This window comes from Roseococcus sp. SDR, assembly GCF_019083995.1.
Classification (GTDB): Bacteria; Pseudomonadota; Alphaproteobacteria; order Acetobacterales; family Acetobacteraceae; genus Roseococcus.
The window spans coordinates 53,157-93,578 of record NZ_JAHRCU010000020.1; the positions used below are offsets into that span (position 1 = coordinate 53,157).

Below are 40,422 nucleotides of genomic sequence, written 5' to 3' on the forward strand. Positions count from 1 at the left end.
GATGGTCAGCCCATCGGGCCGGGCGCGGGCCAGTTCCGTGAAGCCGATCTCGCCGCCCGCGCCGGGGCGGTTCATCACGACGACGGATTGGCCGAGGTCACGCTCCATGAATCGGGCGATGGTGCGGGCCGCGAGGTCGGTGCCGCCGCCGGCGGCGAAGGCCACGATCATCGTGAGCGGGCGGTCGGGCCGCCACTCTTGCGCGCGCGCGGGTGTCGCGAACAGCGCTGGCGTGGCGAGGAGGGCGCGGCGGGTCGTCATCGGCGGGGTCCGGTCAAGAAAAAGCCGGCCGCTGCGATGGCAGGGCCGGCTGGAAGTGAGTGCCTGTCAGGTTCAGTCGGCGGCCAGCGCCATCCGGCTGCGGTTCAGCACGGAGAGGACGTGGTCCTCGGCCATGCCGCTGATGGTCTCGACCTGCTCCGGCGTGAAGACATGGCCGGCGCCGGGGATGGTGCGGTAGTCGATGGCGACACCCTTCTGGGTGTTCAGCTTGTCGACCAGCTTCTGCACGCTGTTCACCGGAACCAGCTCATCCTCCTCGCCATGCAGGATCATGCCCGAGCAGGGGCAGGGGGCGAGGAAGCCGAAGTCGTAGTGGCTGGCCGGCGCGCTGATGGAGATGAAGCCGCCCATCTCCGGGCGGCGCATCAGCAGCTGCATGCCGACATAGGAGCCGAAGGAATAGCCGGCGGCCCAGAGCATGGAAGCATTGGGGTTCACCGTCTGCAGGAAATCGAGCGCCGCCGCGGCGTCGCTGATCTCACCGATGCCGCCATCATAGCGGCCCTGGCTCTTGCCGACGCCACGGAAGTTGAAGCGCAGGACGGAGAAGCCCATCGCCTGGAACTTGCCGTAGAGGCTGTGGACCACGCGGTTGTTCATCGTCCCGCCATGCAGCGGGTGGGGATGCAACAAAAGCGCGACGGGGGCGTTGGGGCGCTTGGCGTGGTGATAGCGGCCTTCGAGGCGGCCATCGGGCCCGGCGAACATGACTTCAGGCATCGTGTCCTTGTGTCCGTTTCTTCGGTTGGGCGGCGCGATGGGGCCGGGGGAGCCCCTTCGCACGGCCAAATCTGCGGCCAATGCCCCGCATCTGACCTGGCCGCTGCCCGTCTGCCTGGCCCCGACGGGAAAGGCAGACGGGCAGCAGCAGGCCCGCTTGGGCGATCCTGACGCGAAGTCTTGCCGCGGCATGCACGCTTGACGCGCGTCGCCACCGCCTGCACGCTCCCGGCCGCCATTCGTTTGTCCGGCGCACCGATCTCTGCACGGCCCCGCCCGAATTGTTGGATTTCGGTCGGAAAAACAATCGCTTCAAGAGTCGTTCCGGCTCAATCCGGCGCGACGCGCGCATCATACGCATTCGTGATTGCGTTTCATAATGGATTCACACGGCAACTTGCATGGCTGGGTCCGTCTCAGCGCATGGCATGCCAATTCGGATGCGGAATCTTTCCCGCGACAGGCTTTTTTGATGCAGACTGCACCGCGGCATCGGGTGATCCCGTGAAAATCGCGACCGCAAAGCGGCGCTCCGCCTCAGGCGCCCCTCCGCGATTCCGTTCGTGGCCGGCGCCCGAAGCGGTTTGAGGAAGGAGTGCAGGCCATGCGCCTGTCAACGCGCGGCCGATACGCCGTGATGGCGATGGTGGAATTGGCGGCCCGGCAGGACCGTGTCGTGAAGGCGGCCAATGCCAAGTCCACGCCGCCGGTGAGCCTGGCGGAGATCGCCGCGGCGCAGATGCTCTCCCTGGCCTATCTGGAACAGCTTTTCGGCCCGCTTCGCCGCGCGGGGCTCGTCGCTTCGGCGCGGGGGCCCGGTGGCGGGTATCGCCTGGCCCGCCCCGCCGAGCAGATCAGCATTTCCGACATCGTGGATGCGGTGGATGAGCCGATCCGCGCCACGCGCTGCGAGGATGGGGCGCCGGGCTGCATCGCGGGGCAGCGCTGCATCACGCATGACCTTTGGGCCGAGCTGGGCGAGCAGATCCGCCTCTTCCTCGACGGCCTCACGCTCCAGGATGTGGTGCAGGGCCGCGTGCTGGGCCGCGCCGTCGCGCCCCAGCCGGTGGCCGCGGAATTGACGCGCGTCTGATCCGGCGGGAAAGGGCAGGGCGATGACCCTGCCCCTCGACCTCGATGCCAATGCCACCGAGCCCCTGCGCCCGGCCGCGCGCGCCGCGCTGCTGGTGGCGCTGGAGGGCGGCGGCAATCCGTCCTCCGTGCATGGCGGCGGGCGCGCGGCGCGGCGCGTGATCGAGGCGGCGCGCCGAGCGGTGGCTGCGCGGTTCGCCGTGGCGCCGGGCGATGTCGTCTTCACCTCGGGCGGGACCGAGGCGAATGCGCTGGCGATTCACGGCCTCGGCGCCGGGCGGCGCATCCTGGCGGGCGCCACCGAGCACCCGGCGGTGCTGGCGGCCGCGCCGGGCGCCGCGATCCTGCCCGTGCTGGCGGATGGAACGCTGGACCTGGCGGCGCTGGAAGCGGGGCTCGCTTCGGGCGGGCCGGCGCTGGTCTGCGTGATGGCGGCGAACAACGAGACGGGCGTGCTGCACCCGCTGGCGGAGATCGCGGCCCTGTGCCGCGCCCATGGTGCGCTGCTGCATGTGGATGCGGTGCAGGCGGCGGGGCGGATGGCGCTCGACCTGGCATCCTGGGGGGCGGCGAGTGTCGCGCTCTCGGGCCACAAGCTGGGCGGCGTGCCAGGCGCGGGCGCGCTGATCCTGGCGCCGGGGCTGCATCTGCCTGCGCTGATCGCGGGCGGCGGGCAGGAGCGCGGACGGCGCGGCGGGACCGAACCGCTGCCGGCCATCGCCGCCTTGGGCGCCGCGCTGGAGGAAGGCTACGAAGCGCCGCGCATCGTGGCCCTGCGGGATGCCATCGAGGCGGGGCTGCGGGCGCTCGATCCGCGCATCGTGATCGCGGGCGCGGGGGCGGCGCGGCTGCCCAACACCACGCTCGCCGTGCTGCCCGGCGTGGCCGCGGAGACGCAGGTGATCGCGCTCGATCTCGCGGGCGTGCGGGTTTCGGCGGGGGCGGCCTGTTCCTCGGGGAAGGTCACCGCCTCGCCCGTGTTGCGGGCCATGGGCTTCGGGGCGGAGGCGGGGAGCGGCATTCGCATCTCGCTGCCCTGGAACGCGCCGGAGGAGGCGCCGGGGCGCTTCCTCACGGCCTATGCGGCCATGCTGGGCCGCGTGAAGCGCGCCGGTTAGCGCGTGGGAACCGGCGGGTCCTGGCTGTAGTCGTAGAAACCGCGGCCCGTCTTGCGGCCATACCAGCCGGCTTCCACGTATTTCACCAGCAGCGGGCAGGGGCGGTACTTGCTGTCAGACAGCCCGTCATAAAGCACCTGCATGATGGAGAGGCAGGTGTCGAGGCCGATGAAGTCGGCCAGCTCCAGCGGGCCCATCGGGTGGTTCGCGCCGAGCCGCATGGCGGTGTCGATCGAGCGGATGTCGCCCACGCCCTCATAGAGCGCATAGACCGCCTCGTTGATCATCGGCACCAGGATGCGGTTCACGATGAAGGCGGGGAAGTCCTCGCTCGTCGCGGTCTGCTTGCCCAGGCGCTTGGCCAGCGCGTCCACCGCGCGGAAGGTGGGCTCATCCGTCGCGATGCCGCGGATGATCTCGACCAGCTTCATGATCGGCACGGGATTCATGAAGTGCATGCCGATGAACTTCTCGGGCCGGTCCGTGCCGGCGCCGAGACGCGTGATCGAGATGCTGCTGGTGTTGGACGCCACCATGGCCGAGGGCTTCAGATGCGGCACCAGCGCCTTGAACACCTCGCGCTTGATGGCTTCCTTCTCGGTCGCCGCCTCGATCACGAAATCCGTGCCGCTGAAGCTCGCATAGTCGGTGCTGGTGGTGATCAGCGCCAGGGCCGCATCGCGCTGCTCGGGCGTGATCAGCTGGCGAGCGATCTGGCGCTCCATGTTGCGCGCGATGGTGCCGAGCGCCTTGTCGAGCGCAGCGGGGCTGATGTCCACCATCGCCACGGGGATGCCCGCCAGCGAGCAGACATGGGCGATGCCATTGCCCATCTGTCCCGCGCCGATGATGCCGACCGAGGCGATCTCGGGGATGTCGAGCAGGGCGTCCGGCATGTCGGCGCTGCTGGCGATGCGGACCGACATCAGGCGGGCTTGCCGAGTTCGGCTTCGAGTTCGGGCAGCGCCTTGAACAGGTCACCCACGAAGCCGTAATCGGCCACCTGGAAGATCGGCGCCTCCTCGTCCTTGTTGATGGCGACGATGATCTTGCTGTCCTTCATGCCGGCGAGATGCTGGATCGCGCCCGAGATGCCGACGGCGATGTAGAGATCCGGCGCCACGATCTTGCCGGTCTGGCCGACCTGGTGGTCGTTCGGCGCATAGCCCGCATCCACCGCGGCGCGCGAGGCGCCGACGGCCGCACCCAGGAGATCCGCCACCTTCTCGATGAGGTGGAAGTTCTCCGAGCTGCCCATGGCGCGGCCGCCGGAGACGACGACCTTGGCGGCGGTGAGTTCGGGGCGCTCGCTCTTGCTCACCTCGGCGCCGATGAAGCTCGACGTGCCGGGATCGGCGGCGGCGGCGACGGCTTCCACCGCGGCGCTGCCGCCCGTGGCGGGCACCGGGTCGAAGCTCGCGGCGCGGATGGTCATGACCTTCTTCGCATCGCTGCTCTTCACCGTCGCCAGCGCGTTGCCGGCATAGATGGGGCGCACGAAGGTATCGGCATCCACCACGCCCGAGACATCGCTGATCGGCTGCACGTCGAGCAGGGCGGCGACGCGCGGCATCACGTTCTTGCCGGCGGCGGAAGCGGGCGCGACCAGGTGGTCATAGCCAGGCGCCAGATGCACCAGCAGCGCGGCCAGCGGCTCGGCCAGGCGGTTGGCCAGCGACGCGTCCTCGCAGAGGAGGACCTTGGCCACACCCGGCATGGCGGCGGCGGCGGGCGCCGCGCCGGCGGCACCCTCGCCCAGCACCAGCACATGGACTTCGCCCAGCTTGGCGCAGGCGGCGACGGCGCTGCGCGTGGGCTGCGAGACGGCCTTGCCGTCGTGGTCGGCGAGAAGGAGGACAGCCATCTCAGATCACCTTCGCTTCGTTGCGGAGCTTCTGCACCAGCTCCTGGATCGAGCCCACCTTGGCGCCGGCCTGGCGCTTGCCCGGCTCCTCCACGCGCAGCACCGTCAGGCGCGGCGTCGGGTCCACGCCGAGATCGGCGGGCTTCACGGTATCAATGGTCTTCTTGCGCGCCTTCATGATGTTGGGCAGCGAGGCGTAGCGCGGCTCGTTCAGGCGGAGGTCGGCCGTCACGATGGCGGGGAGCGTCAGCTTCACCGTCTCGAGGCCGCCATCCACCTCGCGCGTGACCAGGATCGAGGCGCCCTCGATCTCGACCTTGCTGGCGAAGGTGCCCTGGGGCCAGCCCATCAGCGCCGCCAGCATCTGGCCGGTGGCGTTCATGTCGTCATCGATGGCCTGCTTGCCGAGGATGACGAGGTCCGGCGATTCCTTGGCGATGATCGCCTTCAGGATCTTGGCGACGGCGATGGGCTCGAGCGTGCCATCATGCTCGACCAGGATGCCGCGATCAGCGCCCATGGCCAGCGCGGTGCGGATCTGCTCGGCCGCCGCGGCGGGGCCGGCGGAGACCGCGATGATCTCGGTGGCGATGCCCTTTTCCTTGAGGCGGACCGCTTCCTCGACGGCGATCTCGTCGAAGGGGTTCATGGACATCTTCACGTTGGCCGTCTCAACGCCGGTGTTGTCCGCCTTCACGCGGACCTTGACGTTGTAATCAACCACCCGCTTGACCGGGACGAGGAGCTTCATGGCCGGTTGCGCCTTCTTTCCTGACTGGCTTTGCTGCACTGCCGAATGACGGGCGACCCTAGCCACGCCGTGGGGGGAGGGCAAGGGAGCACCCCTTAATCTGGGGGGCTTTCCAGAAGGGCAAGGATGGCGGCGACCCGCGCCTCCGGCAGGTCCCGGATGGTCCGGGCGAGGCGATTGGCCAGTTCCGTGGCCAAGGGCGAAAGCCCGGCCGTGTCCACCACCACGCGCGGATGGGAGAGGCGCGCGAGACGCACCAGTTCCTCGGCATCGTCCCAGATCAGGCCGAAATGCTCATTCACCTGGTGGATGAGGCCGGCTGAGGGGCGGCCGCGCTTGCCGTGCTCCAGCGCCGAGAGATAGGCGGGCGAGACATGCAGCGCCGTCGCCAGCTCGGTCAGCGAGATGCCGTGCTGGTCGCGGAGTTCGCGGAGGCGTTTGCCGAAGGGGGTCATGCCTTGGTGCCCTCAGGCGCCGGGCGCGGCCTCCGGCCGCTTGGCTTCGCGCCGCGGCTGGTGCTTCGGCGGGCGGGGCGGTCTGGGCGCGCCGGCCGCGTTGCGGCCGGATGCGTGGGGGGCGGTTCTGCGTTTCCCGGGGTCATGCCTTGGTGCCCTCAGGCGCCGGGCGCGGCCTCCGGCCGCTTGGCTTCGCGCCGCGGCTGGTGCTTCGGCGGGCGGGGCGGTCTGGGCGCGCCGGCCGCGTTGCGGCCGGATTCGTGGGGGGCGGTTCTGCGTTTCCCGGGGTCATGCCTTGGTGCCCTCAGGCGCCGGGCGCGGCCTCCGGCCGCTTGGCTTCGCGCCGTGGCTGGTGCTTCGGCGGGCGGGGCGGTCTGGGCGCGCCGGCCGCGTTGCGGCCGGATTCGTGGGGGAGGGCGTTCCGTCTTCCGGGCTCACTTCACCCTCCGCAGCAGCAGGTGCACCGCGCCCGCATTCGCCTTGTGCGGATGCGCGGCGCCGAGGATCAGCGGGCGCAGATGCGGCGCGTTCAGCCAATGCGGGAGCTCGCGGCGCAGCACGCCGCCCTCGGCGCTGCTGCCCTTGCCGGTGACGATGCAGACCACGCGCGTGCCATCCGCGTGGCACATCTGCAGGAAGCTCTCGACCGCCTGGTGGGCGCGGGCGGCCGTCATGCCGTGCAGGTCGAGCTTGCGCTCGGGGCGCATGGTGCCGCGGCGCAGGTCGCGCCAACGCTTGGCGTCCAGGCCCGAAGGCTGCGCGCCGACGCTGATCTCGGGCGGCGGCAGGCGCGGCTTGGGGATGGGCGGCGGCGGCTCGGCGGCGCGGGGCGGCGGCGTGATGGTGATGGCGGGCGGCGCTTCCGGCATCGCGCGCCCCGGCAGCGGGCGGATGGTGCGGGCGACGGCGGCCCAGACGGCCTTGTCCTCGGCCGAGAGGCCGCGCTTGCGCTTCACGCTTTTGCCGCGGGGTCGTCGTCCACCAGGATGATGTGCAGCGCGCGCGGCCCATGCGCGCCGAGTTCCAGCGTCTGCTCGATATCGGCGCTGCGCGAGGGGCCGGTGACCCACATGATGTTGCGCGGCATGAAGCCGCCGGTCTGCTTGTCCGTCCGTTCGGCGCGCAGCAGGTCCCAGGCCTCTTCATAGGCGCCGACGACGCGGCTCGCGCGCAGCACCACCATCTCGGTGTCGGGCAGCAGGTTCAGCGTGGTGGGGCGATGCGGGTCGGAGGGGAGCATGAGCGTCCCGGTCTCGGCCACGCCGGCATAGCCGTGCTGGAGGCTGACGAGATCCGTGGGTTCGCCCTTCCGCGTCTCGACCTCCAGCATCGGGTGGTCGGCCCATTTGATGCGCTTGAGCTCGGGATGCGGCGCCATGGCGAAGCGGGCGGGGAGGTTCTGCGCGGCGAGGTAGTCGGCCACCGCCTGGGGGATGGCGGCGAAGTTCGGCACACGGGCGACGGTGCCGAATTCCTTCTCGACATTGCGGATGAAGAGCGCGATCTGCTCGGGCCGCCCAACGCGCGAACGCGCGGGGATGAGATGGCGCGGATGGGTGGCGAGGCGCCCTTCCAGCATGGCGCGCTGGTCGGCCGGCAGCGGGCCGCGCTTCAGGCCGCGCCGGATGGCGCCGAGGATGGCCTCCTTGCTCATCGGCCGGCTCCCCCGCGCGGGACGCGCGAATCTGAATGATTGCGTTGGCGCTTCGCGTATTCATCCATGAAGGTGCGGCCCTGCGGCACGGGCAGGTCCCGCCCCTCGGTCCAGCCTTGCGCGAGCGGCAATGACTTGAACGCACCCTTTTTGCGGCCGAGCCACCCCAGCGCGCCGATGCCGAGGCGCGAGGCCAGGCGATACATCCCCGGGCGCTTGGCGAACCAGGCCCAGATGCCGAGCCCGGTGCGGACGCCGCCAGGCTGCAAATGCCGTTCGAATTCGCGCTCGCGCCAATGGCGCATGAGCTTGGGCAGCGGGATCTTCACCGGGCAGACGCTCTCGCAGCGGCCGCAGAAGGTGCTGGCATTGGGCAGGTGGCCCGCTTCCTTCACGCCGATCAGGCTGGGCGTGAGCACGGAGCCCATGGGGCCGGGATAGACCCAGCCATAGGCATGGCCGCCCGTGGTGCCATAGACCGGGCAATGGTTCATGCAGGCGGCGCAGCGGATGCAGCGCAGCATCTCCTGGAACTCGGTGCCCATCATGTTGGAGCGGCCATTGTCCAGCAGCACCACATGGTATTCCTCCGGCCCGTCGAGATCGCCCTTGCGGCGACCGCCGGTGGAGAAGGTGGTATAGACCGAGAAATCCTGCCCGGTGGCGGAGCGGGCGAGGACGCGCAGCAGGCTCGTCGCGTCCTCCAGCGTGGGCACCACCTTCTCGATGCTGGCGAGCGCGATATGCACGCGGGGCAGCGTCTGCGTGAGGTCGCCATTGCCCTCATTGGTGACGATGACGCTGCTGCCCGTCTCCGCGATCAGGAAATTCGCGCCGGTGATGCCGACATCGGCGGCGAGGAATTTCTGGCGCAGGCGGGTGCGCGCCTCGGTCAGGATGTCGCGGCGCTCGTGGAAGACGCGGTCGGGGTCGAGGTCGGTATGGGCGCGGCGGAAATCGGCCTCCCAATCCTCGCGGTTCAGGTGGAAGGCCGGCGCGATGATGTGGGACGGGATCTCGCCGCGCAGCTGGATGATGTATTCGCCGAGATCGGTCTCGACCGGCGTGATGCCGTGCGCTTCCAGATGGTGGTTGATCCCCATCTCCTCGGAGATGATGGACTTGCCCTTCGTCACCGTCTTGGCATTGGCCTTGCGGCAGATCTCGAGCACGGCGGCGCGGGCCTCCTCGGCCGTGCTGCACCAATGCACATGGCCGCCGGCGCGCTCCACGTTCTCCGCGAATTTTTCCAGGTAGAAATCGAGGTTGGCGAGGGTGTGGTTCTTGATGTCCCGCGCGGTGTTCCGGAGCTGCTCGAATTCCGGCAGGCCGGCGACGGCGGCGGCGCGGCGTTGCAGGAAGGCGCCCTTGGCGGTGCCGAGCGCCTTTTGCAGCCCGGCATCGGCCATGGCCTTTCGGGCGTTTTCCTTGAATTGCGGGGAGGTGCTGTTCATGCGCGCCATCATGCCTGTCGCCCGAGGGGAATGCTTCGGGCCGGGGAGAGTTTAACAGCAACCGCGCCATAACGGGAGGCTTCCCCCATGCCGCGCGTCGGGCCAAGCTTGCGGCCGAAGCCGGGCGAACCGGCGCCGACACGGGAGACGACCATGCAACGCCGCCAGCTGCTGACCGCCGCCACGCTTCTCGCCACGCCCGGAATCGCGCGCGCGCAGGCCGGATGGCGGCCGGACCGGCCGATCCGCGTCGTCGTGCCCTATGCGCCGGGCGGGACCACGGATGTGGTGGCGCGGATCATGTCGGAGCCCGTTTCGCAGATCATCGGCCAGCCGCTGGTGGTGGAGAACCGGCCCGGGGGTGCCGCGGGGCTGGTGGGCACGGATTTCGTGGCGAAATCCACACCGGACGGGCACACCATCATCGTGCACAGCAATGGCCACGCCATCGCGCCCGCGCTGGTGGCGCGCATGCCCTTTGATCCGGTGGCGGATTTCGCCGGCGTGAGCATGTGCGGGCGGGTGCCGCAGGTGCTCTGCGTCAATCCGCGCCTGCCGGCGCAGAACCTGGCGGAGCTGCTGGCGCTGATCCGCGCTAATCCGGGGCGGTATCACTTCGCCTCGGCCGGCATCGGCACCGCGGTGCATCTGGGCGGCGAGATGTTCCGCGCGGTCAATCAGCTCGACATCGCGCCGGTGCATTATCGCGGCGGCGGGCCGGCCATGCAGGGCGTCATCACGGGCGAGGCGCTGTTCACGGTGGACCCGATCGCCTCCGCGCTGGGGCATATCCGCGGTGGCAATGTGCGGGCGCTGGTGGTCGCGGGGGCCGAGCGCGCGCCGACGCTGCCGGATGTGCCTTCGGCCAGCGAACTCGGCATGCCGGAATTCGCGGTGGATGCCTGGATCATCGCCATGGCGCCGGCACGCACGCCGGCGCCCGTCGTGGCGGCGCTGAACGCGGCCTTTGCCCAGGCCCAGCGCCAGGCGGCGCAGCGCCTGGCCGAGCAGGCGGTGATGCCGATGCCGGACCTGAACACGCCCGAGCAGATCATGGGCTTCGTGCGCAGCGATATGGCGCGCTACGCCGCCGTGATGCGCAATGCCGGCATCCGGCCGGAGTAGAGCATGATCCGCTGAGGCGGCGTCGCCGAAGCGGGCCATCATCCTCCTGAGAGGATTTCGATGACCAGGGCTCCCTGCTTGCGTCCGGAATCCACGAGGGCGTGCGCGGCGATGATCCCGGTGAGCGGCATGCGGTGGCCGATCACCGGGCGGATCGCGCCCTGTTCGACCAGGTCGCGCAGCGTGAGAAGGTCAGCCTGGCGGCCGGGCGCGTAGCCGCAGAGCACGCGCGGGCCAGGGCGGAGGCGGGATGCCAGCATCAACCCCATGTCGCGCGTGCCGAAATTCACGAAGACATGGCGGCCCCGCGGGGTGAGCACGCGGCTTACGGCCTGGGCGCCTGTGCCGCCCACCGCATCCAGCACGATGTCGTACCGTGCGGCGCCGGCCGTGAAATCCTCCGCCGCGCGGTCCAGCACCACATCCGCGCCGAGGCTGCGCAGCAGCAGCCCGTGACGCGCGGAGGCCACGGCGGTGACCGTGAGGCCGAAATGCCGCGCGAGTTGCACGAGATGCACACCCACCGCGCCGCCTGCGCCATGGATCAGGATATGCTCGCCGGTGCGGATTTGCGCCACGTCCCGCAGGAAGACCAGCGCGGTCAGGCCGCCGAAGGGCAGGGCCGCGGCCTCGGCGTGGCTGAGGCCGGCGGGCTGGCGCGCGATGCAGCCGGTCTCGGCCATGACGAGGCATTCCGCATGGGCGCCGCGCGGGGCGAGGCCGAAGACGCGGTCGCCGATCGTGAAGCCGGTGACCTCGGCGCCCAGCGCCTCCACGACGCCCGCGAATTCCATCCCCGGGATGGGGTGCCGCGGGCGTGTGAGGCCGTAGGCCAGGCGCAGCGGCAGCCAGAAGATTCCCGCGCCCTGGCAGCCGCGCAGACGCGCATCGCCGGAGGTGACGGTGGTGGCATGGACGCGGATCCGGATCTCGCCGGGGCCGGGCTCGGGGATCGGCGCCTCGCCGAGGGTGAGGCTTTCGGGGGCGCCATAGCGGCGCCAGAGGACGGCTTGCATGCGGCAAGCTCTAGCCAGCGCCCCTGCATGCGAAAATTGCGGGAATCTGTATTTGGTTTATGCGTATTCGTATGGATTGGCGCAGCGCCCGCTTCGATTGGAACCACGCAAGGGCCTTCCTGGCGACGGCGGAGGATGGCTCGCTCTCCGCCGCGGCGCGCACACTCGGCATCACGCAGCCCACCTTGGGGCGCCAGGTGGCGGCGCTGGAGCGAGAACTCGGTGCCGTTCTCTTCGAGCGGGTGGGGCGCGGGTTGCGCCTGACGCCAGGGGGCGAGGCGCTGCTGACCCATCTGCGTGCCATGGGGGAGGCCGCGGGGCGCTTCTCATTGGCCGCCGCCGGGCAGGCGGAGAGCATCGCCGGGCGCATCCGCATCACCACCACGGATGTCTATGCGGCGCATCTCCTGCCGCCCGTCATCATCCGGCTGCGGGCGCAGCATCCGGGGATCGAGGTGGAGATCGTCGCCCAGAACAAGCCCACCGACCTGCTGCGGCGCGAGGCGGATATCGCCATCCGCAACTATGCCTCCACGCAGCCGGATCTGGTCGTGCGCAAGCTGCGCGATGATGCGGGGCATTTCTACGCGACGCCGGCCTATCTGCGCTCGATCGGCGAGCCGCGCGATGCGGCGGGAATGGCGCGTGGCGTCTTCATCGGCTTTCCCTCGCCCGAGATGATGGCGGCGGCGCTCCAGGCGCGCGGCTATGCGCTGACGCCCGCGCATTTCCCCATCACCTGCGAGAACCACCTGGTGCAGTGGGAATATGTGAAGCAGGGCGCCGGCATCGGGTTGATGACCGAGGCGGTGGGCGATGCGGAGCCGCTGGTGCGCCGCGTGCTGCCGCGGGCACCCGCGATCCGCTTCCCCATGTATCTCGCCGCGCATCGCGAATTGCAGTCGAGCCGGCGCATGCGCGTGGTGTTCGACGCGCTGGTGGCCGCCCTCGCGCGCTCCCCCATGGACGTGGCCTTGCCCTGACGTCACACTTGCGCCCTTTCCAGGGAGCGACGCGCATGGCCCATCTCAACATCGGCAGCCTGATCTTCGACGATCTGGACCAGGTGGACCTCACCGGCCCGCATGAGGTGCTGTCGCGCCTGCCGGATTCCACGTGGAAGATCTATGCGAAGAGCATGGCGCCGGCGCGCGACATGAAGGGCCTTCGCATCCTGCCCGATGCGACGCTGGAGGAGGCCCCGCCGCTCGACGTGCTGCACCTGCCGGGCGGCTTCGGCGTGGATGCGGCGATGGCGGACCCCGTGATCCTCGAATGGGTGCGACGCCAGGCGATGGGCGCCAAGGCGGTCTTCACCGTCTGCACCGGCGCGCTGCTGCTGGGCGCGACCGGCCTCTTGCGCGGCAAGCGGGCGACCACGCATTGGGCGAGCCACCACATGCTGCCCATCTTCGGCGCGACCGCGGTCAATGAGCGCGTGGTGGAGGACGGCAAGTTCGTCACCGCGGCGGGCGTGACCTCGGGCTTCGACGGCGCCTTGCACCTGGCTGCCAAGCTCTGCGGCCCCGAGGTGGCGCAGGGCATCCAGCTCTACATGCAATACGACCCGCGCCCGCCCTTCGATGCCGGGACGCCGGAGACAGCGCCGGCGGCGCTGGTCGCCTCGACGCGCGCGGCCATGGCGGCGGTCCTGGAGCGGCGCGAGAAGGCGGTGCGCGCCGTGGCGGCCAGCTTCACCTGAATCATTCCGGGAAAGGATTGCGGAGCGGCAATCTTTCCCCCATGTGGCATGGCATGACGCCTCGCCTGATCCTCCTCGCCCTGCTCCTCCTGGGTCTTGGCGCCCCGGCCGTCCGGGCCGAACCCGGCCTGCTCGCCGCCCTGCGCGAGGGGGGGCTCGTCATCTTCCTCCGCCACGCCGAGACGGGCAGTTCCGCGCCGGACCAGATGAATGCCGTGCTGGGCGATTGCGCGACCCAGCGCAACCTGGACGCGACGGGCCGCGCCCAGGCGGTGGCGATCGGCGCCGCCTTCAGGGAGCTGGGCATTCCGGTCAGTCGCGTGCTGGCGAGCCCCTATTGCCGGACCCTGGAGACCGCAGCGCTGGCTTTCGGCCGGGCCGAGCCTGAGATGGGCCTTTCCCTGCCGCGCCACGTGGATGCGGCGGCGCATCGCGCGATGGGCGCCGCGCTGCGGCAATTGCTGCCGGAGCCGGGTTTCGCGGGAAACTGGGTCCTGATCGGCCATTCCTACCACATGATGGGCGCGGGCGGCCCGGCGCCGCAGCCCCAGGGGGCCGCCGTGGTGCTGCGGCCGGAGGGTGAGGGCCGCTTCGCCGTGCTCGCCATGCTGCCGCCGGAGGGCTGGGCCTGGCTCGGCCGTCAGCGCGTTGCCGCGGCAGCGGCGCCTCCCACGACGGCGGAGGTCCGCTGATGCCCGCCACGGCTCCCTATGCGGCCTTGCTGCTGCGCGTGACCATGGGCGTGCTGTTCCTGGCGCATGCGTTTGTCTGGAAGATCTGGACGGCGGGGATGGTGCATGTGGTGCCCTGGTTCGTCAGCCAGGGCTATCCGGCCTGGTTCGCTTGGTTCGTGACCGGGCTGGAGGCGCTGGGCGGCATCCTGCTCATCCTGGGTTGGCAGACACGCTGGGTGGCGCTGGTGCTGGCCGGGCTGATGGCAGGGATCGTGCGCCAGCAATTCGGCAATGGCTGGATCTACAGTTCGACCCATGGTGGCTGGGAGTATCCGGCCTTCTGGACCATGGCGCTGATTTCGCTCGCACTGCTCGGGCCGGGGGCGTTTGCGTGGCGCGGGCGTTCCCGCGCTGTCTAGAGCATTTTCAAGCCAGGCAGCTTTGCTTGGCGACTCGGAAAATGCGTGAAAACAATATGCTGGAGCCGTTTCACCGTCTTTGCTGGCGGTGAAATGGCTCTAGTCCAAGGCCAGTGGCAGCAGGCTGAGCACCAGCAGCACCGCCATCACGATGTTGAAGGCGCGCAGCTTGGCACCCTGGCCCAGCCAATGTCCCGCCGCGCGGCCGATCCAGGCCCAGAAGAGCAGGCAGGGCATGGAGACCAGCGCGAACACCGCCGCGATCACCAGCGCCTGCGGCAGGATGGGCTGGCCCGGCACGGTGAAGGCGGGCAGCGCCGCGAGGGCGATCATCCAGGCCTTGGGGTTCACCCATTGGAAGGCGGCGGCACCGAAAAAGCCGAGCGGCGGCCGGGCGGGTGTCTCGGGCGCCGCTCCGACCGGCGCGCTCGCGATCTTCCAGGCCAGCCAGAGCAGCCAGGCGGCGCCGAGGGCCTGCATCGCGCGGTGCAGGCCGGGGATCTGCGCGAAGGGCAGGCCGAGGCCGAGCGCGACCGCCACGATCATGGCCGGAAAGCCGATGGTGATGCCCAGCATGTGTGGCATGACGCGCGCGATGCCGAAGCGCGCGGCGCTGGCCGTCACCATCAGCGTGTTGGGGCCCGGCGTGCCCGAGGTGGCAAGCGCGAAGCCGATCAGGGCGAGGGCGTATTCCATGCCGTGGAGCCTCGCTGGTGGCGGGCCGATATGTCAAATGCACTGACGTAATGGCGCCGCCCACGAAAAAGGGGGCCTCGCGGCCCCCTTTCCCATCTCCTCGCCGGGGCGAAGGAATTACTCGCGGGTGGCGGCGCCCAGCTCGGCCACCAGCTCGTCCTCGAGGGTGATCTCCTCCTCGCGGGCGATCTCCTCGCCGCGGGCCTGCTTCTCCGCCTCTTCCGGCGAGCGGGCGACGTTCACGACGACGGGCAGCATCACCTCGGGGTGCAGCTCGACGCGCACCGTGGTCAGGCCCAGCATCTTGATCGGCGCGTCCACCAGCACCTGCGAGCGGTGCACGGAGAGGCCGGCGGCGGTGCAGCCATCGGCGATGTCGCGCGCGGAGACGGAGCCGTAGAGGTTGCCGCTCTCACCCGCGGAGCGGATGAGGATGATGGACAGGCCCTCCATGCGCTCGGCCACGCGCTCGGCCTCTTCGCGGCGCTTGAGGTTCTGGGCCTCAAGCTGCGCGCGGTCGGCCTCGAAGCGGGCGAGGTTCGCCTTGGTGGCGCGCACGGCCTTGCCGCCGGGCAGCAGGAAGTTGCGCGCGTAGCCGGGCTTCACCTTCACCAGCTCGCCCATCTGGCCGAGCTTGTCCACACGCTGCATCAGGATGAGTTCAATCATGGCACGCCTCAGATCAGGTTTGGGGCGGCATCGCGCGCCGCCGAATTTGGTCATAGAGACCCACGCCGACCATCAGCGGGGCCATAATCTGGAGAAAGAGCAGCATCAGCATGTAGAAGCCGATGAGGAAGGCGAGGCGCCCGGGGCGCCCGCGCAGCAGCCGGTGGATGCTGGCCACACCCAGCAGGAAGACCGGCACCAGCAGGATCAGCATGGCCGAGAGCGCGACCGCGCCGCCGACCACCGTCCAGAGGGCCAGGCCCACCAGCGGCAGAGGCAGGTACCAGCCGGGCAGGCGCAGATCCTCGGCCGGCGGGGTGGCGTGGAGCGCCAGGCCCTGACGGGTGACGAGGTTCTGCGCGGCCGCGCCGTTGCCGACCATGAGCAGCGCCATCCAGAAGCCGGCCGCCGCCGCCTTCACCTGTGCGATCTGCCCCACCATGCCTTCGGGCAGGGCCACGCCCATGCGGCGCACCCCCATCTCCACCGCGGCCCGCATCTCGCCTTCCAGGTCGGAGACGGAAGCCGCGAGAAGCCCCAGCACCACCACCGGCCAGATGCCGAGGATGGCGAGCGGGAGGGAGAGGTCCATCCGCCCCGCCTGGACGGCGGTGCCGGTGATCAGCGCCACCGGCACGCCGAAGACGGCGAGGAAGACGGCGAGCCCGATCATGGAGCTGCCGAACAGCACAGCGATGGCCGCGATGGCGATGGCGAGGATGGCCGTGCGGGCCCCGAAGGCGAGGCCCGCCGCAAACAGCGGCAGCGGCGTCACCCAGAGCAGCAGCCCGCCCAGCGGCATGCCGCGCATCGCCCAGAGGGCGAGCACGGCCGAGCACAGCCCCGCGGCACCCGCCGCGAGGGCGCCGGGCTGGCCAAAAGCCCCGCCAGGATTTGCGCTCTGTGCCACTCGCCCGCTCGGGTGATCAGTCGTTGATCACGTAGGGCAGCAGGGCCAGGAAGCGGGCGCGCTTGATGGCGTTGGCCAGTTCGCGCTGCTTCTTGCCGCTGACGGCGGTGATGCGGCTGGGCACGATCTTGCCGCGCTCGCTCAGGAAGCGCGACAGGAGGCGCACATCCTTGTGGTCGATCTTCGGCGCCTGCGGGCCCGAGAAGGGGCAGGACTTGCGGCGGCGATAGAAGGGACGGCGCGCGCCGACGGCGGCGCGGCGATTGGCGATGTTGGGTTCGGCGGTGTCGCTCATCGTCTCACATCTCGTCGTTCAGGTTGAGGTCCATCTCGTCGCGCGGACGAGCCCGGAATTCCTCACGATCGTCGCGGCCACCGGCGGCGCGGCCCGAGCCGAAGCGGCCAGCGGGCTTGGGCCCACGGAAGCCGCGCTCGCGGTCACGGTCATCGGCGCGCTTGGCGAGGATGGCGGACGGCGTCTCGGGGTCGATCTCCTCGACGCGGATCGTCAGCTCGCGCAGCACGTCCTCGTTCAGGCCGAGCTGGCGGACGACTTCCTGCATGGCGGGGGCGGGGGCGTTGATGCCGAGGAGCATGTAATGCCCCTTGCGGTTCTTCTTCACCTTGTAGGCGAGGCCGCGCAGGCCCCAGTACTCGCGCTTGACGACGGCGCCGCCCTGCTCGCCGAGCGTCGTGCCGATATTGTCGGCGATCGTCTCGACCTGCTGCTGGGTGACGTCATTGCGCGCGATGAACACGCATTCGTAGAGTGGCATGGTCTCTCCCTATGGCTGCTCAGCCCTGGCGGCTACGGGGATCGTGGCGCGCAAGCGGGCATAGCCGCGGGCGTGCCAACGCCGGCGGCAGGGTGGCGCGCATAAACCACGGCCGGGCCGGCGAGTCCATGGGGGAAATTCGCGCCGCAAGCCTGCCATGCGCGCCCGAATGCCCTAGCGGCGGCGCGCCTTGCGGCCGGCGTCCACCAGGGTGCAGCCATGCGGCGGCAGGTCGCCCGGCAGCAATTCGAGCTCGGGCGCCTTCTCGGGCCATTCGGCGCGTGGGATCTCCAGCCGGGCGGCCGGCGGGATGCGCATCCAGGTCCAGCCATCCATGGGCTGACCGGGCCGCCAGCAGAGCTTCAGTGACCTGCGGCCCTTGCGTGGGATGATGATGTGGCTCTCGGGTTGCTGGTCGAGCCCGCGCAGTTCGGTCCGGGGCATGGTTGTCTCCTCTTGCCCTCGACCTGTGGCACAGGGCCGGCCCCCCGCGCGTTGAGGCGTCGCAAACCGGCCATGCTCAGCGTCCGTCCAGCACGCGGCCCATGAAGCGGATGATGCCGCGCTGCCAGCCCCAGGCGATCGCCGCCGGACTGTCCGCGCCGGTCAGGACCACGCCCTCGCGCCCGGCCGGCAGGGCGGCGTCCAGCCGGGTGCGGGCGGTGCCGTCGCCGGCGAGCAGGGATGGGGTGAAGCGCAGCCGCAATTGCAGGCCTTGCAGCGCCTCCGGCCGGAAGAGGCGCAGCAGCTCCGGCTCCGCTTCGTCCAGCGCGAGGGCCCAGCCGCGGGCGGCGGCCAGGCGGCGCAGCAGCGCGAAGCCGGCCGGATCGGCCAGCTGGTCGGCCGCCGGGACGCCGAGCAGCACCCTGCCGCGCCCGGCCGGGCCGAGCAGCGCCTCCAGCCGGAGGAACTCCGTCTCCAGCAGGCTGGCCAGGCTGAGCGGCAGGCAGGCATCGCCCAGCGCCCGCGCCTCCTGCGGGCGGGCCAGTTCTGCCAGCATGCGGCGCTCGGCGGCGACGCGGAAGCGCCGGGCCAGCCATGGGGCGGCGCTGACATCCCGCCCCGGCAGCAGGGCGGCGGCGAGGTCCGGCAGGCAGGGCCGCAGTTCGGTCCAGAGGGGCTGCGGCCTGGCATCGCCGGGGGCGAGGCGCCAGATGGTCTGGCGGCGGAGGAAGGCGGCCAGATTGGCGGTGGCCAGCGCGCGGGTGGCCGCGTCCATCTCCGCCGCGCCGGGCGGGGGCAGGCCGCTGGGGGCGGGGGCGGGCGGCTCCTCGCCGGGGTCATCCAGGCCCAGCGCCGCCTCGACCACGGTCAGCAGCCGGGCGGCCTCGGCGGGCAGGCGCATCACCGGCAGCAGCGTTTCCGCCGGGATCTCCGGCAGCAGCCGCGCGAGGCCGCGCCGCGCCTCCTCCAGGTGGTCACCGGGCGGGGGCGACAGAGCGACGAGATCGCCACCCGGCAATTCATAGAGGCGCGCGCGCGTCGGCCGCAGCAGGGGCTCCAGCGCCTCCCGCACCAGGCGGTCATGCCGCGGTTCGCGCAGGCGGTTGGGGATGAGGGAGAGGCGGACATGCAGCACCCGCCGCTCCACGCCGGAATTGACGCAATCCCGGGCCAGGGCGGCCAAGGCCATGGCGTCGCGCGGGGTGGTTGCGGGATCCGGTCCGGCGAGGGGGGATGGCGGGAGCGTGAGGGCGTTCATGCGACGCCCTCGTGCAGGATGCCCGGCGCCCGGCACCAGGCTGGCACCGGCCGCCCGAGTGCGATGAGCCGCGCGGGCGGGTGCCGTGGCGGGGCGGCGGCGGCCGGGATCACCCAGGTGATCTCGGGCAGTTCGAGCTCGGCCGGGGCGGCGGCGTCATTGGCCAGCAGGCCGATCGCCCACCCCGCCGCGCGCAGCGCCGCCGTGCTCTGGGCGAAGGCGGCGGGCGTGGCGAGGGCGGCCAGCGGCAGCAGGGCCAGCGGTCCGTCCGGATCGCCCGGCGGCCCGGCGCGCAAGGCGCCGCCCGGCAGCCCGCCCTGCGGCAGGTCGAGGATCAGGCGCAGGCCGGGGCGCAGCGGCGGGAGCTGGCCGCGCATGCCGGGGTCGGTCAGGGCGGCCAGCAGGCGGCGGCACAGCGCCTCGCGCGCCAGCGCCTCGAGCTCCGGGTCATCCAGGCCGAGGGGAGCGGGGCCGAGCCGCTGGGCCACCGGATGGCTGCCGGTGCCGCTGGCGAACAGGGTGAGGCGCGCCGCCCCCTCCAGCGGCATCCGCGCCACATGCGCCTCCAGGGCGGCGAGGGTCCAGGCGGGTGTGGGCGTGGCGAGGGCGGCGGCCTCGGCCCGGGCGAGGAGCGGCTGCTCCGCTTCCGGCAAGGGAAAACTGTCCGGCGGCAGGCCGGTGAGGTCCGCGATGGCACGGGCGGCGCGCTGGGCCGGGCCGGGCGCGGCCGTCAGCAGCAGGTCTCCTCCCGGCAATCCCAACACCTGCCCACCGCCAAGCACCGCTGCCTCCTCGAGCAGGGCCCGGGCCAGGCGGCGCGCCGCGCGCGGACCCTGCGCGGGCTGCAGGATCGCCAGGCCACCGGCCGGCAGGGCGGCCAGGGAGGTTGCCAGGGTGTTGCGCCAGGCGGGGATCTGGGGGGCTGGGATGGTCATGCGGGTGGCACCTCCTGCGCCAAAACAGGGAGATACCGCTGAAGCCTTAATCAATGTTTAGGCAGGGCATGTGAAAGATTCCGTCACAATCAGTTGCGGCCGCGGCCCCGGCTGGGCTACCCAAAGACGAGATGCCAGCCAGGTTGCCCCCCGCCACGACCGGACGAGACGCCGTGACGCCCGCACAGCTGGCGGATGCGGTGCGCGCCATGGCGCGCGGCGCCGTTCTCGTCGTCGGCGATGCGATGGTGGATCGCTACGTCCATGGCAGCGTCAGCCGCATCAGCCCCGAGGCGCCGGTCCCGGTCCTGACCGTCGAGCGCGAGGTCGTGCTGCCGGGCGGCGCGGGCAATGTGGTCCGCAACCTCACCGCGCTGGGCGCGGCCGTCGCCTTCGTCTCGGTGGTGGGCGACGACAATGCGGGCAGCGACCTGACCGGCCTGATCGGTGGGCAGCCCCGCGTCGAGCCCTGGCTGCTGGTGCAGGGCGGGCGCACCACCACCACCAAGACGCGCTTCGTCTCAGGCGGGCAGCATCTGCTGCGGACCGACCGCGAACAGGCCGCGCCCATCCATCCGCGCCTGGCCGACCGCCTGGTGAAGATCGCCTCCGACGCCGTCGCCGCGACGACGACGCTGGTGCTCTCCGACTACCGGAAGGGTGTGCTGGCGGGAGACATCCCGGCGCGGCTGATCGCCTCGGCGCGCGCTGCCAATCGCCGTGTCGTGGTGGACCCCAAGGGCGGCGACCATGGCCGCTTCGCCGGCGCCGACCTCATCATCCCCGAGCCCGAGGAGCTGGCCGGCGCCACCGGCATGCCGGTGCGGGACGAGGCCTCGGTGGCGTTGGCGGCGAGCCAATTGCTGCGCGCCCATGATTTCCGTGCCGTGCTGGTGCCGCGCGCGCCGGACGGCCTGACGCTCGTCGAGCGCGAGGCCGATGGCAGCGAGACGGTGCGCCATTTCCGCGCCGAGGCGTCGGAAGTGCATGACCCGGCGGGTGGCGGTGACGCCGTGGTGGCCGTGGTGGCGGCGGGCCTCGCCACCGGGCTTTCGCTCGCTTCCGTGGCGCGGCTGGCCGCATTGGCGCTGGGCATCGTCAGCCGCAAATCGGGCATCGCGCCCGTGCGCGCCGAGGAGTTGCTGGAAGGCCTGGCGCCGGGCCGCACCGCGATGCGCAAGCTGGTTTCCCTGCCGCTCGCCGCCGAGGTGATCGAGCGCTGGCGGCATCGCGGCTGGCGCATCGGGCTGCTGCAGGTCAATGGCCAGCCGATTCCGGAATCCATCACGGAACAGGCGCGCCGCTGGTGCGACCGGCTGCTGGTGGGCGTGCAGGATGAGGGCGAGATGGCGGGCCTGATGGCCGCCCGGCCCGAGGTGGACCTGGTGGCCATCGGCGCGGATCACGGGGGCGAGGATCTGCTGCGGCTGCTGCGGCCCGATCTGCTCGTGGCGCCCGCGCCCAATGAGGCCCTGGCCGAATTGCTGCGCGAATGGGGCGGCGAGCTGCGAGCCGTCTGATCCAGGGGCGCCCGGCTCAGGGTGAATTGCCTCAGGGGCGTCTGACCGGCGTCATCGCCGTCACCAGCATCACCTGCTGCGAGCGCCGGCAATCGGGATTGCCCTGGCAGGCGGGGTGCTGCACGCGGCCCTGCCGCCAGCTCAAGGCCACCCGCTGGCCGATGAGAGGGCCGGCTTTCTCGCAGATCTCGAACTCCGCCATCACGTTTCGGCTGCGGCCATGATCGTCGCGCAGGCGCAGATAGCAGGCGATGTCGCCGGCCTCGGCTCCCTGCAGAAGCCCCTGCGCGGGGGGCGCCGGATCCTGCGCGAGGGCGCCGGCGGCCGGAACAAGCAGGGCGAGCCCTGCGGCAAGGATCATACGCATGGCAGGCCTCCTTCCGTGGTCGTGGCCGGCAGCGCAGCCTGAATCGCGCGCCCGCGCAACCGGTGGCGCGCCCGGGCGCTCACCCGCAGGGCGCGGGCCTCAATCCAGCACCAGGTTGAGCGAGCGCACGACCGAGCCATAGGCCTCCCGCTCCGCGCGCTGCAGGGCCAGCAGGTCGGACGGGCTGGTCGGCGCCGGTTTTGCGCCCTGGGTGCGCATCACCTCGATGAAGGAGGGGGCGCGCATCGCCTCATGCGTCGCCGCGGTGAGGCGCGCGAGGATGGGTTCCGGCGTCCGGGCGGGGGCGTAGAGCGCCTGCCAGAGGCCCATGGGCATGTCGAAGCCCTGCTCCTTCAGCGTCGGCACCTGGGGCAGGAGTTCCAGCCGCTCGGGCGCCACGGTGGCGATGACGCGGATGCGGGCGTCGCGCGCGAAGGATTCGGCATTGCCCGCGCCCAGCATCATGACATCCACCTGGCCGTTCATCATGGAGAGCACGGCCGCCGGCGGCCCGCCGAAGGGGACGTGCAGCATGTCGATCCCCTCGCGCTGGGCGAGGCGGAGGAAGGCGAGATGCGGCGTGCTGCCCACCCCCCAGCTCGCATAGGTGAGCTGGCCCGGCGCGGCTTTCGCCGCGGCGATCAGGCTCGCCATGTCGGTGATCTGTGGGCGGGCGGGGCCGGCGATCATGGCGAAGGGCACGTTGGTGACGAGGCTGATCGGCGCGAAGTCGCGCTCCGGATCATAGGCGAGGCGGCGATAGGTGAGCGGGTTGATGGATTGCGTGTCCACGATGCCGAGATAGAGCGTGTGGCCATCGGGTGCCGCGCGCGCCACGGCCGCCGCCCCCACGCCACCGCCCGCGCCGGGCCGGTTTTCCACCACGACGGGCTGGCCGAGCACGGTGGCGAGCGGCGCGGCCAGCGCGCGGGCCACGATGTCGTTCGTGCCGCCGGGCGGGAAGCCCGAGACGATGCGCAGCGAACGGTCGGGGAAGGCCAGCGCGGGGCTGGCGGCCAGCAGGGCGGGGGCCGCGAGCAGGGCGCGGCGGGTCAGCTTGGTCATGCGGTGCATCCCTTCGAGGGTGCGACCGGCGCCTCCGGCCGCGAGCGTCGCGCGGGGCGGCGGCATGGGTCAAGCCGGCCCGGGATTTCCGGGCGCGCGCATCCGCGTTAGGCTCTGGCCATGCTCATGATTCCCGCCAGCCGCGCCAATGTGTACACCGGCAGCCCGCTCGATCGCTGCTCCGGGCAGCGCGACGATGAGGGCTTCATCGCCGCGGCGCTGGCCGATGAGGCGGCGCTCTTCGTGCCGGTCTGGCGCAGCCGCAGCCTCATGCTGGGGGTGGAACAGGGCAGGCCGGAAGCCGTGCTGCTGAGCCGTGGCGGCGCCGAGGCGGTGCGCATGGCGGGCGGCCCCTGGGCCTTCCTCGGGCTGTGGGACCAGCGGCCGGTCTTCGCCGTGGATTGCTCGCACGCGGATGACCCGCTCCCGCTGCTGCCGGAGGGGATGGGCAGCTTCTCCGACCTGCGCGGCGTGGCGGGCCTGCTGCCCGAGGGCGAGGCGAGCGTGCTGGCCCATGCGCGGGGGCTGATGCATTGGCGCGTGAAGCACCGCTATTGCGGCGTCTGTGGTTCGACGACCGAGCCGCGCAGCGCGGGCAATGCCCTGCAATGCACGGGCTGCGGCGCGCAGCATTTCCCGCGCACGGACCCCGCCGTGATCATGCTGGTGGTGCGCGGCGATGCCTGTCTGCTCGGCCATTCGCATCGCTTCCCGAACGTGACCATGTATTCGACGCTGGCCGGCTTCGTGGAGCCGGGCGAGAGCTTCGAGGAGGCGGTGCGGCGCGAGGTGATGGAGGAGGCCGGCATCCAGGTCGGCCATGTGAGCTATCATTCCTCGCAGCCCTGGCCCTTTCCGGCCTCGATCATGATCGGCTTCCATGCCGAGGGGCTGAGCGAGGAGATCACGATTGATCCCGAGGAGCTGAAGGATGCGCGCTGGTTCACGCGGGATGAGCTGCGCCGCCACCAGGAGCTTGGGTTCTCCTTGCCGCGCGCGGATTCCATCGCGCGGCGCCTGATCGAGGATTGGCTTTCGGCATGATGAACGCGCTTCGCATCCTCCCCCTCGCCGCGCTGCCTTTGCTGGTGGCCTGCACCAGCCTCGAGCCCGTGGCGGCGCCGCCGATCATGACGGATCCGGTCTGCCGGGATGAGGCGCGGCGCACGGCGGAGCGCGATGTGGCGCGGCAGTCCAACATGACGAACCAGACGCAGGTGCGCTTCCTGCAGAACCAGGAGAACCAGGAAGAGCGCCGCCTCTACAATGACTGCCTCCGCCGCCGCGGCCTGCCCACGCCGGGCGGCGTGGAAGCGGTGCAGCGGAGCTGAGCTTCGGCCCGAAGGGCCGACAGGGCGCGGGCCGATCGAATTGCCCCCTCAAGCCCGGGGCTGCGTTCAACGAATCCGGCCGCACGTGCGGCCGGCGGGATGCCTCAGCATCCCGAAGCCAAGCGCGCGGATGCGCGCGCCCGGCGTCTGAGGGCATCAATAGTATCTCAGCTCCCGCGCCTTGCCGCCGAAGATGCGCCAGATGAAGAAGGTGTAGAGCCCGATCATCGGCAGCACGGCGAGCGCGCCGACCAGGATGATCTTCAGCGATTCCGGCGCGCTGGCCGCGGCGAAGATGGTGAGCTTCTCGGGCACCACATAGGGCCAGAAGCTGTAGGCGAGGCCCTGGAAGCAGAGCACGAAGATCGCGGCCGTCGCCGCGAAGGGCACCCAGTCCAGGCTGTTGTCCACGCGCGGGAAGCGGCGCAGGAAGATGTGCAGCAGCAGGAAGAGGCCGCCGGTGGCGAGCGGGATGGGGGCCAGGCCCAGCAGCTCGGGCAGGCTGAACCAGCGTTCGAAGATGCGCGGGCTGACGATGGGCGTGGTGGCGCTCACCACCAGCACGCCGGCCCAGCTGATATAGAGGGCGCGGCGCGCCCATTGCGCGGCCAGCAGCTGCAGCGCGCCCTCGCCGCGCCAGACCAGCCAGCAGGCGCCGATCAGCGCATAGGCCGAAACGGTGAAGACGCCCGTCAGCATGGCGAAGCCGAAGGCGAGCCAGCCCTCGGCGAAGCCCAGGATGTAGCTGCCCAGCATCCAGCCCTGGCTGAAGGCGGCGATGATGGAGCCGCCCTGGAAGACCATGTCCCAGCGCGGCTTCTGCGGCGCGGGCGCCTTGGCGCGGAACTCGAAGGCCACGCCGCGCAGGATCAGCCCCATCAGCATCAGCGCGACCGGGATGTAGAGCGCGGTGAGGATGAGCCCATGCGCGGCCGGGAAGGCAACGAGGAGGAGGCCGACGCCCAGCACCAGCCAGGTCTCGTTCGCGTCCCAGAAGGGGCCGATGCTGGCCACCATCCGGTCCCGCGTCGGTTCATCCTCGGTCGCGCGCAGCAGGATGCCGACGCCGAGGTCGAAGCCGTCCAGCACGGCATAGAGCAGCATGGCGACCGCCATCAGCACCGCGAAGGTGATGGGCAGCCAGGCGCCGGGCGGGAGGGTGTCCATCGCGCTCACTCCGCCGGCACGGGTTTGAGGGTGTCCGGCCCGCCGAGCTTCTCCGGCTCATGCGCGGCGGGGCGGCGGGCCAGGTGCATCAGCGTGAGGATATAGGCCAGCAGCAGCGCCGCGTAGAGCGCCAGATACATGATGAGCGAGCCCAGGATGGTGGTGGCCGCGACCGGCCCCGCCGCCTCGCCCGTGCGCAGGATGCCGGTGACCAGCCAGGGCTGGCGGCCGATCTCCGTCACGTACCAGCCGGCCAGCGTCGCGACCCAGCCGGAGAAGGTCATCCCCACCAGCACGCGGGCGAGCCAGGGGGTGATGCCGCGCTTGCGGATGGTCCAGACGCCCCACCAGGAGACGAGCAGCATGAGGACACCGACACCCACCATGATGCGGAAGGCGTAGAAGACGGGTGCGACGGGCGGGTGGTTGTCGCCGAATTCGCTGATGCCCTTCACCTCGCCATCCAGCGAATGCGTCAGGATCAGGCTGCCGAGCAGGGGGATCTTGATTTCGTACTTGTTCGTCTGCGTCGCGGCGTCCGGCACGGCGAAGAGCACGAGGCCGGGGCCGCGCTCGGTGTGCCAGATGCCCTCCATGGCGGCGATCTTCTGCGGCTGGTGCTTCAGCGTGTTCAGGCCATGCGCATCGCCCGCGAACATCTGGATGGGGATGAGGATGGCGCCCAGCACCACGCCCGTCTTGAGCGCGCGCACCACGCCGGGGGAATGGTCCCCGCGCAGCCAGCGCCAGGCGGAAAGGCCCGCCATCAGGAAGGAGACGGTGAGGCCCGAGGCGAGCATCATGTGGGCGAGGCGATAGGGCATGGAGGGGTTGAAGATGATCGCCATCCAGTCCGTCGCGTGGACCACGCCGTCGCGGATCTCGTAGCCGACCGGCGTGTGCATCCAGGAATTCAGCACGATGATCCAGAAGGCGGAGGCGCTGGTGCCGCCGGCGACGAGCAGCGTGGCCAGCGTGTGGATGCGGTTGGGGACGCGGCCATAGCCGAAGAGCATGACGGCGAGGAAGCTGGCCTCCAGGAAGAAGGCGGTCAGCACCTCATAGGCCAGCAAGGGGCCTGCGATATTGCCCACGCGCTCCATGAAGCCCGGCCAGTTGGTGCCGAACTGGAAGGACATGGTGACGCCCGAGACGACGCCGAGCGCGAAGCTCAGGGCAAAGACCTTCACCCAGAACTTGTAGGCGTCCATCCAGGCGGCATCGCCCGTCTTGTCGAAGCGCAGCTTGAGGAAGAGCAGCACCCAGCCCAGCGCGATGGTGATGGTGGGAAAGAGGATGTGGAAGGAGATATTGGCCGCGAACTGGATCCGGGCGAGGAGGATGGGGTCCATCGTGTTCAGGCCTTCTTCGAGGGGCGGTTGCGGCGGGTGACAATGTCCTGGAAGCGTTCGGTCGCCTCCAGCACGCGGGCGACGCGGCCGCCCAATTTGAGAAGTGCGATCAATCTTTCATCCGGCAAGGATTTCACATCATCCATCCAGCCGGTGAGAAGCGAAATCACCTCGAGCAGGTTTTCCATGCGGCCCTGGGCGTGCTCATCGGCGCGCGTCGCGGGCTTCTGCATCAGCACGTCGCGCAGCAGGGAGAGCGTCGGGTCGATTTCCCGCTTGCGGCGCTCCTCGGCCAGGATGCGGACGATCTGCCAGACATCGTCGGGCGTGGTGAAATGCTCGCGCCGGTCACCGGGGAGGTGCTGGAGCTTCACGAGGCGCCAGGTCTCCAGCTCCTTCAGGCCCATGGAGACGTTGGAGCGCGAGAAGCCAAGCTGCGCCACGATGTCATCGGCGCAGAGGGGACGATCGGAGAGGAAGAGCAGGGCGTAGATCTGGCCGACGGTGCGGTTGATGCCCCAGCGCGAGCCCATCTCGCCGAAGTGGAGGACGAAGGCGGCGGTGGCGGGGGGCAGGTCCATGGACGTCAGTATGTTCAGGAATTTCTGAAAATCAAGGCGGGACGCTCGGACATTCCGCAGCCGTTTCAGGGCGCGTGCCGGGTGATGTCTCGCGGTGGATCGGGCGGGGCGGGCGCCGGCCTGACCGGCGGGCCCGCCGCGCGCGGCGTCAGAGGTTGGGGAGGTCTTCGGCGAGAACGGAGATGGTGACGTGGTAGGTCACTTCGCCATCCTCGGCGTCGCGGTCCACGGTGCCGATGGTCTCGGCGCCGGCCAGCACTTCGACCGGGCCGTTGCGCGTGGCGGCGGCGCGGATCATGAGGTTCGAGCTGCCGAGCAGCTTGCGGAGATGGGCCTGGACGGCCTGGATTTCAGCGGGCTTCATGGCTTGCGGCTTAGACCCGCCTGGGCCGATTGGCAAACCATTCAGGCGCGGTTCACGAGGCGGCAGGCGCCGGGCAGGCGGGCCGCCTGTGTCATGACGCCGCGCGAGAGGACCACGCCCTCGGTCGCGATCGGCAGGCCGGCCGCGGCCAGCATCTCCGCCGTCCAGCTGTTGCAGGTATAGGCGAGGCTGTAGCCGCGCGCGGCGGCGTAGAAGCGTCGGCCGGGGCGCGCCTCGATCAGCTCCGGGCCGGGCGCGAAGCTGCTCGCCAGCGCGCTGGAAAGGGCCGCCAGGCCCCCGGGCGTGATGGGGAGGCGCCAGGCCTGGCGCGGCGGTCCGGGCCAGGCGGTCAGCTGCAGCGCGGCCGCGCCGGGGATGGGGCCGGCCAGCCATTCGGCGAGGCCGGGCCGCTCCGCCAGCATGAAGTCGCGCTTGCCGAAGCCCAGGAAGAGCAGCGCGGCACCGGGGAAGGGGGTGGTGATCTCCGGCGGCAGCCATGCGGGCGGCAGGCCGATCTCGGTGTGCCAGCCGGCATCGAGCAGCCAGACGGCCGGGCCCGGGGCGGCCGTGCAGCCGGGCGGCTCGGGCAGGGTGGCGCAGGCGGGCAGCGCCAGCGCGGCCAGCAGAAGGCCGCGCCGTGTGGCCTCAGGTGACGCGGTCCAGCTCCGCATCGCTCATGCTGCCGGGCACGATCGTCATGGGCACCGTCATGCGCCCGGCGAGCTTGCCGGTCAGCGCGGTCACCAGCGGGCCAGGGCCCTTGGCGTTGGCCGCCGTGGCCAGCACCAGGATGGAGATGCGCGGGTCCTCTTCCAGCAGGGCCAGCAGCTCGTCGGCCACCTTGCCCTCGCGGGTGATGAGGATGGGCAGGCCGCCGGTGATGTCGCGCACCTGGGCGGCGAGGCCGGAGAGGGTCGCCTCCGCCTCGTCGCGGCGTTCCTCGGCCATCATGGCGCCGATACCGGCCCATTCGCTCTGCTCGACCGGCTCGATCACGCGCAGCAACGCCACGCGCCCACCGGATTTGGCGGCGCGGAGCGCCGCGTAGCGCAGGGCGACGGCGCGCTCGGGGCTGTCATCCACGACGACGAGGAAGACGCGGTCTCGCCGTGCGGATTCGGCGGCAGCTTCGGGCATCAATTCCTCCGGAAGACGACGCTGCCCAGCCAGCCGGCGGCGGCGGCCAGGATGATGCAGAGGAGAGCGTAGAGCACGGGCTGGCCGCGCGCGACCCTCTCGATTTCGGCTGCGGTGCCCACGCGCTCGACGATGAAGCCCAGCTGCTCGGTTGCCACGACGCGGCGGGCGCGGACCAGCATGACCTCGACGCGGTAGGAGCCGGGCTGGACGGTGGAGGGCAGCGGCAGGCGAAGGTTGAACAGGCGCGAGCCGGCGATCTCGATGGGTTGCGCATCCTCTTGCCAGAGGCCGGCCGATTGCTTGAGCGAGACGAGGGCGCGGCGGAAGCCCGGCGCGCGTGCGCCGGTGGACACCAGCGGCAGGGTGGCGAGGCCGATGCCCCGCGCCTCGCGCAGCTCCTCCGGCAGGAGGAGGGAGGCCGGGCGCGTGCCGGCCACGGCGTAGAAGCCGGGCACGTTCTCGAAGCGCGCGGAAGGGCCGTTGAACCAGAGGCCCAGCACCTCGACCTTGCGGCGGACGACGAAGGGGCCGGAGGGGCCGCGGGCAAGGATGATGACTTCGTCGCCGCCGGGGCCCAGCGGTTCCTCGGTGCTGCCGAAGACGAGGATGCTCTCGCCCACGAAGGCGGTGGTGATGGCGACGCGCTCGGTGGAGAGGCGGGCGACGAGGGGGGAGGGCTGGGCAAGGGCGAGGGTGGGGAGGAGCAGCGCCAGTGCGGCGAGCCATCCGGCCAGCAAGGACACCCGAGGAAGCATCAGCGCCCCCCTCCGAGAATCCGTCCGCAACGCGGACGGCGGCCACGCGATGAGCGTGCCACCGGCGCAACATCCCTGAGGGCCGCCAGCCAAGCGCGCGGAGCGCGCGCCCGGCGCTTGAGGGCGGGAAAACACTCCTTCACCACGCCGGCCCGACGGAGAACAAATTCTCCGGCACCCGCCACAGGTCCCAGAGCAGAGAGCCCGCGACACCCAGCACCAGCAGGCCCAGCAGCGCGCGCGTCTCCTCGCCGCGCAGCTTGCCGCCCATGGCCGCGCCGAATTGCGCGCCCGCGACACCGCCCAGCAGCAGCAGCAGGGTGAGCACGATGTCCACGCCGCCCACCTGGATGGCCTGGAGGAAGGTGACCGAGGCGGTGACGCAGACCACCTGGAAGAGCGAGGTGCCGATGACGACCGCCGTCGGCATGCCGAGGATGTAGATCATCGCCGGCACCAGCATGAAGCCGCCGCCGACGCCCATGATCGCGGAGAGGATGCCGATGACGAAGCCCACCATCAGCGGCGGGATGATGGAGATGTAGAGGCGGCTCTTGCGGAAACGGAGCTTCAGCGGCAGGCCATGCGCCCAGGAATGGTTGTGCAGCCGGGCCTGCTGCTTGCGGGAGCGGCGGAAGATGGCGCGCACGCTCTCCATCACCATCAGCGTGCCGACGGCGCCGAGGACGACGACGTAGAAGATGGCGACGGCGGCATCCACCTGGCCCGCGCGGCGCAGCAGGGCGAAGATCTGCACGCCCACCACGCTGCCGACCAGGCCGCCCGCGACCAGCACGCCGCCCATCTGCCAGTCCACATTCTGCCGCCGCGCCTGGGCGATGAGGCCGGAGACGGAGGCGCCCAGCGTCTGGTTGGCGCCCGAGGCGACGGCGACGGTGGAGGGGATGCCGATCAGCATCAGCACCGGCGTCAGCAGGAAGCCGCCGCCCACGCCGAACAGGCCCGAGAGCCAGCCCACGACGAAGCCGATGCCCACCAGCGTCAGGGCATCCACGCTCATTTCGGCGATGGGCAGGTAGATCTGCAAGCGACGCGACCGATGGGTGAACAGGTGCAGACTTCACCCGCAAAGATGGCATGGCAAGGGCAGATCAGCCGTCATGCGGGATCAGCTTGCGGGCGGGGGCGTTTCCGCCACAGAAGGGGGCATCATGCTGCGTCGCCGCTCGCTCCCCCTCCTGCTCTCATCTCCCTTGGCGGCCCCCGCGCTGCGCCCCGCGCAGGCCCAGGTGGCCACCCGCATGGCGCTGCTGCACCTGAACGACTTCCACAGCCGGCATGAGCCCATCGCCGCGACGGGGGCGGTGTGCCGTGCTGGTGAGACCTGCTTCGGTGGCTCGGCCCGCATGGCGACGGCGATCGCCGAGGCGCGCGAGGGGGCGCGGGCGGATGGGCGCGCGGCGCTGCTGCTGGATGCCGGCGACACCTTTCTCGGCAGCCTCTTCTTCACCCAGCACGAGGGCCAGGCGGAGGCGCAGGTCCAGCGCGCCTGGGGCGTGCAGGGCATGGCGCTCGGCAATCACGAATTCGACCTGGGGCCGGAGGTGCTGGCCCGCTACATCGCCGCCGTGCCCTTCCCCGTCCTCTCGGCCAATCTGGATGCGACGGCGGAGCCCGCCCTGGCCGGCAAGGTGCGGCCCACCATCGCCTTCCGGCGCGAGGCGATGCGCGTGGTGGTCGTGGGACTGACCACGCCGGACACGCCGGGCATCTCCTCGCCCGGCCCGCATCTGCGCTTCACCGACCCGATGGAGGCGGCGAACCGCGCCGTGTGGGAGGCGCGGCGCGAGGGGGCGGCCACGGTGGTGGTGCTCTCGCATCTCGGGCTCTCGATGGACCGGCGGCTGGCGGCCGAGGTGGCGGGGGTGGATGTCATCCTGGGCGGGCATTCGCATCTTCTGGTGGCGCCGCCCGTGGTCGTGGAAGGTCCGGACCGGCCGGTGACCATCGTGCAGGCGGGCGCCTTCGGGCGTTGGCTGGGGCGCCTCGATCTCGATCTCGCGGCGGATGGGCGCGTCACGCTGGCCCAGCAGCAGATGCGCGAACTCTCGGCCGATATCGCGGAGGATGCGACGCTGGCCGCCCTGGTGGCGCAGCTCGGCGCGCCGCTGGAGGCGCTGCGGCGGCGCGTGGTCGGGCGGCTGCCGGCGGCGCTGAGCAACGCCGGCTGCGGCTCGGCGCCCTGCGAGATCGGCATGCTGGTCGCCGAGGCGATGCGCGAGGGGGTGGGGGCTGAGATCGGCTGGCAGAATGGCGGTGGCGTCCGGGCCGGGCTGCCGGGTGGCGAGGTCACGATGAATGATGTGCTGGGGGCGCTGCCCTTCGGCAACACCACGGCGCGGATGGTGCTGCGCGGCGCCACACTGCTGGAGGCGCTGGAGAACGGCCTGTCCCGGCTGCCGGGGCCCGCGGGCCGGTTTCCGCAGACGGCCGGGCTGCGCTTCACCTTCGATGCGGCGCGGCCGGTGGGCCAGCGTGTGGTGGCGGCCGAGGTGCGCGAGCCCGATGGCGGCTGGAGGCCGTTGGAGCCGGGGCGGGCCTACAGCGTCGCCACCAACAATTTCCTGCGGCGCGGCGGCGATGGCTATGCGGTTTTCGCAAATGCGGCGCTGGAGGCGCGGGATGACGGGCCGGCGCTGGATGACCTGCTGGCCCGGGCGCTCGCGCGGTAGCCGATCAATTCCGGCGTGACACGGGGCACGCAGCGGGGCCAGGATGCATGCCACGGCGCACAAAGTCGCCGCGAGGAAGGCATCCATGACCATCACCCGACGCTCGACATTCGCCCTGCCCATGGCTGGCCTGGCCGCGCCCGCGCTGGCGCAGAACCGGGGCGACCCGAATGTGCTGCGGGTGAAGCTCTTCGGCGATCTGCGCGCGCTGGACCCCTTCATTTCGCCCGAATACATGGCCCGCAACCATGGCTACATGGTCTATGACACGCTCTTCGCGCTGGACTCGAAGCTGCGGCCGCAGCCGCAGATGGTGGAGAGCCACAGCGTCAGCGCCGACCGCCTGACCTGGGAGTTTTCCCTGCGCGAGGGCTTGCGGTTCCATGACGGCGCGCCCGTCACCAGTGAGGATGTCGTCGCTTCCCTGCGGCGCTGGGCGATCCGTGACGGGCACGGCGCGCAGATGCTGGCGGAGGGCAACACGCTGGTCGCGCTCGATGCGCGGCGCTTCCGCCTGACCTTGCAGCGGCCCTGGGCGCTGGTGCTGGACGCGCTGGCCAAGCCCTCGGGGTTGCCGGCCTTCATCATGCCGGCGCGCGTGGCGGCCACGCCGATCACCACGCCCATCACCGACCCCACGGGCAGCGGGCCCTATATGCTCCGCCGCGAGGATTGGCGGCTGGGCGACCGCACCACCTATCGCCGCAACCCGGATTACCGCCCGCGCGCCGAGGCGCCGGACGGGCTGGCCGGCGCCAAGATCGCGCGCATGGAGCGCGTGGAATGGGTGGTGCTGCCGGATTCCAGCAATGCGCTGAATGCGCTGCAGACGGGCGAACTCGACATCTTCGAGGAGCTGCCGCCGGACCTGTTTCCCGTGGTGGCGCGCAACCGGAATTTGCGCCTCGCCGCGCAGGATGCGGCGGGCGTGCAGCCCATCTTCCGCATGAACCAGGCCGTCGCCCCCTTCGACAATCCGCGGCTGCGCCAGGCGATGCGCCTCCTGGTGGACCCGGCGGAGATGATGCCGGCCTATATGACCGACCCCGCGCGCTGGCGGGATTGCCGCAGCTTCTTCCCCTGCGCCTCGCCCTTCCACACGAATGAGGGCTGGGTGACGCCCAATCTCGATCTGGCGCGGACCGCCGTGCAGCAATCGGGCTATGACGGCACGCCGGTGGTGGTGCTGGACGCGCAGGACAGCACGATCAGCAGCACCTTCGCCCGCGTCTCGGCCGACCGGATGCGGCGCGTGGGGATGAATGTGGATCTGCAGGCGATGGATTGGGCGACGCTGGTGACGCGGCGCCTCTCGAAGAACCCGGTGAGCCAGGGTGGGTGGAGCCTGTTCTGCTCGGCGCCGGCGGCGGTGGATCTGATGGACCCCGTCAGCCATATCGCGCTGCGTTCGGCGGGTGCGCGGACGGCGCTGCCCGGCTGGCCGGATGATCCGGAGCTGGAGCGGCTGCGCGATGCCTTCGCCTTCGCCGCGACGGAGGAGGAGCGCCGCGCCATCGCGGTGCAGACGCAGCGCCGCGCGGTGGAGAGCGTGCCCTATCTGCCCTTGGGGATGATGAGCCTGGTGCGCGGGCATAGCGCGCGGCTGGGCGGGATCCTGGAGGCGGCGATCCCGGTCTACTGGAACATCACCAAGGCGGGCTGAGGCCGGCAGGCGCGGAACCTGCGTCGGGGGAAGAAAAAGGGCCTCCGGCGGCTGGGGCCCCGGCCCCCCTGGCTACTCCGGCGCGATCCTGAGCGAAGCGACGATGGGCCGCAGTGCCGCCACCTGCGCATGCACCATGGCGGTGAAGTCGGCGGTGGAATTGCCGCCCGGGTCGGCGCCGAGTTCGTCAATGCGGGCAGCCAGCGGTGGGTGGCGGGCGGCGGCGGCGATCTCGGCCTGCAGGCGCACCATCACCGCCTCGGGCGTCCGGGCCGGGGCGAAGAAGCCGTTCCAGCCGAGGATCTCGGCGTTCGGGAAGCCCTGTTCGCGCACCGTCGAGATCTCCGGCAGCAGCCGGTTGCGGCTGGTGGAGCGGATGGCGATGGGGCGCACGGCGCCCGCGCGGATATGCGGGATGCCGGTGGAAAGCTGGTCGCCGCCGAACTGGATGCGGCCCACCATCAGGTCCTGCATGAGGAGGGAGGCGCCGCGGAAGGGCACGTGCTCCATCTGGAAATTGCCGTCGCGCTTCAGCACCTCGCCCACCAGGTGGCCGGCGCTGCCGGGGCCGGTGGAGCCATAGAAGGGCGGGCGGGGCTGTTGCCGCGCCCAGGCGATGAATTCCGGCACGGTGGTGGCGGGCACGGAGGGGTGCACCATCACCACCGTGGGCACCAGCGCGCCCAGGCTGATGGGGGCGAAGTCCCGCTCGATGGAGTGGATGGCGCGGTTCTGGAACTCCATCACCGCGCTGGTCGAGGAGAAGGTGGAGTTGTGGAACAGCAGCACCTGGCCGTCTGGCGGGGCCTTGGCGACGATATCGGCGCCGATGGAGCCGCCGCCGCCGCCGCGGTTCTCGACCAGGATGGGCACGCCCAGTGTCTCGGTCAGGCGGTTGCCGTAGAGGCGGGCCAGGATGTCGGTGGTGCCGCCCGCCGCGAAAGGGACGATGACGCGGATCGGGCCGTTCGGCGTCCAGGCTTGCGCCCGGGCGACGAGGGGCGCGGCCAGGATCGGGGCGGCGAGCAGGCTGCGGCGCTGCATCATTCGACGCGCATGTTCAGCGATTGCACCAGCGGGCGCATGGCGGCGATCTGCGCATGCACCTGCTGGGTGAATTCCGCGCTGGAATTGCCGCCGGGCTCGGCCCCCAGCTCCTGGATGCGGGACGCCACGGCCGGGTAGCGCGCGGCGGCGGCGATCTCGGCCTGCAGGCGGGTCAGGATGGGCTCCGGCGTGCGGGCGGGGGCGAAGAAGCCGTTCCAGCCCAGCATCTCGGCGTTCGGGAAGCCCTGCTCGCGCACGGTGGGCACATGGGGCAGCGCGCTGGCGCGGGTGGCGGCGAGCGTGCCGATGGGGCGCAGCGCGCCGCCGCGGATATGCTGCAGCGAGGAGGAAAGCTGGTCGCCGCCGAACTGGATGCGGCCGGCCAGCATGTCCTGCACCAGCGGTGCGGCGCCACGGAAGGGCACGTGCTCCATGGGGAAATTGCCGTCGCGCTTCAGCACCTCGCCCATCAGGTTCATGGTGCTGCCGGGGCCGGTGGAGCCATAGAAGGGCGGCGTGGGCTGGCGGCGCGCCCAGGCAGCGAATTCGGTGATCGTCTGGGCCGGCACGTCGCGGTGCACCAGCAGCATCATCGGCACATTGGCGCCCATGCTGATGGGGGCGAAGTCGCGCTCGATGGAATGCGGCGCGCGGTTCGCGAATTCCAGCGCGGCGGTGGTGGTGCTGAAGGTGAGGTTGTGGAAGAGCAGCGTCTGGCCGTCCGGCGCGGCCTTGGCGACCACGTCGGAGCCGATGGAACCGCCCGCGCCGCCCCGGTTTTCCACGACGACGGAGGTGCCGAGCGTCTCGGTCAGGCGCTGCGCGTAGAGGCGGGCCAGGATGTCCGTCGTGCCGCCGGCCGGGAAGGGGACGATGATGCGGATGGGCCCGCTGGGCGTCCAGGCTTGGGCGCGTGCGCCCTGGGGCAGCACGGCAGGCGCGGCGAGCAGGGCGAGGCTCAGGCTACGGCGGGACAACATGGTTCCGGCATCCTCCTATGACGCCGGATTCATGATTCGTCCGGCTGCCGGCCATAGATTGGGGATCTGGAACGGAAGGCGTCAACCGGTGCCGGAGAAAACCCAGGCGGTGAGGACGATGGCACCGGAGACGGCTGCGGCCTCCAGGCTGAAGCGGAGCAGGTCGGCCGCCTCACGCCAGCGGCTGGCGCGGGGGAAGCTGCTGTCCTGCCTGGGATCACCCTGCATGCCCGACCTCGCCGGTTGGAGTATGGGCATATAAGTCGGATGACGGGTGCGCAACAAGTCGCAAATGATGCGACGTGGTGAAAAAAGCGGCCGGCGGATCATCCGCCGGCCGGGTTTGCCTCAATGGCCGGCATTCTCGCCCGAGAAATCGGGCGCTTCCAGGCCCGAGGCTTCGAGCTGGCGGACGAGCTGGGCTTTCAGCCGCTCCAGCCCCGCCTCGGTCTTTGCCTCGCAGCGGGCGACCAGCACGGCCTGGGTGTTGGAGGCGCGCAGCAGCCACCAGCCATCCTCGCTCAGCACGCGCACGCCATCCACCGCCTGGACCTGCGCGCCCTCGGTGGCGAGGCGGCCGCGGACCTCCTCGATCACCTCGAACTTGCGGGTCTCGTCGCAGTTGAAGCGCAGCTCGGGGGTGTTGAGCACCACGGGCAGGGCGGCGCGCATCTGCGCCAGGCTTTCGGAGCTGCGGGCCAGGATGTCGAGCAGGCGGACGCCGGAATAGAGCGCGTCGTCGAAGCCATACCACTTGTCGGCGAAGAAGGTGTGGCCGGACATCTCGCCGGCCAGCGGGCAGCCGGTCTCGGCCATCTTCTGCTTGATGAGGCTGTGGCCGGTCTTCCACATGAGCGGCTGGCCGCCGGCCTTGGCGACCTCGTCAAACAGGACCTGGCTCGCCTTCACATCGGCGATGATGGTGGCGCCCGGATGCGCCTTCAGCACATCGCGCGCGAGGACGACGAGGAGCTGGTCGCCGAAGAGCATATGCCCCTCGCCATCCACCACGCCGATGCGGTCGGCATCGCCGTCGAAGGCGATGCCGAGATCGGCGCCTTCGGCCTTCACCCGGGCGATGATCTGCTCGAGGTTCTTGAGCACCGTCGGGTCGGGGTGGTGGTTCGGGAAATTGCCGTCGATCTCGCCATTGATGACGACGTGCTTGCCGGGGAGCTTCTTCACCAGGCGCTCGGTGATCGCGCCGCCGGAGCCATTGCCCGGGTCCCAGACCACGTTCAGCGTCTTTCCGCCGCCCGCATAATCCTGGACCATGCGGGTGATATAGGCCTCGCTGACATCCACGTCGCGCGCCGTGCCGGGCTTCTCGGGCACCACGTCGCCCGAGGCGGCCATGGCGCCGAGCGCCTGGATGTCCTTTCCGAAGAACGGCTTCTTGCCGATCATCATCTTGAAGCCGTTATAGTTCGGCGGGTTGTGGCTGCCGGTCAGCATCACCGCGCCATCGGCCTTCTGGTCGTAGCTGGCGAAGTAGAGCATGGGCGTGGGCCCGCAGCCGATGCGGATCACCTCCATGCCGGAGGCGACGAGGCCGGCCACCAGGTGCTTCTGCAATTCGGGCGAGGAGAGCCGGCCATCCCAGCCGACCGCCACGCGGGAACCGCCGGAGCGCGCGATGATGCTGCCGAAGACGCGGCCGATGGCGAAGGCATCGGCGGGGTTCAGCGTCTGCCCCACGATGCCGCGAATGTCGTATTCGCGCAGCGAGGTCTTGTCGAACTGGTGCTGGAAAGCGGCCATCAGGGTCGTCCGATCGAATGATAGGTGAAGCCCGCCTCACGCATCGCGGCGGGGTCGTAGACATTGCGCAGGTCGAGCATCACGCGGCCGCCCATGGCGCCCGCGAGTTTCTCCGGCGAGATGTTGCGGAACTCGTTCCACTCGGTGAGCAGCACCACGGCCTCGGCCCCCGCCACGGCATCGAGCGCATTGGCGGCATAGTGGACGGCGGCCGGCAGCAGCGGGCGGGCGGCCTCCATCCCCTGCGGGTCGAAGGCGCGGATCACGGCGCCGGCGGCGGCGAGCTTGGGGACGATTTCGAGCGAGGGCGCATCGCGCATGTCGTCCGTCTCGGGCTTGAAGGTCAGGCCCAGCACGGCAATGGTCTTGCCCGCGACGCTGCCGCCGCAGGCCGCGATCACGCGATCCGCCATGGCGGTCTTGCGGCCGTCATTCACCGCGATGGTGGCTTCCACCAGGCGCAGCGGCGTGCCGAGATCCTGGCCCGTGCGCGCGAAGGCCAGCGTGTCCTTCGGGAAGCAGGAGCCGCCATAGCCGGGCCCCGCATGCAGGAACTTGCGCCCGATGCGGTTGTCGAGGCCGATGCCGCGCGCGACCTGCTGCACATCGGCGCCGGCCTTCTCGCAGAGATCGGCCACCTCGTTGATGAAGCTGATCTTCATGGCGAGGAAGGCGTTGGCGGCGTATTTGATGATCTCGGCGGTCTCGAGGCCGGTCGCCACGATCGGCGTCTCGATCAGATAGAGGGGGCGGTAGAGGCGCTTGAGCACGGCTTCGGCGCGGGCGCCGGCCTCGCCCTCCTCGATGCCGATCACCACACGGTCGGGCCGCATGAAGTCGCCGATGGCGGCACCCTCCCGCAGAAATTCCGGATTGGAGGCGACGGCGATGTCGAGATCGGGCCGGGCGGCCTTCACGCGGCGCTTCACCTCGCGCCCCGTGCCGACCGGGACCGTGGATTTGGTGACGAGGACGAGCGGGCCCTTCGCCGCGCGCGCCACCTGCTCGGCGGCGGCGAAGACGTAGCTGAGGTCGGCATGGCCATCGCCGCGCCGGGTGGGCGTGCCGACGGCGAGGAAGACGGCCTCCGCCCCCTCCACCGCCTCGTCCAGGTTCGTCGTGAAGCTCAGGCGTCCCTCGCGCGCATTGTCGGCGACGAGGTGATCGAGGCGCGGCTCGTAGATGGGGATGCGGCCGGCCTTCAGGGCCTCGATCTTCGCGGGGTCGGTGTCCACCACCGCCACATCCACGCCGAATTCGGCGAAGCAGGCGCCCGAGACGAGCCCGACATAGCCCGCGCCGATCATGACAATCTTCATCTGTCTATGCCCTCAAACGGCGGGCGGCGGCTCCGCCGCCTTGCCTTCGCCGCGTTGCGGATGCGCCCGGCCGGAGGCCCGGTTGGGCGGCGCCGCGCGGCTTGCGCGCGGATTCCGGGGTGGCGTGCCGGGAGGCGGTCACGCGACCGGCCCTCACCGGTAGTTTTCGAGGAACTGCCGCACGGCGGGCGCGATCTCGGGGCGGGCGAGGGCGAAGGCGATCTGCGCCTCCAGGAAGCCCACCTTGTCGCCGCAGTCGAAGCGGCGGCCTTCGTAGCGCAGGCCGTGGAAGGGCTGGGTGCCGATGAGCTTGGCCATGCTGTCCGTCAGCTGGATTTCGCCGCCTGAGCCCTTCTCCATCTTGGAGAGATGGCCGATCACCTCGGGCATCAGCACGTAGCGGCCGATGATGGTGAGGTTGGAGGGCGCCTTGTCGATGGGCGGCTTCTCGACCAGGCCCTTCACGGAGACGAGCTTGCCCATGTCCTTCTCGATGTCGAGCACGCCGTACTTGTTCACGCGCTCCATCGGCACTTCCTCGATGGCGACGACATTGCCGCCGGTCTCGGCATAGGCCTCGGCCAGCTGGCCGATGCAGGGCTTCTCGCACTGCATCAGGTCATCGGGCAGGAGGATGGCGAAGGGGTCGTCGCCGATGAAGGCGCGGGCGCACCAGATGGCGTGGCCGAGGCCGAGCGGCACCTGCTGGCGCACGGTCAGCAGGCTGCCGGGCGTGATGGCGAGGCCGCGCAGCTCGTTCAGGATCTCGGTCTTGGCGCGCTCTTCGAGCGTCTTCTCCAGCTCATAGGCCACGTCGAAATGCTCGACGATGCTGGTCTTGCCGCGGCCGGTGACGAAGCAGAACTGCTCGATGCCGGCGGCGCGCGCCTCATCCACCGCATATTGGATGAGCGGCCGGTCCACGACGGGCAGCATTTCCTTCGCCAGCGCCTTGGTGGCGGGCAGAAAGCGCGTCCCCATCCCGGCAACGGGCATGACGGCCTTCTTCAGCGGCTTGGGCATCCGATTTCATCCCTGACTGTCGAGAATTGACGTGTTGCCACGCCCAAGGCCCAGGCGACAAGCCGTGCCACGTGACGATCTGCGTCGGCGGCCCGGGCGTCAGCCGCCGCTGCGGGCAACCTGCTGGGGCCGGGGCGTGGCGGGCGTCTGGGAGGCGGGCGCCTGCGTGGTGCGTGGCGGCGTGCGGGTCGTGGCGGCGGGACGGGTCTGTGGCGTGGCCGGCTGCGTGGCGGGGCGTGCGGCCCGCGAAGGCTGGCTGGCCGCGGGCTGGGTGGCAGGG

General features: G+C 70.9%; 47 protein-coding genes (1 of these 47 cut by a window edge). 13 read left to right on the plus strand and 34 right to left on the minus strand.

The genetic code is table 11. The features are described 5' to 3' along the window. A protein-coding gene (locus KTR66_RS19635; protein WP_213615588.1) for a tripartite tricarboxylate transporter substrate binding protein crosses the window boundary here: on the minus strand, positions 1 to 261 show its 5' end (the start). Its footprint begins 693 nt before the window's first position; 261 of the gene's 954 nt are visible here — the first part of the coding sequence; the start codon lies at positions 259 to 261; its stop codon lies off the left edge, out of view. A gap of 72 nt (positions 262 to 333) precedes the next feature. Then, positions 334 to 1,002, minus strand: coding sequence for an alpha/beta hydrolase (locus tag KTR66_RS19640; RefSeq protein ID WP_213615590.1), 669 nt, complete (start codon positions 1,000 to 1,002; stop codon positions 334 to 336). Positions 1,003 to 1,606: 604 nt separating this feature from the next. Between KTR66_RS19640 and KTR66_RS19645 the strand changes: the two genes are divergently transcribed. Continuing rightward, positions 1,607 to 2,095: an Rrf2 family transcriptional regulator gene (locus tag KTR66_RS19645; protein ID WP_213615592.1), complete on the plus strand. Its 489-nt coding sequence runs from the start codon at positions 1,607 to 1,609 to the stop codon at positions 2,093 to 2,095. 22 nt (positions 2,096 to 2,117) lie between these two features. Then, positions 2,118 to 3,212, plus strand: a complete 1,095-nt coding sequence (locus KTR66_RS19650; RefSeq protein ID WP_213615594.1) for a cysteine desulfurase family protein — start codon at positions 2,118 to 2,120, stop codon at positions 3,210 to 3,212. On the opposite strand, the gene KTR66_RS19655 is transcribed toward KTR66_RS19650, so the two are convergent. The 7 genes from KTR66_RS19655 to KTR66_RS19685 form a co-directional block, all read right to left on the minus strand. Further along, positions 3,209 to 4,138, minus strand: coding sequence for a 3-hydroxybutyryl-CoA dehydrogenase (locus KTR66_RS19655; RefSeq protein ID WP_371819172.1), 930 nt, complete (start codon positions 4,136 to 4,138; stop codon positions 3,209 to 3,211). The genes KTR66_RS19650 and KTR66_RS19655 overlap by 4 nt on opposite strands. Next, positions 4,138 to 5,076: an electron transfer flavoprotein subunit alpha/FixB family protein gene (locus tag KTR66_RS19660; RefSeq protein WP_213615596.1), complete on the minus strand. Its 939-nt coding sequence runs from the start codon at positions 5,074 to 5,076 to the stop codon at positions 4,138 to 4,140. The genes KTR66_RS19655 and KTR66_RS19660 overlap by 1 nt, the downstream gene beginning before the upstream one ends. A 1-nt stretch (position 5,077) precedes the next feature. Next, complete coding sequence (locus tag KTR66_RS19665; RefSeq protein WP_213615598.1) at positions 5,078 to 5,827, minus strand: electron transfer flavoprotein subunit beta/FixA family protein; 750 nt, start codon at positions 5,825 to 5,827, stop codon at positions 5,078 to 5,080. A gap of 95 nt (positions 5,828 to 5,922) precedes the next feature. Next, positions 5,923 to 6,282, minus strand: coding sequence for a helix-turn-helix domain-containing protein (locus KTR66_RS19670; RefSeq protein WP_213615600.1), 360 nt, complete (start codon positions 6,280 to 6,282; stop codon positions 5,923 to 5,925). Positions 6,283 to 6,716: 434 nt separating this feature from the next. After that, a complete protein-coding gene (locus KTR66_RS25325) occupies positions 6,717 to 7,238 on the minus strand; it encodes a Smr/MutS family protein (protein ID WP_371819173.1) in 522 nt (173 codons plus the stop codon). Next, positions 7,235 to 7,936: an LUD domain-containing protein gene (locus KTR66_RS19680; protein WP_213615602.1), complete on the minus strand. Its 702-nt coding sequence runs from the start codon at positions 7,934 to 7,936 to the stop codon at positions 7,235 to 7,237. The genes KTR66_RS25325 and KTR66_RS19680 overlap by 4 nt, the downstream gene beginning before the upstream one ends. Beyond that, on the minus strand, positions 7,933 to 9,390 hold the full coding sequence (locus KTR66_RS19685; RefSeq protein ID WP_213615604.1) for a LutB/LldF family L-lactate oxidation iron-sulfur protein: 1,458 nt from the start codon (positions 9,388 to 9,390) through the stop codon (positions 7,933 to 7,935). Before KTR66_RS19685 ends, KTR66_RS19680 begins: the two co-directional genes overlap by 4 nt. 153 nt (positions 9,391 to 9,543) lie before the next feature. On the opposite strand from KTR66_RS19685, the gene KTR66_RS19690 reads away from it, so the two are divergent. Continuing rightward, positions 9,544 to 10,515: a tripartite tricarboxylate transporter substrate-binding protein gene (locus KTR66_RS19690; RefSeq protein ID WP_213615606.1), complete on the plus strand. Its 972-nt coding sequence runs from the start codon at positions 9,544 to 9,546 to the stop codon at positions 10,513 to 10,515. Positions 10,516 to 10,553: 38 nt separating this feature from the next. On the opposite strand, the gene KTR66_RS19695 is transcribed toward KTR66_RS19690, so the two are convergent. After that, a complete protein-coding gene (locus tag KTR66_RS19695) occupies positions 10,554 to 11,531 on the minus strand; it encodes an NAD(P)-dependent alcohol dehydrogenase (RefSeq protein ID WP_213615608.1) in 978 nt (325 codons plus the stop codon). Positions 11,532 to 11,590: 59 nt separating this feature from the next. Here KTR66_RS19695 and KTR66_RS19700 point away from each other — a divergent pair, with 59 nt between their 5' ends. The 4 genes from KTR66_RS19700 to KTR66_RS19715 are packed head-to-tail and all read left to right on the plus strand — an operon-like array spanning position 11,591 to position 14,326. Then, positions 11,591 to 12,514, plus strand: a complete 924-nt coding sequence (locus KTR66_RS19700; RefSeq protein ID WP_213615610.1) for a LysR family transcriptional regulator — start codon at positions 11,591 to 11,593, stop codon at positions 12,512 to 12,514. A 35-nt stretch (positions 12,515 to 12,549) separates the two neighbouring features. Then, positions 12,550 to 13,233 carry a DJ-1/PfpI family protein gene (locus tag KTR66_RS19705; RefSeq protein WP_213615612.1) on the plus strand — a complete coding sequence of 228 codons (684 nt, stop codon included), beginning with the start codon at positions 12,550 to 12,552 and terminating at the stop codon, positions 13,231 to 13,233. A gap of 53 nt (positions 13,234 to 13,286) precedes the next feature. Then, a complete protein-coding gene (locus KTR66_RS19710; RefSeq protein ID WP_213615614.1) occupies positions 13,287 to 13,925 on the plus strand; it encodes a histidine phosphatase family protein in 639 nt (212 codons plus the stop codon). Continuing rightward, positions 13,925 to 14,326: a DoxX family protein gene (locus KTR66_RS19715; RefSeq protein WP_213615616.1), complete on the plus strand. Its 402-nt coding sequence runs from the start codon at positions 13,925 to 13,927 to the stop codon at positions 14,324 to 14,326. The genes KTR66_RS19710 and KTR66_RS19715 overlap by 1 nt, the downstream gene beginning before the upstream one ends. 99 nt (positions 14,327 to 14,425) lie before the next feature. Here KTR66_RS19715 and KTR66_RS19720 read toward each other — a convergent pair whose 3' ends face one another. From KTR66_RS19720 to KTR66_RS19755, 8 genes are all read right to left on the minus strand, one after another. Beyond that, complete coding sequence (locus tag KTR66_RS19720; RefSeq protein WP_213615618.1) at positions 14,426 to 15,022, minus strand: LysE family translocator; 597 nt, start codon at positions 15,020 to 15,022, stop codon at positions 14,426 to 14,428. Between the two features lie 117 nt (positions 15,023 to 15,139). Further along, on the minus strand, positions 15,140 to 15,691 hold the full coding sequence (gene rplI / locus KTR66_RS19725) for a 50S ribosomal protein L9 (RefSeq protein ID WP_213615620.1): 552 nt from the start codon (positions 15,689 to 15,691) through the stop codon (positions 15,140 to 15,142). Positions 15,692 to 15,704: 13 nt separating this feature from the next. Further along, a complete protein-coding gene (locus KTR66_RS19730) occupies positions 15,705 to 16,601 on the minus strand; it encodes a hypothetical protein (RefSeq protein WP_213615622.1) in 897 nt (298 codons plus the stop codon). Positions 16,602 to 16,617: 16 nt separating this feature from the next. Beyond that, a complete protein-coding gene (rpsR, locus tag KTR66_RS19735) occupies positions 16,618 to 16,896 on the minus strand; it encodes a 30S ribosomal protein S18 (RefSeq protein ID WP_213615624.1) in 279 nt (92 codons plus the stop codon). 4 nt (positions 16,897 to 16,900) lie between these two features. After that, on the minus strand, positions 16,901 to 17,377 hold the full coding sequence (gene rpsF / locus KTR66_RS19740) for a 30S ribosomal protein S6 (RefSeq protein ID WP_213615626.1): 477 nt from the start codon (positions 17,375 to 17,377) through the stop codon (positions 16,901 to 16,903). Between the two features lie 174 nt (positions 17,378 to 17,551). Next, positions 17,552 to 17,821, minus strand: coding sequence for a hypothetical protein (locus KTR66_RS19745; RefSeq protein ID WP_213615628.1), 270 nt, complete (start codon positions 17,819 to 17,821; stop codon positions 17,552 to 17,554). A 76-nt stretch (positions 17,822 to 17,897) separates the two neighbouring features. Beyond that, the gene (locus KTR66_RS19750) at positions 17,898 to 19,079 is read right to left on the minus strand and encodes a hypothetical protein (protein WP_213615630.1); all 1,182 of its coding nucleotides are present in this window, start codon (positions 19,077 to 19,079) and stop codon (positions 17,898 to 17,900) included. Beyond that, positions 19,076 to 20,014: a hypothetical protein gene (locus KTR66_RS19755; protein WP_213615632.1), complete on the minus strand. Its 939-nt coding sequence runs from the start codon at positions 20,012 to 20,014 to the stop codon at positions 19,076 to 19,078. The genes KTR66_RS19750 and KTR66_RS19755 overlap by 4 nt, the downstream gene beginning before the upstream one ends. A gap of 173 nt (positions 20,015 to 20,187) precedes the next feature. On the opposite strand from KTR66_RS19755, the gene KTR66_RS19760 reads away from it, so the two are divergent. Next, positions 20,188 to 21,534, plus strand: a complete 1,347-nt coding sequence (locus KTR66_RS19760) for a bifunctional heptose 7-phosphate kinase/heptose 1-phosphate adenyltransferase (protein ID WP_371819174.1) — start codon at positions 20,188 to 20,190, stop codon at positions 21,532 to 21,534. A gap of 31 nt (positions 21,535 to 21,565) precedes the next feature. Here the strand turns inward: KTR66_RS19760 and KTR66_RS19765 are convergent, their stop codons facing one another. Both KTR66_RS19765 and KTR66_RS19770 read right to left on the minus strand, forming a co-directional pair. Further along, the gene (locus KTR66_RS19765) at positions 21,566 to 21,901 is read right to left on the minus strand and encodes a hypothetical protein (protein ID WP_213615636.1); all 336 of its coding nucleotides are present in this window, start codon (positions 21,899 to 21,901) and stop codon (positions 21,566 to 21,568) included. A gap of 99 nt (positions 21,902 to 22,000) precedes the next feature. Then, on the minus strand, positions 22,001 to 22,966 hold the full coding sequence (locus KTR66_RS19770; protein ID WP_213615638.1) for a tripartite tricarboxylate transporter substrate binding protein: 966 nt from the start codon (positions 22,964 to 22,966) through the stop codon (positions 22,001 to 22,003). Positions 22,967 to 23,086: 120 nt separating this feature from the next. Here KTR66_RS19770 and nudC point away from each other — a divergent pair, with 120 nt between their 5' ends. Then, complete coding sequence (nudC, locus tag KTR66_RS19775) at positions 23,087 to 24,010, plus strand: NAD(+) diphosphatase (protein WP_213615640.1); 924 nt, start codon at positions 23,087 to 23,089, stop codon at positions 24,008 to 24,010. After that, positions 24,007 to 24,297, plus strand: coding sequence for a phosphoribosylamine--glycine ligase (locus tag KTR66_RS19780; protein WP_213615642.1), 291 nt, complete (start codon positions 24,007 to 24,009; stop codon positions 24,295 to 24,297). Before nudC ends, KTR66_RS19780 begins: the two co-directional genes overlap by 4 nt. A 156-nt stretch (positions 24,298 to 24,453) precedes the next feature. Here the strand turns inward: KTR66_RS19780 and KTR66_RS19785 are convergent, their stop codons facing one another. The 8 genes from KTR66_RS19785 to KTR66_RS19820 all read right to left on the minus strand — a co-directional run bounded on the left by KTR66_RS19785 (position 24,454) and on the right by KTR66_RS19820 (position 30,704). Next, positions 24,454 to 25,464, minus strand: a complete 1,011-nt coding sequence (locus KTR66_RS19785) for a cytochrome d ubiquinol oxidase subunit II (RefSeq protein WP_213615644.1) — start codon at positions 25,462 to 25,464, stop codon at positions 24,454 to 24,456. Positions 25,465 to 25,469: 5 nt separating this feature from the next. After that, on the minus strand, positions 25,470 to 26,816 hold the full coding sequence (locus KTR66_RS19790; RefSeq protein ID WP_213615646.1) for a cytochrome ubiquinol oxidase subunit I: 1,347 nt from the start codon (positions 26,814 to 26,816) through the stop codon (positions 25,470 to 25,472). Between the two features lie 5 nt (positions 26,817 to 26,821). Further along, a complete protein-coding gene (locus KTR66_RS19795) occupies positions 26,822 to 27,397 on the minus strand; it encodes a GbsR/MarR family transcriptional regulator (protein ID WP_213615648.1) in 576 nt (191 codons plus the stop codon). Positions 27,398 to 27,545: 148 nt separating this feature from the next. After that, positions 27,546 to 27,761: a DUF3126 family protein gene (locus KTR66_RS19800; RefSeq protein WP_213615650.1), complete on the minus strand. Its 216-nt coding sequence runs from the start codon at positions 27,759 to 27,761 to the stop codon at positions 27,546 to 27,548. 41 nt (positions 27,762 to 27,802) lie between these two features. Next, on the minus strand, positions 27,803 to 28,432 hold the full coding sequence (locus KTR66_RS19805; RefSeq protein WP_213615652.1) for a DUF2459 domain-containing protein: 630 nt from the start codon (positions 28,430 to 28,432) through the stop codon (positions 27,803 to 27,805). Continuing rightward, on the minus strand, positions 28,407 to 28,898 hold the full coding sequence (locus KTR66_RS19810; RefSeq protein ID WP_213615655.1) for a universal stress protein: 492 nt from the start codon (positions 28,896 to 28,898) through the stop codon (positions 28,407 to 28,409). The genes KTR66_RS19805 and KTR66_RS19810 overlap by 26 nt, the downstream gene beginning before the upstream one ends. Then, on the minus strand, positions 28,898 to 29,656 hold the full coding sequence (locus KTR66_RS19815) for a TIGR02186 family protein (RefSeq protein ID WP_213615656.1): 759 nt from the start codon (positions 29,654 to 29,656) through the stop codon (positions 28,898 to 28,900). The genes KTR66_RS19810 and KTR66_RS19815 overlap by 1 nt, the downstream gene beginning before the upstream one ends. A 139-nt stretch (positions 29,657 to 29,795) precedes the next feature. Beyond that, complete coding sequence (locus KTR66_RS19820; protein WP_213615660.1) at positions 29,796 to 30,704, minus strand: sulfite exporter TauE/SafE family protein; 909 nt, start codon at positions 30,702 to 30,704, stop codon at positions 29,796 to 29,798. Positions 30,705 to 30,828: 124 nt separating this feature from the next. Here KTR66_RS19820 and KTR66_RS19825 point away from each other — a divergent pair, with 124 nt between their 5' ends. Continuing rightward, positions 30,829 to 32,349, plus strand: coding sequence for a bifunctional UDP-sugar hydrolase/5'-nucleotidase (locus KTR66_RS19825; protein ID WP_213615662.1), 1,521 nt, complete (start codon positions 30,829 to 30,831; stop codon positions 32,347 to 32,349). A gap of 85 nt (positions 32,350 to 32,434) precedes the next feature. Further along, positions 32,435 to 34,012, plus strand: a complete 1,578-nt coding sequence (locus KTR66_RS19830) for an ABC transporter substrate-binding protein (protein ID WP_213615664.1) — start codon at positions 32,435 to 32,437, stop codon at positions 34,010 to 34,012. Between the two features lie 72 nt (positions 34,013 to 34,084). On the opposite strand, the gene KTR66_RS19835 is transcribed toward KTR66_RS19830, so the two are convergent. The 6 genes from KTR66_RS19835 to galU all read right to left on the minus strand — a co-directional run bounded on the left by KTR66_RS19835 (position 34,085) and on the right by galU (position 40,142). Beyond that, positions 34,085 to 35,059: a tripartite tricarboxylate transporter substrate binding protein gene (locus tag KTR66_RS19835; RefSeq protein ID WP_213615666.1), complete on the minus strand. Its 975-nt coding sequence runs from the start codon at positions 35,057 to 35,059 to the stop codon at positions 34,085 to 34,087. Beyond that, the gene (locus KTR66_RS19840) at positions 35,056 to 36,039 is read right to left on the minus strand and encodes a tripartite tricarboxylate transporter substrate binding protein (protein WP_213615668.1); all 984 of its coding nucleotides are present in this window, start codon (positions 36,037 to 36,039) and stop codon (positions 35,056 to 35,058) included. The genes KTR66_RS19835 and KTR66_RS19840 overlap by 4 nt, the downstream gene beginning before the upstream one ends. An 81-nt stretch (positions 36,040 to 36,120) precedes the next feature. Next, on the minus strand, positions 36,121 to 36,267 hold the full coding sequence (locus KTR66_RS19845; RefSeq protein WP_213615670.1) for a hypothetical protein: 147 nt from the start codon (positions 36,265 to 36,267) through the stop codon (positions 36,121 to 36,123). Positions 36,268 to 36,387: 120 nt separating this feature from the next. Further along, a complete protein-coding gene (pgmG, locus tag KTR66_RS19850) occupies positions 36,388 to 37,800 on the minus strand; it encodes a phosphoglucomutase/phosphomannomutase PgmG (RefSeq protein ID WP_213615672.1) in 1,413 nt (470 codons plus the stop codon). Then, entirely contained in the window at positions 37,800 to 39,119 is a 1,320-nt protein-coding gene (locus KTR66_RS19855; protein ID WP_213615674.1) for a UDP-glucose/GDP-mannose dehydrogenase family protein, read from the minus strand. Before KTR66_RS19855 ends, pgmG begins: the two co-directional genes overlap by 1 nt. 153 nt (positions 39,120 to 39,272) lie before the next feature. Then, positions 39,273 to 40,142 (minus strand): UTP--glucose-1-phosphate uridylyltransferase GalU, encoded by an 870-nt coding sequence (galU, locus tag KTR66_RS19860; protein ID WP_213615676.1) that lies wholly within the window; start codon positions 40,140 to 40,142, stop codon positions 39,273 to 39,275. Between the two features lie 64 nt (positions 40,143 to 40,206). Here galU and KTR66_RS19865 point away from each other — a divergent pair. Then, positions 40,207 to 40,422, plus strand: a 216-nt coding sequence (locus KTR66_RS19865; RefSeq protein ID WP_213615678.1) for a hypothetical protein, incomplete at its 3' end; no start/stop codon positions are given.

What these genes read in the sequence shown, in the direction of transcription:
- KTR66_RS19840 (WP_213615668.1), bottom strand. Translation starts at nt 36,039, where the DNA reads ATGTTGTCCCGCCGTAGCCTGAGCCTCGCCCTGCTCGCCGCGCCTGCC.
- KTR66_RS19770 (WP_213615638.1), bottom strand. Translation starts at nt 22,966, where the DNA reads ATGACCAAGCTGACCCGCCGCGCCCTGCTCGCGGCCCCCGCCCTGCTG.
- KTR66_RS19645 (WP_213615592.1), top strand. Translation starts at nt 1,607, where the DNA reads ATGCGCCTGTCAACGCGCGGCCGATACGCCGTGATGGCGATGGTGGAA.
- KTR66_RS19795 (WP_213615648.1), bottom strand. Translation starts at nt 27,397, where the DNA reads ATGGACCTGCCCCCCGCCACCGCCGCCTTCGTCCTCCACTTCGGCGAG.
- KTR66_RS19655 (WP_371819172.1), bottom strand. Translation starts at nt 4,138, where the DNA reads ATGTCGGTCCGCATCGCCAGCAGCGCCGACATGCCGGACGCCCTGCTC.
- KTR66_RS19665 (WP_213615598.1), bottom strand. Translation starts at nt 5,827, where the DNA reads ATGAAGCTCCTCGTCCCGGTCAAGCGGGTGGTTGATTACAACGTCAAG.
- KTR66_RS19845 (WP_213615670.1), bottom strand. Translation starts at nt 36,267, where the DNA reads ATGCAGGGTGATCCCAGGCAGGACAGCAGCTTCCCCCGCGCCAGCCGC.
- rpsF (WP_213615626.1), bottom strand. Translation starts at nt 17,377, where the DNA reads ATGCCACTCTACGAATGCGTGTTCATCGCGCGCAATGACGTCACCCAG.
- KTR66_RS19685 (WP_213615604.1), bottom strand. Translation starts at nt 9,390, where the DNA reads ATGAACAGCACCTCCCCGCAATTCAAGGAAAACGCCCGAAAGGCCATG.
- KTR66_RS19745 (WP_213615628.1), bottom strand. Translation starts at nt 17,821, where the DNA reads ATGCCCCGGACCGAACTGCGCGGGCTCGACCAGCAACCCGAGAGCCAC.
- KTR66_RS19715 (WP_213615616.1), top strand. Translation starts at nt 13,925, where the DNA reads ATGCCCGCCACGGCTCCCTATGCGGCCTTGCTGCTGCGCGTGACCATG.
- KTR66_RS19825 (WP_213615662.1), top strand. Translation starts at nt 30,829, where the DNA reads ATGCTGCGTCGCCGCTCGCTCCCCCTCCTGCTCTCATCTCCCTTGGCG.
- KTR66_RS19710 (WP_213615614.1), top strand. Translation starts at nt 13,287, where the DNA reads ATGACGCCTCGCCTGATCCTCCTCGCCCTGCTCCTCCTGGGTCTTGGC.
- KTR66_RS19660 (WP_213615596.1), bottom strand. Translation starts at nt 5,076, where the DNA reads ATGGCTGTCCTCCTTCTCGCCGACCACGACGGCAAGGCCGTCTCGCAG.
- KTR66_RS19695 (WP_213615608.1), bottom strand. Translation starts at nt 11,531, where the DNA reads ATGCAAGCCGTCCTCTGGCGCCGCTATGGCGCCCCCGAAAGCCTCACC.
- KTR66_RS19765 (WP_213615636.1), bottom strand. Translation starts at nt 21,901, where the DNA reads ATGCGTATGATCCTTGCCGCAGGGCTCGCCCTGCTTGTTCCGGCCGCC.
- KTR66_RS19700 (WP_213615610.1), top strand. Translation starts at nt 11,591, where the DNA reads ATGCGTATTCGTATGGATTGGCGCAGCGCCCGCTTCGATTGGAACCAC.
- KTR66_RS19640 (WP_213615590.1), bottom strand. Translation starts at nt 1,002, where the DNA reads ATGCCTGAAGTCATGTTCGCCGGGCCCGATGGCCGCCTCGAAGGCCGC.
- KTR66_RS19720 (WP_213615618.1), bottom strand. Translation starts at nt 15,022, where the DNA reads ATGGAATACGCCCTCGCCCTGATCGGCTTCGCGCTTGCCACCTCGGGC.
- KTR66_RS19800 (WP_213615650.1), bottom strand. Translation starts at nt 27,761, where the DNA reads ATGAAGCCCGCTGAAATCCAGGCCGTCCAGGCCCATCTCCGCAAGCTG.
- KTR66_RS19680 (WP_213615602.1), bottom strand. Translation starts at nt 7,936, where the DNA reads ATGAGCAAGGAGGCCATCCTCGGCGCCATCCGGCGCGGCCTGAAGCGC.
- KTR66_RS19815 (WP_213615656.1), bottom strand. Translation starts at nt 29,656, where the DNA reads ATGCTTCCTCGGGTGTCCTTGCTGGCCGGATGGCTCGCCGCACTGGCG.
- KTR66_RS19690 (WP_213615606.1), top strand. Translation starts at nt 9,544, where the DNA reads ATGCAACGCCGCCAGCTGCTGACCGCCGCCACGCTTCTCGCCACGCCC.
- KTR66_RS19805 (WP_213615652.1), bottom strand. Translation starts at nt 28,432, where the DNA reads ATGCGGAGCTGGACCGCGTCACCTGAGGCCACACGGCGCGGCCTTCTG.
- galU (WP_213615676.1), bottom strand. Translation starts at nt 40,142, where the DNA reads ATGCCCAAGCCGCTGAAGAAGGCCGTCATGCCCGTTGCCGGGATGGGG.
- rplI (WP_213615620.1), bottom strand. Translation starts at nt 15,691, where the DNA reads ATGATTGAACTCATCCTGATGCAGCGTGTGGACAAGCTCGGCCAGATG.
- KTR66_RS19835 (WP_213615666.1), bottom strand. Translation starts at nt 35,059, where the DNA reads ATGATGCAGCGCCGCAGCCTGCTCGCCGCCCCGATCCTGGCCGCGCCC.
- KTR66_RS19855 (WP_213615674.1), bottom strand. Translation starts at nt 39,119, where the DNA reads ATGAAGATTGTCATGATCGGCGCGGGCTATGTCGGGCTCGTCTCGGGC.
- rpsR (WP_213615624.1), bottom strand. Translation starts at nt 16,896, where the DNA reads ATGAGCGACACCGCCGAACCCAACATCGCCAATCGCCGCGCCGCCGTC.
- KTR66_RS19755 (WP_213615632.1), bottom strand. Translation starts at nt 20,014, where the DNA reads ATGACCATCCCAGCCCCCCAGATCCCCGCCTGGCGCAACACCCTGGCA.
- nudC (WP_213615640.1), top strand. Translation starts at nt 23,087, where the DNA reads ATGCTCATGATTCCCGCCAGCCGCGCCAATGTGTACACCGGCAGCCCG.
- KTR66_RS19790 (WP_213615646.1), bottom strand. Translation starts at nt 26,816, where the DNA reads ATGGACCCCATCCTCCTCGCCCGGATCCAGTTCGCGGCCAATATCTCC.
- KTR66_RS19810 (WP_213615655.1), bottom strand. Translation starts at nt 28,898, where the DNA reads ATGCCCGAAGCTGCCGCCGAATCCGCACGGCGAGACCGCGTCTTCCTC.
- KTR66_RS19780 (WP_213615642.1), top strand. Translation starts at nt 24,007, where the DNA reads ATGATGAACGCGCTTCGCATCCTCCCCCTCGCCGCGCTGCCTTTGCTG.
- pgmG (WP_213615672.1), bottom strand. Translation starts at nt 37,800, where the DNA reads ATGGCCGCTTTCCAGCACCAGTTCGACAAGACCTCGCTGCGCGAATAC.
- KTR66_RS19670 (WP_213615600.1), bottom strand. Translation starts at nt 6,282, where the DNA reads ATGACCCCCTTCGGCAAACGCCTCCGCGAACTCCGCGACCAGCACGGC.
- KTR66_RS19830 (WP_213615664.1), top strand. Translation starts at nt 32,435, where the DNA reads ATGACCATCACCCGACGCTCGACATTCGCCCTGCCCATGGCTGGCCTG.
- KTR66_RS19750 (WP_213615630.1), bottom strand. Translation starts at nt 19,079, where the DNA reads ATGAACGCCCTCACGCTCCCGCCATCCCCCCTCGCCGGACCGGATCCC.
- KTR66_RS19705 (WP_213615612.1), top strand. Translation starts at nt 12,550, where the DNA reads ATGGCCCATCTCAACATCGGCAGCCTGATCTTCGACGATCTGGACCAG.
- KTR66_RS19785 (WP_213615644.1), bottom strand. Translation starts at nt 25,464, where the DNA reads ATGGACACCCTCCCGCCCGGCGCCTGGCTGCCCATCACCTTCGCGGTG.
- KTR66_RS19650 (WP_213615594.1), top strand. Translation starts at nt 2,118, where the DNA reads ATGACCCTGCCCCTCGACCTCGATGCCAATGCCACCGAGCCCCTGCGC.